The 57,671-nt window shown below is 45.7% G+C and carries 53 protein-coding genes and 1 other RNA gene (1 of these 54 running past the window's edge); 36 read left to right on the forward strand and 18 right to left on the reverse strand.

Translation table 11 applies throughout. The features are described from left to right. The first annotated feature begins 312 nt into the window (after positions 1-312). Positions 313-1,587: a CinA family nicotinamide mononucleotide deamidase-related protein gene (locus ACHA99_RS11275; protein ID WP_393942781.1), complete on the forward strand. Its 1,275-nt coding sequence runs from the start codon at positions 313-315 to the stop codon at positions 1,585-1,587. Positions 1,588-1,678: 91 nt separating this feature from the next. On the opposite strand, the gene ACHA99_RS11280 is transcribed toward ACHA99_RS11275, so the two are convergent. Then, entirely contained in the window at positions 1,679-2,224 is a 546-nt protein-coding gene (locus ACHA99_RS11280) for a DUF1439 domain-containing protein (RefSeq protein WP_263147679.1), read from the reverse strand. Then, positions 2,224-4,893 (reverse strand): phosphoenolpyruvate carboxylase, encoded by a 2,670-nt coding sequence (gene ppc / locus ACHA99_RS11285; RefSeq protein WP_393942783.1) that lies wholly within the window; start codon positions 4,891-4,893, stop codon positions 2,224-2,226. The genes ACHA99_RS11280 and ppc overlap by 1 nt, the downstream gene beginning before the upstream one ends. A 623-nt stretch (positions 4,894-5,516) precedes the next feature. Between ppc and argC the strand changes: the two genes are divergently transcribed. The 5 genes from argC (at position 5,517) to argH (ending at position 11,003) form a co-directional block, all read left to right on the forward strand. Then, positions 5,517-6,497: an N-acetyl-gamma-glutamyl-phosphate reductase gene (gene argC / locus ACHA99_RS11290; RefSeq protein WP_393942785.1), complete on the forward strand. Its 981-nt coding sequence runs from the start codon at positions 5,517-5,519 to the stop codon at positions 6,495-6,497. Between the two features lie 31 nt (positions 6,498-6,528). Beyond that, positions 6,529-7,311: an acetylglutamate kinase gene (gene argB, locus ACHA99_RS11295; RefSeq protein ID WP_212601371.1), complete on the forward strand. Its 783-nt coding sequence runs from the start codon at positions 6,529-6,531 to the stop codon at positions 7,309-7,311. Positions 7,312-7,323: 12 nt separating this feature from the next. Further along, entirely contained in the window at positions 7,324-8,229 is a 906-nt protein-coding gene (locus ACHA99_RS11300) for an ornithine carbamoyltransferase (protein ID WP_212601372.1), read from the forward strand. Between the two features lie 59 nt (positions 8,230-8,288). Beyond that, positions 8,289-9,527 carry an argininosuccinate synthase gene (locus ACHA99_RS11305; protein ID WP_105250542.1) on the forward strand — a complete coding sequence of 413 codons (1,239 nt, stop codon included), beginning with the start codon at positions 8,289-8,291 and terminating at the stop codon, positions 9,525-9,527. 108 nt (positions 9,528-9,635) lie between these two features. Next, the gene (gene argH, locus ACHA99_RS11310) at positions 9,636-11,003 is read left to right on the forward strand and encodes an argininosuccinate lyase (protein WP_393942788.1); all 1,368 of its coding nucleotides are present in this window, start codon (positions 9,636-9,638) and stop codon (positions 11,001-11,003) included. Positions 11,004-11,104: 101 nt separating this feature from the next. Here the strand turns inward: argH and ACHA99_RS11315 are convergent, their stop codons facing one another. Then, positions 11,105-13,627, reverse strand: coding sequence for a penicillin-binding protein 1A (locus ACHA99_RS11315; protein ID WP_393942790.1), 2,523 nt, complete (start codon positions 13,625-13,627; stop codon positions 11,105-11,107). A 188-nt stretch (positions 13,628-13,815) separates the two neighbouring features. On the opposite strand from ACHA99_RS11315, the gene ACHA99_RS11320 reads away from it, so the two are divergent. From ACHA99_RS11320 to ACHA99_RS11360, 9 genes are all read left to right on the forward strand, one after another. Next, positions 13,816-14,895 carry a pilus assembly protein PilM gene (locus ACHA99_RS11320; RefSeq protein ID WP_105253014.1) on the forward strand — a complete coding sequence of 360 codons (1,080 nt, stop codon included), beginning with the start codon at positions 13,816-13,818 and terminating at the stop codon, positions 14,893-14,895. Further along, positions 14,883-15,467 carry a PilN domain-containing protein gene (locus tag ACHA99_RS11325; RefSeq protein WP_393942792.1) on the forward strand — a complete coding sequence of 195 codons (585 nt, stop codon included), beginning with the start codon at positions 14,883-14,885 and terminating at the stop codon, positions 15,465-15,467. Before ACHA99_RS11320 ends, ACHA99_RS11325 begins: the two co-directional genes overlap by 13 nt. Then, positions 15,464-16,087, forward strand: a complete 624-nt coding sequence (locus ACHA99_RS11330) for a type 4a pilus biogenesis protein PilO (RefSeq protein WP_105250538.1) — start codon at positions 15,464-15,466, stop codon at positions 16,085-16,087. The genes ACHA99_RS11325 and ACHA99_RS11330 overlap by 4 nt, the downstream gene beginning before the upstream one ends. Next, the gene (locus ACHA99_RS11335; protein ID WP_105250537.1) at positions 16,087-16,602 is read left to right on the forward strand and encodes a pilus assembly protein PilP; all 516 of its coding nucleotides are present in this window, start codon (positions 16,087-16,089) and stop codon (positions 16,600-16,602) included. Before ACHA99_RS11330 ends, ACHA99_RS11335 begins: the two co-directional genes overlap by 1 nt. A gap of 21 nt (positions 16,603-16,623) precedes the next feature. Continuing rightward, positions 16,624-18,675, forward strand: coding sequence for a type IV pilus secretin PilQ (locus ACHA99_RS11340; protein WP_113941458.1), 2,052 nt, complete (start codon positions 16,624-16,626; stop codon positions 18,673-18,675). A 216-nt stretch (positions 18,676-18,891) separates the two neighbouring features. Further along, positions 18,892-19,407 carry a shikimate kinase AroK gene (aroK, locus tag ACHA99_RS11345; RefSeq protein WP_006083542.1) on the forward strand — a complete coding sequence of 172 codons (516 nt, stop codon included), beginning with the start codon at positions 18,892-18,894 and terminating at the stop codon, positions 19,405-19,407. Between the two features lie 9 nt (positions 19,408-19,416). Continuing rightward, positions 19,417-20,493, forward strand: a complete 1,077-nt coding sequence (gene aroB, locus ACHA99_RS11350; protein ID WP_393942796.1) for a 3-dehydroquinate synthase — start codon at positions 19,417-19,419, stop codon at positions 20,491-20,493. 18 nt (positions 20,494-20,511) lie between these two features. Further along, positions 20,512-21,948 (forward strand): AAA family ATPase, encoded by a 1,437-nt coding sequence (locus ACHA99_RS11355; protein WP_393942798.1) that lies wholly within the window; start codon positions 20,512-20,514, stop codon positions 21,946-21,948. Positions 21,949-21,996: 48 nt separating this feature from the next. Next, a complete protein-coding gene (locus ACHA99_RS11360; RefSeq protein WP_131525404.1) occupies positions 21,997-22,836 on the forward strand; it encodes a Dam family site-specific DNA-(adenine-N6)-methyltransferase in 840 nt (279 codons plus the stop codon). Between the two features lie 18 nt (positions 22,837-22,854). Here the strand turns inward: ACHA99_RS11360 and ACHA99_RS11365 are convergent, their stop codons facing one another. Together ACHA99_RS11365 and ACHA99_RS11370 are read right to left on the reverse strand one after the other, a co-directional pair. Beyond that, positions 22,855-23,040 (reverse strand): DUF2970 domain-containing protein, encoded by a 186-nt coding sequence (locus ACHA99_RS11365; protein WP_131525403.1) that lies wholly within the window; start codon positions 23,038-23,040, stop codon positions 22,855-22,857. Continuing rightward, entirely contained in the window at positions 23,040-23,405 is a 366-nt protein-coding gene (locus ACHA99_RS11370; RefSeq protein WP_105250531.1) for a hypothetical protein, read from the reverse strand. The genes ACHA99_RS11365 and ACHA99_RS11370 overlap by 1 nt, the downstream gene beginning before the upstream one ends. A 276-nt stretch (positions 23,406-23,681) precedes the next feature. Between ACHA99_RS11370 and rpe the strand changes: the two genes are divergently transcribed. The 3 genes from rpe (at position 23,682) to trpS (ending at position 26,102) form a co-directional block, all read left to right on the forward strand. Continuing rightward, positions 23,682-24,356 carry a ribulose-phosphate 3-epimerase gene (gene rpe / locus ACHA99_RS11375; RefSeq protein ID WP_393942801.1) on the forward strand — a complete coding sequence of 225 codons (675 nt, stop codon included), beginning with the start codon at positions 23,682-23,684 and terminating at the stop codon, positions 24,354-24,356. Positions 24,357-24,358: 2 nt separating this feature from the next. Beyond that, entirely contained in the window at positions 24,359-25,036 is a 678-nt protein-coding gene (locus tag ACHA99_RS11380; protein ID WP_263266070.1) for a phosphoglycolate phosphatase, read from the forward strand. 67 nt (positions 25,037-25,103) lie between these two features. Continuing rightward, entirely contained in the window at positions 25,104-26,102 is a 999-nt protein-coding gene (gene trpS, locus ACHA99_RS11385) for a tryptophan--tRNA ligase (protein ID WP_113941452.1), read from the forward strand. Between the two features lie 63 nt (positions 26,103-26,165). Here trpS and ACHA99_RS11390 read toward each other — a convergent pair whose 3' ends face one another. Beyond that, entirely contained in the window at positions 26,166-27,038 is an 873-nt protein-coding gene (locus ACHA99_RS11390; RefSeq protein ID WP_173913161.1) for a LysR substrate-binding domain-containing protein, read from the reverse strand. A gap of 120 nt (positions 27,039-27,158) precedes the next feature. Here ACHA99_RS11390 and ACHA99_RS11395 point away from each other — a divergent pair, with 120 nt between their 5' ends. Beyond that, on the forward strand, positions 27,159-28,043 hold the full coding sequence (locus ACHA99_RS11395; RefSeq protein WP_131525400.1) for a DMT family transporter: 885 nt from the start codon (positions 27,159-27,161) through the stop codon (positions 28,041-28,043). A 75-nt stretch (positions 28,044-28,118) separates the two neighbouring features. On the opposite strand, the gene dolP is transcribed toward ACHA99_RS11395, so the two are convergent. The 4 genes from dolP to ACHA99_RS11415 all read right to left on the reverse strand — a co-directional run bounded on the left by dolP (position 28,119) and on the right by ACHA99_RS11415 (position 31,602). After that, complete coding sequence (dolP, locus tag ACHA99_RS11400; RefSeq protein ID WP_105250526.1) at positions 28,119-28,685, reverse strand: division/outer membrane stress-associated lipid-binding lipoprotein; 567 nt, start codon at positions 28,683-28,685, stop codon at positions 28,119-28,121. Further along, positions 28,682-29,275, reverse strand: a complete 594-nt coding sequence (locus ACHA99_RS11405) for a phosphoheptose isomerase (protein ID WP_105250525.1) — start codon at positions 29,273-29,275, stop codon at positions 28,682-28,684. The genes dolP and ACHA99_RS11405 overlap by 4 nt, the downstream gene beginning before the upstream one ends. A gap of 108 nt (positions 29,276-29,383) precedes the next feature. Then, on the reverse strand, positions 29,384-29,710 hold the full coding sequence (locus tag ACHA99_RS11410; protein WP_105250524.1) for a YraN family protein: 327 nt from the start codon (positions 29,708-29,710) through the stop codon (positions 29,384-29,386). Continuing rightward, complete coding sequence (locus tag ACHA99_RS11415) at positions 29,707-31,602, reverse strand: penicillin-binding protein activator (protein ID WP_113941449.1); 1,896 nt, start codon at positions 31,600-31,602, stop codon at positions 29,707-29,709. The genes ACHA99_RS11410 and ACHA99_RS11415 overlap by 4 nt, the downstream gene beginning before the upstream one ends. A gap of 88 nt (positions 31,603-31,690) precedes the next feature. On the opposite strand from ACHA99_RS11415, the gene rsmI reads away from it, so the two are divergent. The 5 genes from rsmI (at position 31,691) to ACHA99_RS11440 (ending at position 34,425) form a co-directional block, all read left to right on the forward strand. Then, positions 31,691-32,533, forward strand: coding sequence for a 16S rRNA (cytidine(1402)-2'-O)-methyltransferase (rsmI, locus tag ACHA99_RS11420; protein ID WP_105250522.1), 843 nt, complete (start codon positions 31,691-31,693; stop codon positions 32,531-32,533). A gap of 65 nt (positions 32,534-32,598) precedes the next feature. Continuing rightward, positions 32,599-32,950: RNase P RNA component class A (gene rnpB / locus ACHA99_RS11425), an RNA gene on the forward strand. 372 nt (positions 32,951-33,322) lie between these two features. After that, a complete protein-coding gene (locus ACHA99_RS11430) occupies positions 33,323-33,646 on the forward strand; it encodes a DUF883 C-terminal domain-containing protein (RefSeq protein WP_113941447.1) in 324 nt (107 codons plus the stop codon). A gap of 9 nt (positions 33,647-33,655) precedes the next feature. After that, complete coding sequence (locus ACHA99_RS11435; RefSeq protein WP_393942807.1) at positions 33,656-34,159, forward strand: hypothetical protein; 504 nt, start codon at positions 33,656-33,658, stop codon at positions 34,157-34,159. Positions 34,160-34,170: 11 nt separating this feature from the next. Continuing rightward, positions 34,171-34,425 carry a hypothetical protein gene (locus ACHA99_RS11440; RefSeq protein WP_113941445.1) on the forward strand — a complete coding sequence of 85 codons (255 nt, stop codon included), beginning with the start codon at positions 34,171-34,173 and terminating at the stop codon, positions 34,423-34,425. Between the two features lie 28 nt (positions 34,426-34,453). On the opposite strand, the gene ACHA99_RS11445 is transcribed toward ACHA99_RS11440, so the two are convergent. Further along, the gene (locus ACHA99_RS11445) at positions 34,454-35,080 is read right to left on the reverse strand and encodes a TetR/AcrR family transcriptional regulator (RefSeq protein ID WP_393942809.1); all 627 of its coding nucleotides are present in this window, start codon (positions 35,078-35,080) and stop codon (positions 34,454-34,456) included. Positions 35,081-35,318: 238 nt separating this feature from the next. On the opposite strand from ACHA99_RS11445, the gene ACHA99_RS11450 reads away from it, so the two are divergent. After that, positions 35,319-36,023: a DJ-1/PfpI family protein gene (locus tag ACHA99_RS11450; RefSeq protein WP_263186313.1), complete on the forward strand. Its 705-nt coding sequence runs from the start codon at positions 35,319-35,321 to the stop codon at positions 36,021-36,023. A gap of 65 nt (positions 36,024-36,088) precedes the next feature. Here the strand turns inward: ACHA99_RS11450 and ACHA99_RS11455 are convergent, their stop codons facing one another. Both ACHA99_RS11455 and ACHA99_RS11460 read right to left on the reverse strand, forming a co-directional pair. After that, positions 36,089-37,735, reverse strand: coding sequence for a hypothetical protein (locus ACHA99_RS11455; RefSeq protein WP_393942812.1), 1,647 nt, complete (start codon positions 37,733-37,735; stop codon positions 36,089-36,091). A 191-nt stretch (positions 37,736-37,926) separates the two neighbouring features. After that, the gene (locus tag ACHA99_RS11460; RefSeq protein WP_105250515.1) at positions 37,927-39,147 is read right to left on the reverse strand and encodes a threonine/serine exporter ThrE family protein; all 1,221 of its coding nucleotides are present in this window, start codon (positions 39,145-39,147) and stop codon (positions 37,927-37,929) included. Between the two features lie 157 nt (positions 39,148-39,304). On the opposite strand from ACHA99_RS11460, the gene ACHA99_RS11465 reads away from it, so the two are divergent. The 3 genes from ACHA99_RS11465 (at position 39,305) to gntR (ending at position 43,588) form a co-directional block, all read left to right on the forward strand. Next, positions 39,305-39,715: an MAPEG family protein gene (locus ACHA99_RS11465; protein WP_113941441.1), complete on the forward strand. Its 411-nt coding sequence runs from the start codon at positions 39,305-39,307 to the stop codon at positions 39,713-39,715. A 216-nt stretch (positions 39,716-39,931) separates the two neighbouring features. Next, on the forward strand, positions 39,932-42,367 hold the full coding sequence (locus ACHA99_RS11470; protein WP_393942814.1) for a YgiQ family radical SAM protein: 2,436 nt from the start codon (positions 39,932-39,934) through the stop codon (positions 42,365-42,367). Between the two features lie 222 nt (positions 42,368-42,589). Continuing rightward, a complete protein-coding gene (gntR, locus tag ACHA99_RS11475; protein ID WP_393942816.1) occupies positions 42,590-43,588 on the forward strand; it encodes a gluconate operon transcriptional repressor GntR in 999 nt (332 codons plus the stop codon). Between the two features lie 53 nt (positions 43,589-43,641). On the opposite strand, the gene gntU is transcribed toward gntR, so the two are convergent. Next, the gene (gene gntU, locus ACHA99_RS11480) at positions 43,642-44,985 is read right to left on the reverse strand and encodes a gluconate transporter (RefSeq protein ID WP_393942818.1); all 1,344 of its coding nucleotides are present in this window, start codon (positions 44,983-44,985) and stop codon (positions 43,642-43,644) included. A gap of 85 nt (positions 44,986-45,070) precedes the next feature. Here gntU and ACHA99_RS11485 point away from each other — a divergent pair, with 85 nt between their 5' ends. After that, positions 45,071-45,631, forward strand: coding sequence for a gluconokinase (locus ACHA99_RS11485; RefSeq protein WP_393942820.1), 561 nt, complete (start codon positions 45,071-45,073; stop codon positions 45,629-45,631). Positions 45,632-46,004: 373 nt separating this feature from the next. Here ACHA99_RS11485 and ACHA99_RS11490 read toward each other — a convergent pair whose 3' ends face one another. The 4 genes from ACHA99_RS11490 to speFL form a co-directional block, all read right to left on the reverse strand. Further along, entirely contained in the window at positions 46,005-47,159 is a 1,155-nt protein-coding gene (locus ACHA99_RS11490; RefSeq protein WP_393942822.1) for a porin, read from the reverse strand. A 124-nt stretch (positions 47,160-47,283) separates the two neighbouring features. Then, complete coding sequence (gene potE / locus ACHA99_RS11495) at positions 47,284-48,603, reverse strand: putrescine-ornithine antiporter (RefSeq protein WP_105250509.1); 1,320 nt, start codon at positions 48,601-48,603, stop codon at positions 47,284-47,286. An 86-nt stretch (positions 48,604-48,689) separates the two neighbouring features. After that, positions 48,690-50,852: an ornithine decarboxylase SpeF gene (gene speF, locus ACHA99_RS11500; protein WP_105250508.1), complete on the reverse strand. Its 2,163-nt coding sequence runs from the start codon at positions 50,850-50,852 to the stop codon at positions 48,690-48,692. A 321-nt stretch (positions 50,853-51,173) separates the two neighbouring features. Beyond that, entirely contained in the window at positions 51,174-51,290 is a 117-nt protein-coding gene (speFL, locus tag ACHA99_RS11505) for a leader peptide SpeFL (RefSeq protein ID WP_100199882.1), read from the reverse strand. A 470-nt stretch (positions 51,291-51,760) separates the two neighbouring features. On the opposite strand from speFL, the gene ACHA99_RS11510 reads away from it, so the two are divergent. From ACHA99_RS11510 to ACHA99_RS11540, 7 genes are all read left to right on the forward strand, one after another. Beyond that, the gene (locus ACHA99_RS11510; RefSeq protein WP_393942825.1) at positions 51,761-52,303 is read left to right on the forward strand and encodes a YbhB/YbcL family Raf kinase inhibitor-like protein; all 543 of its coding nucleotides are present in this window, start codon (positions 51,761-51,763) and stop codon (positions 52,301-52,303) included. A gap of 24 nt (positions 52,304-52,327) precedes the next feature. After that, positions 52,328-53,086: a helix-turn-helix transcriptional regulator gene (locus ACHA99_RS11515; protein WP_393942827.1), complete on the forward strand. Its 759-nt coding sequence runs from the start codon at positions 52,328-52,330 to the stop codon at positions 53,084-53,086. A 49-nt stretch (positions 53,087-53,135) separates the two neighbouring features. Then, positions 53,136-53,486: a YkvA family protein gene (locus ACHA99_RS11520; protein WP_393942931.1), complete on the forward strand. Its 351-nt coding sequence runs from the start codon at positions 53,136-53,138 to the stop codon at positions 53,484-53,486. 193 nt (positions 53,487-53,679) lie between these two features. Beyond that, complete coding sequence (locus tag ACHA99_RS11525) at positions 53,680-55,077, forward strand: hypothetical protein (RefSeq protein WP_105250504.1); 1,398 nt, start codon at positions 53,680-53,682, stop codon at positions 55,075-55,077. A 2-nt stretch (positions 55,078-55,079) separates the two neighbouring features. Further along, entirely contained in the window at positions 55,080-56,117 is a 1,038-nt protein-coding gene (locus ACHA99_RS11530) for an acyltransferase (protein WP_113941433.1), read from the forward strand. Positions 56,118-56,213: 96 nt separating this feature from the next. Next, complete coding sequence (locus tag ACHA99_RS11535) at positions 56,214-56,819, forward strand: hypothetical protein (protein ID WP_113941432.1); 606 nt, start codon at positions 56,214-56,216, stop codon at positions 56,817-56,819. A 587-nt stretch (positions 56,820-57,406) separates the two neighbouring features. After that, positions 57,407-57,671: the 5' portion of an EAL and HDOD domain-containing protein gene (locus tag ACHA99_RS11540; RefSeq protein ID WP_393942830.1), read on the forward strand. 944 nt of this gene lie beyond the right edge of the window; 265 of the gene's 1,209 nt are visible here — the first part of the coding sequence; the start codon lies at positions 57,407-57,409; its stop codon lies beyond the right edge, outside the window.

The following is a 57,671-nucleotide window of genomic DNA, read 5'->3' on the forward strand; positions in this document are numbered from 1 at the left end:
GCCTAATTATCTCATTGAGATGTAACCAAGCCAGCTGAATAAGCTGGCTTTTTTGCGTCTGCAATTTGTTAAATCCAGCCTAGTGTCTATTAAATTAGTCAGTTTTCCTCCCATTTTTCTCTCCTTAACACTCTCTTTCACTCTTCATGACATCAATAATAAGTAATGGTTGTCGGTTATTTGTACGGTTATTTTGTCAATGCTCCGATTTTGCTACAGCGATTTTAGTTCTCGATCGAGCCTAGCTATTGCTATTAGTTAAGCGGTTACTTACCTTATGTTTTAATTTATTGGGGTAGATAAGGATCTGAGATGAAGTTAGAGATGATTTGTACTGGGGAAGAGGTGTTGGCGGGACAGATTGTTGATACCAACGCCGCTTGGTTTGCCAGTACTATGATGGAGCATGGTGTCGAGATCCAGCGTCGAGTAACCGTCGGCGATCGCCTCGAGGATCTGATTGCGGTTTTCCAAGAACGTAGCTTACATGCCGATGTGATTCTCGTTAATGGTGGTCTTGGGCCCACAAGTGATGATATGTCTGCTTTAGCGATGGCGAAGGCGAAGGGCGAACCATTGGTTGAGAATACGGAGTGGCGTGAGCGTTTAGAGGAGTGGTTTACCCGTAATAACCGTGAAATGCCTTTAAGTAATCTCAAGCAAGCTATGCTACCAGCTTCAGCTGTGATGGTTGATAACCTTGTGGGAACCGCTTGTGGTTTTAGAGTTAAACTTAATCGCGCTTGGTTATTCTTTACGCCTGGTGTGCCTTTTGAGCTGAAGCAGATGGTTACAGAGCAGTTTGTACCCTTTATTCGCGAAGAGTTTAACCTTGATTCCAAGGTTGCTTTAAAGAAACTATTGACCATAGGCCAAGGTGAGTCCGCTTTGGCAGATAAGTTAGAACCGCTAGAGCTGCCAGAAGGCATTACTATTGGTTACCGCTCTTCTATGCCGCATATTGAGATTAAGATTTTCGCCCGTGGCGAGAAGGCGATTGCAGTATTACCTCGCGTCGCTGGGCACATCAAAATGGTGCTGGGTACTGCGGTTGTCGCGGAAGATAAAGCCACTCTTGCCGAAGAAATTCATTATAAGCTACTTAACTCAGGCTTGACCTTAAGCGTTGCCGAGTCTTGCACTGGCGGCATGATCACTAGCCAGTTAGTTGATTTCCCCGGCAGTTCATCTTACTTACAGCACGGATTAGTGACTTACAGTAATGAATCTAAAGTGCGTGTGTTAGGTGTTAATCCTTCAACCTTAGATGATCATGGTGCTGTCTCCATTGCGACTGTAGAAGAAATGGCTAAGGGGGCAAGGCAAATTTTAGACAGTGATTATGCGCTGGCAACCAGTGGAATTGCGGGGCCCGATGGTGGCACAGATGAGAAACCTGTGGGCACTGTGGCGATCGCTTTAGCAACTCGCGGCGGTGTTTATAGTCAGATGATTAAACTACCGAGACGTTCACGGGATCTGGTACGGAGTTTAAGTGCTGCAGTGGCTTACGATATGCTAAGACGTGAGCTTTTAGCTGAAGCTGTGATCGTCGATTATCAGTCGATTGGGCGATTCAGTAAGTAACTCTTATACGGGCATATACCAGTTTAAACCCGCCAACAAAAATGCTCCCGAGGGAGCATTTTAACTTCTACAGAGATACAAAAATGGCAGATTATTTAGTGAACTTAAGCACTAATTTGCCTGGGGCAACTTGAATGCTTTCGGTCATTTTTGCCATCAGTGCTTGGTTACTGTCCTTGGTATCTAGTACATACACAGGCTGGTTTTCTAAGAATTGCCTTAGATAACCCATCACCTGCGGCGTGGCACTGCTAATCGCTTTTTCAATATCCTTGGGCGTTGATTCCACTTTGACTAATTCGAGTTGGCGCAGATAGACACTGTGCGTTGCGCTGTCATACCAAGGCTTGGCTTCGAAAGTCGTAGTGAGTTTGGCACTCAATGGAAAGATCGGATTCTTAATTGATACTTGAGTTGCGGCACTTACGCTCATAGTGTCAGGTTTTACACCTAGCTTGACACTGATGTCGTTAATGCGCACTTCTGCGCCAACTAATTGATTGCCTTGTTTAATCTCAAAATGGATCTCTTTACTGAGGTACTGCTCCATTTCGTGCTCGCTGATACTGTACTGCGAGACGCAGCCGCCAAGCAGTACAGTCAGCCCCAAGCAAATCGTGCGGGAAAGTTTTTTCATTAACCAGTGTTTCTCATACCCGCTGCCACACCTGCAATGGTCAGCATTAGCGCTAACTGTACATGTTCAGACGCAGGAGTTTCGGTTGTTTCCTTACGTGTCCGCGCTAATAGCTCGGTTTGTAAGAAGTTTAATGGATCGATATACGGATTTCGCAGTTTAACTGATTCGCGATTCCACGGTGTATGCGCCATTAAACTATCCGATTTTGTCAGCTCAAGCACGACTTTAATACCCAGATCTAAGCGTTGGCGCAAGGTTTCGCCTAAGTGATGCAATTCCTTAGGTACTAAACAGGTTTCGTAGTAGCGGGCCAAATTAGGTTCCGCCTTGGCGTAGACCATTTCCAGCATTGAAATGCGAGTGCTGAAGAAGGGCCATTCCCGCTCCATGTCTTGCAGTAAACCCATTTCACCGCGTTCACTGGCGGCTTGTAGTGCTTCACCTGCGCCGAGCCATGCAGGTAACATCAAACGGTTTTGCGACCAAGCAAAAATCCATGGAATGGCTCGCAGACTTTCTATTCCACCATCGACACGACGTTTGGCAGGGCGGCTGCCGAGTGGTAGTTTTCCTAATTCTACTTCTGGCGTTGCCGCGCGGAAATAAGCCACAAAATCAGGTTCATCACGCACTATGCCACGGTAAGCACCCACGGATTCTTCAGCGATGCGTTGCATGCAATCGCGCCATTCTTGCTTCGGCTCTGGCGGTGGTAATAGGGTTGCTTCCAATACGGCCGAGGTATATAGGGCCAAGCTTTGAACCGCGAGTTTTGGTAAGCCAAACTTGAAGCGGATCATTTCGCCCTGCTCAGTCACACGAATGCGGCCATCTACCGAACCTGGTGGTTGCGATAGGATAGCCTTGTGTGCAGGACCACCCCCGCGACCAATGCTGCCACCACGGCCATGGAATAATGTGAGCTTGACGCCCGCTTGTTTACAGACTGCCACTAACTGCTCTTGGGCGTGATACTGAGCCCAAGCCGCCGCCATTACGCCGGCATCTTTAGCTGAGTCAGAGTAGCCAATCATGACCTCTTGCATGCCTTTGGTATAGCCACGATACCAGTCGATATCGAGCAAATCGGTGATACAGGCCGCGGCGTTGTTTAAGTCGCTTAAGGTTTCAAATAGCGGTACCACGCGCATTGGGTGCGAACAGCCCGTTTCTTTGAGCAAGAGTAAAACCGTTAAGACATCCGATGGCTTACCCGCCATCGAAATCACATAGGATCCAAGTGCTTTAGCTGGATGTTTAGCAATCAAACGACAGGTATTAAGCACTTCGGCCACATCGGCTGACGGTTGCCAATTACTTGGGATCAGTGGCCGACGGTTGCTGAGTTCGCGTAATAAGAAGGCTTGCTTCTCAGTCTCGTCCCAATGGTTGAAATCACCCATGCCGAGATAGCGAGTTAACTCGGCGAGCACATCGCTGTGACGGCTGGCGTCTTGGCGAATGTCGAGTCTGAGCATATGAATGCCAAAACAGGCGAGACGGCGGAGAATGTCGAGCAATAAACCGTTGGCAATTAAGCGCATACCGCAGTCGGTTAAACTCTTATAGAGCATTTCTAGCGGCGCTTTGAGATCGCTTTCTTGCCAAATCAGGCTCGACTTATCGACTTCAGGATTGTGGCCTTCGATGCGCGCATTTAAATAATCTATGGTGTCACGCAGTCTTTGACGAATAGATCGCAGCACGTGGCGGTAAGGTTCGCAGCTGTTATTGGTATAAGCCTTTAACTCATCATTGGCTTCTTCCATCGACAGTTCGCCGACCAGCAGCACGATATCTTTTAAGAATAATCTGGCGGCAGCATGGCGGTTACGGTCGAGCACCTCTTGGGTGACTTTTGCGGTAACAAACGGGTTGCCATCGCGATCGCCGCCCATCCAGCTTGAAAAGCGCACTGGCGCGATATCAATCGGTAATTGTTGTCCTGTACGTTGCTGCACTCGATCGTTAAGTTGTCTTAAGAAGTCAGGCACCGCATGCCAGAGTGACTCTTCAATGGTGGATAATCCCCAGCGGGCTTCATCCACTGGAGTGGGACGCTCGCGGCGGATCTCATTGGTGTGCCATATTTGCGCGATTAATTGGCGCAGGCGCAGGTTGATCTGTTGACGTTCTCTATCCGACAGTTGGTCGTTTTCTTGCTCTGTTAAGCAGTCGACAATGGCGGCGTATTTTTGGATCAGAGTGCGACGGGAAATTTCAGTGGGGTGCGCTGTTAGCACCAGATCAATATCCAGTGTTTTTAGACAGTCGAGCATTTTAGCTTGGTCGACACGACCATTGAGCATGCGGCCTAGGAGTTGTTCCACTGGGTCTGGCACGCAGACAAGTTCGTCGCAATTACGACTGATAGTATGAAATTGCTCGGATAAGTTAGCTAAGTTAAGAAATTGGTTAAAAGCTTTTGCAAAAGGGACTAATTCTTCGTCTGGCAAAGCTGTCAGTAACTCGAGCATTTGCTCTCTGGCGGCTTGATCGCCTCGGCGTGAGTCTTTGGCAAGCTTACGGATCTGTTCAACCTTCTCAAGAAAAGAGTCCCCAAGATGGGTACGCATAGTATCACCAAGGATTTGGCCTAACATACTCACGTTCGATCTTAATGACGCATACATATCTGTCATATTGTCTGCCATGGTTACTGACATAGTTACTCCGAATAGAAAAACATGAAAATTCCGCTGTGCATTTAGCCCGTTAGCACAATACCTATCACTTGGGGCTATGGTCAACAGCAGAACTTATAACTTATACGACTGGCTTATCCGATATGCAACCAATCACGGTATTTGATGAAGAATATTCAATAGAAATGCGAAGTCACGCAATATTTTTTGATGATTAGTGCAAGTGAATATGAAGTGCATCATTTTATGCTTTGCAGACATGTATCTTAGCTGTTAATGAAAAGGACTGATTTTGACTCATGTTGACCCTGGATAACTGTGTTATTAACGAGTTAGCTGAATGGGAACTGTGTCTTCGATATCCTAATTTGAGCTTAAAAGATGAAAATAAATTAAAAATATATATTCACATATATTGCATAAGTAGATCTTTGTGGTAGTCTAGCCATCAGTTGAGATGAGTCACCTCTTGTGACCTGTAGAGTGAATATCATGATGCACAGTATTAGCCTGACAGTGAATAAAATAACAACCTATTACGATTTCCTGCGACGATAGTCTTGTCATCATAGATATGCGCGGTTGCGTGTAAGCTATTCATCTACTCTTTAAGTTTCTTTGATTCGGTTAATAAGACAAAAAACATGAAAAATATCGCCATTATTGGTGCCAGTGGTTACACAGGCGCGCAACTGACCGCTTTAATCCATGCAGAAGCAGATCTGACGATTCAGGGTTTGTATGTTTCTGAAAACAGTTTAGATAAAGGTAAACCTTTAGCGGATTTGTATCCTAGCTACAGCCATATCGCATTAACACTGTCGCCATTGTCCGATGAAGCTAAGGCAAAAATCGTTGCCGAAGCCGATGCTGTGGTGCTCGCGACTGAGCACTCGGTGAGCCTGCATTTAGCGGCTTGGTTTTATAGCCAAGGGTTAGCGGTATTCGATTTAAGCGGTGCCTATCGTTTCAGTGATGTGGCGCAATATCCGAAGTGGTATGGCTTTGAGCATGAATATCCTGAAGTTTTAGCCAAAGCCGTGTATGGCCTTGCCGAATGGAATGCTAAAGAAATCGCTGCGACTAAGATGATTGCCGTGCCAGGTTGTTACCCGACCGCATCATTGACAGCGTTAAAGCCGCTAGTGAGTTTACTGACATCGGCTTATCCGGTAATCAATGCCGTGAGCGGCGTAACAGGTGCGGGGCGCAAAGCGCAGTTACACACTAGTTTTTGTGAAGTGAGCCTGACACCTTACGGTGTATTGGGCCACAGACATCAACCCGAGATCGCCACTCAGCTTGGTCAAGAAGTGATATTTACCCCACACCTTGGCAACTTTAAGCGTGGCATTTTAGCGACCATTACCGTGCAGCTAAAACCAGGCACTACGACTGCTGACGTGGCCGCGGCCTATAGCGTGTATGACCAGGCGCCATTGGTAACCGTGAAGCACAATCACTTCCCTAAAGTGGATGACGTGGTGCTGACACCTAACTGCCACTTAGGTTGGAAGTTTGATGAGAACAGCGGTTACTTAGTGGTAGCCAGTGCCATCGATAACTTGATGAAAGGTGCTGCCAGCCAAGCGCTGCAATGCATAAAGATTCATTTTAACCTTTAATTGTTCATCCTTATTTAAGAGAGTCGTCAAGATGTCTACAAACAACTCAGTATTAGTGCTTAAAGTGGGCGGCGCGCTGCTGCAATGTGAAATGGGGATGGCGCGCTTAATGGATACGGCTGCGGCTATGTTAGCTAATGGTCAGCAAGTGTTGATGGTGCATGGCGGTGGTTGTTTAGTGGATGAACAGTTAGCGGCCAACGGCATGGAAACCGTCAAGTTAGAGGGTTTACGTGTGACTCCGCCTGAGCAAATGCCGATTATTGCCGGTGCACTTGCGGGCACTTCGAACAAAATTCTGCAAGGTGCAGCGACTAAGGCTGGCATTGTGAGTGTGGGCATGAGCCTCGCCGATGGCAATACTGTTTCGGCTAAGATTAAAGATGAGCGTTTAGGCCTAGTGGGCGAAGTCACGCCAAACGATGGCACTTATCTTAAGTTTATCCTCGAGCAAGGTTGGATGCCGATTTGTAGCTCCATCGCCATGATGGACGATGGCCAAATGCTTAACGTCAATGCTGACCAAGCTGCGACGGCCTTAGCCAAATTAGTGGGCGGCAAGTTAGTGCTACTGTCGGATGTTTCTGGGGTGCTCGATGGTAAAGGCCAGCTCATCCACAGTTTAAATGGCAAGCAGATAGCAGACCTTGTTAAGCAAGGTGTGATCGAAAAAGGAATGAAGGTCAAAGTTGAAGCTGCGCTCGAAGTCGCACAGTGGATGGGGCAGGCGGTACAAGTTGCCTCGTGGCGTGATGCTAGCCAATTAATCGCATTAGCAAAAGGTGAAGCCGTAGGAACACAAATCCAACCATAAGTGGAGTAGGTTATGAAGCATTTACTATCGATAAAAGACTTAACCCAGCAGCAGTTACAGGATCTAATTGCCTTGGCAAAAACGATCAAAGCCAATCCGGCTGAGTATCGTCATGCGCTGGATGGCAAGAGTGTGGTGATGTTATTTGAAAAGCCCTCACTCAGAACACGCGTTAGCTTTGATATCGGTATTAATAAGCTCGGTGGCCACTGTTTATACCTAGACCAGCAAAATGGTGAACTGGGAAAACGGGAATCGGTTGCTGACTTTGCTTCTAACCTGTCATGTTGGGCCGACGCAATTGTGGCGAGAACCTATTCACACACCACTATCGAACAATTAGCCGAGTTCGGCTCAGTGCCCGTGATCAATGCGCTGTCGGATCTTTATCATCCTTGCCAAGCCTTAGCTGACTTTTTAACTCTGGCAGAGCAGTTTGAGGATGTCAGTAAAGCTAAATTAGCTTATGTTGGTGATGGTAATAATGTCACTCACTCGCTGATGTACTGTGCGGCTATTCTCGGTGCCACCATGACAGTGATCTGCCCAGCGGGTCACTTTCCTGATGGCTACGTAGTGGCAGAAGTGCAAGAGCTCGCCAAACGATATGGCGGCAAGATAGTGCTGACCTCTGATATCGATGCGATTGAAGGTCACGACGCTATTTATACTGATACTTGGATTTCAATGGGCGATCCAACGCCTTTGTCGGATATCAAAGCGAAGTTTGCACCATACCAAGTAAACAAAGCTTTGATGGCGAAAGCGGGCGCTAACTTCTTTATGCATTGTTTGCCCGCCCACCGTGGTGTAGAAGTAACAGATGAAGTGATGGACGGTGCAGGATCCTTAATTCTGCAACAAGCCGAAAATCGGATGCATGCCCAAAATGCGGTACTGGTAACCTTATTTAGTTAAATTAACCCTGTTTAGCAGCCTGTTTTCTCCTTGAGAGAAACGAGTCATAGGAATTTAAGATGTCTATCGAGAACAAAAATACTGGCGTGAAAAAAGTGGTTTTAGCCTATTCAGGTGGTCTAGATACCTCGGCCATTATTCCTTGGTTAAAAGAAAACTACGATAACTGTGAAATCATCGCATTCTGCGCCGACGTTGGCCAAGGCGAAGAAGAGCTGGTTGGCTTGACTGAAAAAGCCTTAGCTTCAGGTGCTTCTGAATGTCATATCGTCGATCTAAAAGAAGAATTCGTTAAAGACTATATCTACCCAACGATTGCGAGCGGTGCGATTTACGAAGGCACTTATTTACTCGGTACGTCAATGGCGCGTCCTATCATTGCTAAAGCGCAAGTTGAAGTGGCTCGTAAAGTGGGCGCAGATGCTCTGTGCCACGGTTGTACCGGCAAAGGTAACGACCAAGTGCGTTTCGAAGGTTGCTTCGCCGCATTAGCACCTGATTTAAAAGTGATTGCACCATGGCGTGAATGGACTATGCAGAGCCGTGAAGATCTGCTGGCCTATTTAGCTGAACGTGACATCAAGACATCAGCGTCAGCGACTAAAATCTATAGCCGTGATGCCAACGCTTTCCATATTTCCCATGAAGGTGGTGAGTTAGAAGATCCATGGAACGAGCCAAGCAAAGGCGTATGGACACTGACTGCCGATCCTGAAGATGCACCGAACAAGCCTGAATATGTGTCGCTAGAAGTAGAACATGGCCGTATTACTAAAGTGAATGGTGAAGCCCTAACGCCTTATGCTGCACTGATGACATTAAACGCGATTGCTGCGCCACACGGTGTGGGTCGTATCGACATCACTGAAAACCGTTTAGTCGGCATGAAGTCTCGTGGCTGTTATGAAACACCCGGCGGCACTGTGATGTTCGCAGCACTACGTGCGATTGAAGAGCTTGTACTCGACAAGACTAGCCGTAACTGGCGTGAGCAAGTCGCCGCACAAATGGCGCATTTAGTGTATGACGGCCGTTGGTTCACACCACTGTGTAAGTCACTGTTGGCAGCATCTGAGTCATTGGCTGAGTCAGTTAACGGTGAAGTTGTGGTAAAACTCTATAAAGGCCAAGCGAGCGCAGTGAAGAAACGTTCACCCAACAGCTTGTACTCTGAAGCGTTTGCCACCTTCGGTGAAGATCAAGTGTACGATCAAAAACATGCAGAAGGCTTTATCCGCCTGTACTCATTAGCGAGCCGCATCCGCGCACTCAACGCTAATGATGTAAAATCTAAGTAATAGGTCGTTTAAAAGGGCGCCTAGCGCCCTTTTTTGTTTTTAGGTTTTGATTTAGTTTTTGATTCAGATGAGTCGATTTCAAATAAGCAGTGAGTAAGGGGAGTTAGCATGGCTTTATGGGGTGGAAGATTTCAGGGCGAAACGAGCGCGCTATTCAAATTATTCAACGATTCGTTACCTGTGGATTATCGCTTGTTCGAACAGGATGTGGTCGGCTCCATTGCTTGGGCGGATGCGATTGCCAGCGTGGGAATTATCTCGGCAACTGAATGCCGCGACTTGAAAAAAGCGCTTAATGACTTACTGGTGGAAGTACAGGGCGATCCGGCGATTATTCTCGCCTCGGGCGCTGAAGATATTCACAGTTTCGTCGAGTCGGCCTTAATTGCCAAAGTGGGCGATCTCGGTAAGAAATTGCACACCGGTCGTAGCCGTAACGATCAAGTTGCCACCGATTTAAAGCTTTGGTGTCAATCCGAAGGCAAAGCATTACTCGCGCGCCTTCACAGCTTACATGCTGAATTACTGGCGTTGGCAGAACGTGAATTTGATGCGGTAATGCCAGGTTATACTCACTTGCAGCGCGCGCAACCTGTGACATTTGGCCACTGGTGTTTAGCCTATGTAGAAATGACTGAGCGAGATATCAGCCGTTTAGCTGATGCGTTAACCCGCGCGAATACCTGTCCATTAGGTTCTGGCGCCCTTGCGGGCACAGCCTATAAAATGGATAGACATGCACTGGCCGCCGCGTTGAATTTTGCCTCGCCAACGCTGAATAGCTTAGATAGCGTATCAGACAGAGATCACGTAGTAGAGCTTTGTTCAACCGCATCGATCAGCATGATGCACTTAAGCCGTATGGCTGAAGATTTGATTTTCTTTAACTCAGGGGAAGCGAACTTTATTTCCCTGAGTGATGAAGTGACCTCGGGTTCATCCCTGATGCCACAGAAGAAAAATCCAGACGCATTAGAGCTTATCCGTGGCAAAACTGGTCGGGTTTATGGCAGCTTAGTGGGCATTCTCACTACGATGAAAGCACTGCCTTTGGCGTACAACAAAGATATGCAGGAAGATAAAGAAGGCCTGTTTGATGTGGTCGATAGCTGGGCAATTTGCCTCGATATGGCGGCGTTAGTGTTGTCAGGTTTGAAGGTCAATCGTCCTAATGCACTGTTAGCCGCACAGCAAGGTTATGCAAATTCTACTGAGCTTGCTGATTATCTCGTGTCTAAAGGTATGCCTTTCCGTGAGGCGCACCATGTTGTGGGTGAAGTCGTGGTTGCTGCGATAGCGAAGCAAATTCCGCTCGAGGATTTCTCCTTGGCCGAATTAAAAACTTTTGCCGCTATCATTGAAGATGATGTCTATCCAAACCTGACTATTGAAGCTTGTTTAGCGAAACGTGACGTGCTCGGTGGTACTGCATTGCCACAAATTCAGCAGGCGATTGCTGCTAAGAAAGCACGTTAAGCGAGTTATTCAAATCCACAATACAAGCCAATAAAAAACGCGACATTAGGTCGCGTTTTTTATTGGGCCACAATTAGTGGTAATGACTTTTTAGCATTTGTTTATTGGAATAAGTCGTCAGTTGGCGCATCGATGAAGAGGTTATTTTCATCCTGAGTTTCGCTGATGTATTCCTTCGGCTCTGTACCTGAAATAAAGTATTCGAACGCACTGGTATAGTCGGTTTTTCGAGTAAGTTTACCCGTCGCTAAATCAATGCGTACCGAAACTATGCCTTCTGGCGGAATCGAGGTTGTCTCAGGAGTGCCTTGTAAGACACTGTTCATAAACTCGTTCCAGCCCGGACCTGCTGTTTTCGCACCCGCTTCGGCGCCAGTTATCTGATCTTTTTCGCCGTTTGCATTCCATGCGGTTCTGCCCAGTTGGCGACCGTGATCGTCGAAACCGACCCAGAAAGTGCTAGTGATGACTGGGCTAAAACCACTGAACCAAGTGTCGCGCGATTCGTTTGTGGTACCCGTTTTACCTGCAATATCATGGCGCTTAATCAATTTTGCTGCGCGCCAAGCCGTACCTTGCCAACCCGTGCCTTTACTCCAATCGCCGCCACCCCAGATCACGCTCTTCAGTGCTTCGGTAATGAGGAATGCCGTTTGCTCTGAAATAATTTGTGGAGCGTAACGACCGGTTTGTTCGAAACACTGCGCAACAGGTGCACTAGAGTCTCCACTTACGCTGAACGCCATAGGATCGCTCGGTGTAACTGGTTGGCTAAGACTTTGGCTAGGCTTACAGGCCAATGTAGGGTTCGCTTTTTCGATAACATTGCCGTAAGCATCTTCTACGCGATCAATATAGAAAGGTTCGAGTAAGAAACCGCCATTAGCAAATACGTTAAATGCAGTAACTACTTGCAATGGCGTGACTGAAGACGAACCTAATGCAATCGATTCGTTGCGAGGTAAGTCGTTAGGATCAAAACCAAATTCAACAAGTTGAGCAATGGTTTCGTCGAGTCCGACATGTCGCATTGCACGCACAGACATAACGTTAATAGATTGCGCTAAACCCACACGTAAACGAGTGGGGCCGCCATAGATATCGGGTGAGTTTTTAGGGCGCCATGCAGTGCCTTGGCTGATATCGGGTTTATTAATTGGCGCATTGTCTATGAGGGTCGCTAAGGTAAAGCCTTTCTCTAATGCTGCGGCATAGATGAAAGGTTTAATATTCGAACCTAATTGACGTTTCGCTTGAGTCACTCGGTTGTATTGGCTTTGGCTAAAGCTATAACCACCAACTAAAGTGCGAATAGCACCATTTTTGGGGTCGAGTGATACTGTTGCGCTGGCGACTTCTGGTACTTGCGATAGTTGCAAATATTGGCCGTTATCACGGATCCAAATACGCTCGCCGACCTTGAGTATGTCAGAAGCTGATTTCGGTACACTGCCTTGACGCTTATCAGTAATAAACTTACGTGCCCACTTCAATCCATCCCAAGTAATGACTTTAGTTTCGCCTTTGGCGGTCATTATACTTGCTTGCTGATCTGCAATGCTGATGACTGCGGCGGGTTGCAATTCTTGTACTGAAGCAATCTTGGCTAGTTCAGTTTTGATTTGAGCAGATTCAGGTTTTTCGTCCGTCCACAACACGGCAGCAGGACCACGGTAGCCATGGCGTTCATCATAGGCATAGACGTTATTACGCAGTGCTTGTTGAGCTTTAAGTTGTAGATCCGATGAGATAGTCGTATAGACGTTGTAGCCATTGGTATAGGCTTCTTCTTCACCGTACTTCTGTACCATGTAATCCCGAGCCATTTCAGAAATGTAAGGGGCATAGAGATCAATTTCAGCGCCATGATATCTGGCCACCAATGGCTCTTGTAGTGCCGCTTGGTATTCGGTTTGGCTGATGTAGCCGACTTCATTCATCCGCATGAGGACGACATTACGGCGAGCCAATGCACGCGAAGGTGACGTGATTGGATTGAGTGTAGAGGGCGCCTTGGGTAGGCCTGCAATAACGGCCAGTTCAGATAAGCTGAGTTCTTGCACGTTTTTACCGAAATACACTTGCGCAGCAGCCCCAACACCGTAGGCCCGTTGGCCTAAGTAAATGCGGTTTACGTAGAGCTCTAAAATTTCATCTTTGGTGAGTAACTCTTCAATGTGATAGGAGATAAAAATCTCCTTCACTTTACGAATAATAGTCTTATCTCGGGTTAAGAAGAAGTTACGTGCGACCTGCATGGTAATCGTACTCGCACCTTGCTTTTTCTCACCAGTGGTCAACATCACTAATGCGGCGCGAAGCACGCCAACAGGGTCTATACCACCATGTTCATAAAAGCGGGCATCTTCGGTTGCGATAAACGCCTGTAGCAGAGGTTTTGGCACTTCGTCTAACGTTAGTGGAATGCGACGTTTCTCACCGAATTGAGAAATAAGTTTGCCGTCACTACTGTAAATACGTAAAGGTGTTTGAAGTTGCACATTTTTTAGTGTTGAAACATCCGGTAAATCCGGCAAAACATAAAAGTATGCTGCCACAATGGCGCCTACGCCCAAAAGGGCTAGACTGAATAGTGCTATAACAATACGTTTTAACCACTTCACCAAAATTTATCCTAATGTTCTGTTAAGTGCGACAGTATATAAGGCGCACACGTCTTGGTGAAGTAAAAACGTGAGGCTCACAAAATAGCATTTGTAAAATGATGAAACATTCGATACAAGTAAGTATAACAAGTTGATTTTGTGCTAATCTCTTTTACTGAAATATAAATAAAAAAGTGACAATGGATATGCTTTCAAATTTATGGAAGCGTCAGGCTCCGCAGATGGTGGGAATCGATATCGGTTCCCATGAAGTTAAGGCCATTTTGTTGAGTAAGACTGCTGACGGATACAAAATATTGAGTCATGCCGCGGTACCCATTAAGAAGGGGGCCGTTAACGATCATGATATTCGTGATGCTGATGCCGTTGTTGAATGCCTTAAGCAAATAAAACGTAGCCTGCCTAAATCCGTTAAATATGCCGCTGTTTCTGTTTCGGGTTCTGCTGTGATGACGAAAGTGATCTACATGGATGCCTCCCTTAGTGAGGAAGAAATGGAGGCACAGATAGAAATTGAAGCCGATAACCTTATTCCGTATTCACTCGATGAAGTTAGCATAGATTTTGAAACGCTAAACGTAAACAGTACCGATCCTACTAAAGTTGATGTGCTGTTGAGCGCATGCCGCACTGATAATATTGATGTCAGAGTCGATGCGCTGGATAGCGTGGAACTTGAGGCTAAAGTGGTGGATGTTGAAGGTTACGCTTTAGGTCGAGCTGCCGAGTTAATTCTGGCTCAGCTTCCAGAAGGAGCGAAACATAAAGCCGTCGCTATGGTTGATATCGGCGCGAATATGACGACTTTCTCTGTGGTTGAATCGGGTGAGACGACTTTTATTCGTGAGCAAGCTTTCGGTGGTGAGCAATTTACTCAGTCGATATTATCCTTCTATGGCATGTCTTATGATCAAGCTGAGAAAGCAAAGATTGAAGGCGACTTACCACGAAATTATATGTTTGAAGTTTTGTCACCTTTTCAAACTCAGCTATTACAACAAATAAAACGTACGCTGCAGATTTATTGCACTTCCAGCGGTAAAGATAAAGTCGACTACCTCGTATTATGCGGTGGAACATCTAAATTAGAAGGTATGGCTAATTTACTGACGAATGAATTGGGTGTTCATACTATTATCGCCGATCCTTTTCAAGGGTGTTTGCATGCCGATGAGTCGGTTAAAAGTGCGCTGCAACCTACAATCAGCAAATATATGGTTGCTTGTGGCTTAGCATTGAGGAGTTACGGTCAATGGCGAACATAAACCTACTCCCTTGGCGAGAAGAGGCGAGAGAAAAACAAAAGCGCGACTATATTGGTATTTTAGCGGCAGTATTTTTAGCGTCGGCGATTTTAGTCTATGTCGCAGTATCTTTATTAGATGTTATGACCGATGAGCAAAAAGCACGTAACGCTTATTTGCAATCGGAAATCAGTCTGCTTGAAACACAAATTTCTGAGATCAAGAAAATTACAGAACGTAAGAAAGACATTGAGCGGCGTACAGAAATTATTCTTAATCTACAGCAATCCCGTAATTTGCCTACTCACGTGTTAGATGAGCTTGTTCGAATAGTACCTCCAGGAATATATCTGTCTAGCCTAGAGAAAAAGGGCAGTTTATTGCTGATTGAAGGGCGTAGTGAATCGAACAATAACGTCGCCAACATGATGCGAAAAGTGAAAACATCCGAATGGTTAACCGATCCTAATATGCAGTCGATCGTGACCCAAAATGAAGAGTTACGGCAATTACAGCGTTTTAGTTTGAGAGTCACTATTAAAGGCGCGAATGTAGACGAGCCTGAGAAAATGACAAAAGGAGCGAGTAAATGAAACTCGATCTAAGTCAATTTAATGATATCGACTTTGAAAATATTGGTGGTTGGCCAAATCAAGTTAAAACCTTTTTCGCGATCCTTTTAGCACTCTGTGTTTTTGCTGCGGGATATTTCTTGGTCGTCTCCGATTCGGTGGATATTTATACCGCAGAGCAAGATAAAGAAGTGCAGCTCAGAGATGATTTCAAGAATAAGTATCAACTAGCGGCAAATTTAAAACTCTACCGAGATCAGCTAGCGACGATGGAAGTACAGTTTGCAGAGTTACTGAAGATGCTGCCATCTGAAAATGAAATGCCAGGTTTGCTAGACGATTTAACTTTTGTGGCAACGGATGCAGGACTCAAAATTAATAGTTTGAATTGGGAGGCCGAAATTCAGCGGGATTTCTATATTGAGTTTCCAATTAAAATGTCTGTGACGGGAGATTACCATCAGCTAGGTAGTATGGTGAGTGGTGTCGCTAAGCTGCCGCGTATCGTTAGCCTCCATGATTTTACCATTAAGCGAGATGAAGCCGGCAACTTAGCAATGGATATCTTAGCCAAGACATATCGCTTTAAAGAAGGGGCTGAATTACCGCCTGAAAAACCTGCTAATAAGGGGAAGAAATAATGAAATTCTTACCTTTGTTAGCCTTGAGTCTTTTTTTAATGGGTTGTGTTGGCGATCGTAGTGATTTAGAGCTATTTGTTACTACAACCAAAGCGCAACACGTTGCTCATATCCCGCCCTTGAAAGAGCCGCCAAGATTTGAGCACTTTGCCTATCAAGCCGAGTTAATGCGTAGCCCTTTTGTACCACCTTCGCGTGAGTTAACGGAAGAAGTTGTTGATACCAGCAAAGATTGCTTACAACCGGACTTAAAGCGTCGAAAAGGACGATTAGAAACTTATCCTTTAGATAATTTAAAAATGCGTGGCACCTTAAGTGAAGCCGATACAACTTGGGCGTTAGTTGAAACAAATGACGGCAGTGTTTATCGGATGGGCGTTGGTGAGTATTTAGGTCTGTTTAATGGACGCATTTCTAAAGTTACTTCACAAAATGTCGAAGTAGTAGAATTAATTCCAGATGGTTCAGGTTGTTGGTCCGAAAGGACGAGCAATTTAGAACTTTCTGGAGAATAACGAGCGAAGGATGAGGGAATAATGAAATCTTCTGCCGCGATAAAAGTCCCGTTAATTTCTTCAGGCTTAATCAAGTCTGTTATTGGGATCGCATTGGTATTTGGAATTTTGCCATCGAGTTATGCTGCAAACCGATTAATGGATGTTAAGTACCATGCCTTGGTTGACCATCAGTTAGAGCTAGAGTTGGTATTTGAAGAAGCGGTAACACCGCCAGTTATTGACTCTAATGCCTCGCCTGCAGAGCTCGTATTAACCTTTGATAATAGTATTTCTGGTTTATCTAAGGATCGCTTACCCATTAATCAAGTCGGTGTAACTGACATGATGACTGAGCAGCAAGATACTCGTCTTAAAGTCACCTTAGGTATGTCCAAAGTGAAACCTTACCAAGGTTCAGTCATGGGCAACTCATATCGACTCACTATTAATGATGAGGTTGCGGGCGCTCAGACTCAGGCAGAAAATCCTTTCGTTAATAGCATTAAAAATATCGATTTTCGTCGTAATGAAAATGGTGGCGGTGAGTTATTGGTCTATTTGAATAACCGCTCGGTTGCCGTTAACGTTGAGCAAGTGGGCGCTAAACTCGAAGTTAAGTTATATAACACTGATATTAATAGTGATCTGCTTTATGTTATGGATGTGAAAGATTTTTCAACGCCAGTAAAAAGCTTCGAGACATTTAAAGAAGATCTAACAACGCGCATTTTAGTTGATATTGCTGGGGAATATGAGTTCAGTTACAAGCAAGAGGATAATCTCTTTAGACTCTCGATGAATAAAGTTGAGAGAGTTGCCGCCAAGAAAGATGTTAAAAAATACAATGGCCGTACTTTGTCGCTTAACTTTCAAAATATCCCTGTACGTACTGTTTTGCAGATCATTGCTGACTATAACAATTTTAACTTAGTCACGAGTGATACTGTTGAAGGCAACATCACCTTGAGATTGGATGATGTGCCCTGGGACCAAGCATTAGATTTGATTCTACAAACCAAAGGCCTAGATAAACGTATCGAAGGCAACATCTTAATGGTGGCACCGAGCGAAGAGTTGGCTATTCGTGAAAGCCAAAATCTCAAAAATAGGCAAGAAGTTAAAGAGTTAGCACCTTTGTATTCTGAGTACTTGCAAATTAACTATGCCAAAGCGATCGACATTGCTGAGCTGCTGAAAAGCGCAGATTCTAGTTTACTCTCGCCACGCGGTTCAGTCGCGGTCGATGAACGTACCAACACTGTACTTGTGAAAGATACGGCAGAAACGATTGAGAACATCCATCGTTTAGTCGAAGTACTCGATATCCCTATTCGTCAAGTACTGATCGAGTCACGTATGGTAACGGTCAAAGATGATGTCTCTGAAGACTTAGGCATACGTTGGGGCGTAACGGATCAGCAGGGCAGTAAGGGAACCTCAGGTACATTAGAAGGTGCTCAGAGTATTGCCAACGGCATCATTCCAACTCCTGACCAACGTTTGAACGTTAATTTACCTGCGGCAGTGACCAATCCAACAAGTATCGCATTCCACGTTGCTAAGTTGGCAGATGGTACTATTCTTGATTTGGAATTGAGTGCGTTAGAGCAAGAAAATAAAGGTGAAATTATCGCCAGCCCTCGTATTACCACCTCTAACCAAAAGGCGGCTTATATTGAGCAGGGTGTGGAGATCCCTTATGTGCAGTCGACTTCAAGCGGTGCAACCTCGGTCACTTTTAAGAAAGCCGTGTTGTCCTTGCGAGTTACACCACAAATTACACCTGATAACCGCGTTATTTTAGATTTGGAAATCACCCAAGACTCTCAGGGCAAGACGGTTGACACACCAACGGGCCCCGCTGTCGCCATCGATACCCAGCGTATTGGCACTCAAGTGCTAGTTGATAACGGTGAAACTATAGTCCTTGGTGGTATTTATCAGCAAAACTTGATCAGCCGTGTGAGTAAAGTCCCTATTCTCGGTGACATTCCCTTAGTCGGTTTCCTGTTTAGGAACACAACAGACAAAAATGAGCGCCAAGAGCTACTTATTTTCGTAACCCCCAAAATAGTCGGTGAGAAGATCTAAGCACTTGCTATGTATCGACTAAAGCCAGCAGTGATTGCTGGCTTTATTATTACTGGAATACAATTCTTTGCATAAATAGCGCACATGGCTTGCCATAGTAGACCCTAAGCTGAGATAATCCTCGGTCAAGTCTCATAAGAGCAAGGTAACATATAGGTCGGCTTGATGTTGAGTCGATATAGGCATACTTTTCAATAAGATTCAGACGTACAAGAAATGGCTGAAAAACGTAATATTTTTCTGGTAGGCCCTATGGGCGCAGGTAAAAGCACAATTGGTCGCCATCTGGCGCAAATGCTGCATTTAGAATTCCACGATTCGGATCAAGAGATTGAACAACGCACAGGCGCTGATATTGCTTGGGTGTTTGACGTCGAAGGTGAAGAAGGCTTCCGTCGTCGTGAAGCTCAGGTTATTGCTGATTTGTCTGAGAAACAAGGTATCGTCCTTGCCACCGGTGGTGGTTCAGTACAAAGCAAAGATATCCGTAATCATCTGTCTGCTCGTGGCATTGTGGTTTACCTGGAAACCACTATCGACAAACAGGTCGCTCGTACTCAAAGAGACAAGCGACGCCCATTATTGCAAGTGGATGATCCTCGAGAAGTGTTGGAGAATCTTGCAGAGATCCGTAATCCATTGTACGAAGAAATTGCCGATGTGATTGTCAAAACCGATGATCAAAGCGCAAAGATCGTCGCAAATCAGATCATTGAGCAATTAGGTTTTTAGGCAGAATTTATGAAGCAAATTCAGGTTGATTTAGGTGTACGTAGTTATCCCATTTACATTGGCCAGAATTTGATGAGTGATGGCGAGACCTTGTCTCGCTACCTGCTTAAAAAACGTATTCTTATCGTCACCAATGAAACTGTCGCGCCTTTGTATCTTAAACAGATACAAGAGACGATGGCTTCGTTTGGTGAGGTAGAGAGTGTTATCCTTCCTGATGGCGAACAATTCAAAGACTTAGCACATCTAGATACTATTTTTACTGCATTGCTGCAGCAAAACTATGGTCGAGATTCTGTGCTGGTGGCTTTAGGTGGCGGCGTGATTGGTGATATGACGGGCTTTGCCGCGGCATGTTATCAACGTGGGATCGATTTTATTCAAATTCCGACAACTTTATTGTCGCAGGTGGATTCTTCCGTCGGCGGTAAAACGGCTGTTAACCATCCTCTTGGTAAAAACATGATTGGGGCCTTTTATCAGCCACAAATCGTGCTTATCGATACTTTATGTTTACATACGCTTCCAGCGCGCGAGTTTGCGGCGGGAATGGCGGAAGTCATCAAGTATGGCGTCATGTGGGATGCTGATTTTTTTCAATGGCTTGAAGATAATGTAACGGCGCTAAAAACCTTAGATGCCGAAGCATTAGTTTATGCTATCTCTCGTTGCTGTGAGATTAAAGCCGATGTGGTTAGCCAAGATGAAACTGAGCAGGGCGTGCGTGCTTTGTTGAATCTGGGTCATACCTTTGGCCACGCGATTGAAGCCGAAATGGGCTACGGTAATTGGCTACATGGTGAAGCCGTGTCAGCTGGCACAGTCCTTGCTGCTAAAACAGCTAAGGCACTGGGGCTTATCGATGAGTCAATCGTTTGTCGTATCATACAGTTACTACAAGCTTTTGATCTTCCAGTGAGTGCGCCGGAATCTATGGATTTCGACAGTTTCATTCAACATATGCGACGCGATAAAAAAGTTTTAGGCGGTCAGATTCGACTGGTGCTCCCAACGGCAATAGGCCGCGCGGATGTGTTTAGTCAAGTCACAGAATCTACCCTTGAACAGGTTATTCGCTGCGCATAAAAACTGTGTGGTGGGCGAGTGACGTTTCAGGGTTCTGTCTTGCTTCCTTCTCAGGAAGCCCTCATACAAAGAATGCATCATGTTGCCAGTTATAGCGATCAGCTGCTGGTGCTTTCTGGTGTCAGCGGTTCAGGAAAAACGACCTTAGTTACCGGATTAGCGACCGATTTTGACGAGTCAAATGCGGCATTTGTGATTTGTCCTATGCATGCAGATAACGCTGAGATACGCCGCAAAATTCTAGTCCAGCTAATTTCATCCCCTATTTTTGACGACGACATTCCCCTCGCCGATACCCTGTTGCGGCTTGCGAGCACGCAAACTAAACCCCTACATATCATTATCGATGATGCGCATTTATTGCCTAAGGCATTATGGGCTGAGTGTATTATTCTCAATCAGATCCAGTGTGCGGGTAAGAATATTGCCGTCACGCTCACGGTTCCACCGGCATTCTTAGCGGACCTATTGCCACAATTACCCGAGCAATTGCGGCGGCAAATATTACCTATCAGTATTGAGCCGTTAACCATGCCAGAGCGTGAAGCTTTGTATCAAACATTGCTGAGATACAGCGATCAAAACCCTTTTACGCCAAGGGAAATCGTACGCAGTCAGCTTGAGAAGCAAACGGGTACGCCGCAAGAAGTGGTCAATCTGTTAGATAAAGCCTTGCATAGCCCGCAAGAGAAAACATCTTCTTTGATGAAATATAAAGCTGTGGTGGTGACAGCTGTGAGCATGTTGTTAGCGCTAGGTATTTGGCTTGGTGTTACTCAACCATTTTCTGAAGAGCAAGCCCTAGAGACTGCGACTTTTCCTGCGATAGATTCACCCGCTTTCTTGTCCTATGGGCAAAAAATCTTAGCCCCCTATTTTGCTCTGCGCGCTGATCAATTAAAGTTTGCCGCCGTACCCGTGACAGTTAACGAAATAGAAACATCCAAAGCCAAAACAGAACCGGCTGTCGATCCATTAAGTGAATTCCATGGTGAGGCACCACATCCTGAGCCTGATGATGCAGCCTTAGTGATCGTTGGTGAAGTGAGTAGCAAGTCTTTTGGTGGTGATGAGCCAACTGTGGATGCAGAGCTTCAATCTAAAACAGTAGATGTCCAGTCTCCAGCGCCAGAGGCTGCAAAGGTTGATAAAACAGTTTTGGAACCGCAAAAGCCACTCAAAGGTTATACCGTACAAATAGCGAGTGTTGCTCAGTTAGAGACCTTGCGTTCGACATTAAAGAGTCTTGAGAATGTCGAGGGCGTTCGAGTCGCAAAGTATAAACAGCGGTGGGTTGTCCTCGTTGGTCACTATAGCAGTAGCAAATTGGCTTCGAATGCGGCGGCGCAATTGGTTAAAGAGTATCATTTTGAGCAACCTTGGGTCAGAAAATGGGCCGATTTGAAAGATTATCAAGTAGAAGAAAGTCTCTCAAATCGTGAAATTTCAGAATAAACAGAGTACAATCATGGCCTTTATTTTTGTCGGCATTCATCAAGTTAAATGATAAAAAAACACAGAGCCTTCCTTAAGTGGGCTGGCGGTAAATTTAAATTGGTGGATGATTTAGCCAGTTATTTACCCGCAGGAGACCGTTTGGTCGAGCCGTTTGTGGGTGCAGGATCCGTTTTCTTGAATACGGATTATCCTAGCTACCTGCTCTGTGACATTAATCAGGACTTGATCGAGTTATATCAGATAGTGAAGCATCAACCAGAAGCATACATTGCCGCAGCTAAAGCATTGTTTGTCGATGAGATGAATCAAAAGGAAGCTTACTATCAGGTGCGGACCGACTTTAATAAATGTCGCGACCCTTTCCAGCGTTCTGTGTATTTTCTTTATTTAAATCGCCATGGTTTTAATGGCTTATGCCGTTATAACCGTAAGGGTGGCTTCAATGTGCCCTTTGGCTCCTATAAAAAACCTTATTTCCCCGAAAAGGAAATCTGGGCCTTTTCTGAAAAAGCGCAACGTGCTGAGTTTAAATGCATTGGTTACGAAAAAGCCTTTGAGCAGACACGCAGTGGCGATGTTATCTATTGCGATCCACCTTACGCACCGTTATCTACTACATCCAGTTTCACGACATATGTTGGTGCAGGTTTTAGTTTAGACGATCAAGCACTGCTGGCTCGTCATTCGCGCCATACCGCGTTAGAGCGTGGTATTCCGGTATTGATTAGTAATCACGATATTCCATTAACTCGCGAGTTATATCGCGGCGCGCATTTAGCGAAAATTCAAGTGCAACGCAACATTAGCCAAAATGGCAGTGGTCGTAATAAAGTGGATGAGTTGATGGCGCTATATGATGAAAACTACGATCCAAAAGACGACTAGTTTCAACATAAATAACGTTTAGCTAAGCACTTGTCCTACGAGAAACATCAGACTTGCCACTAGGATGACAGCTAACACTATGCCCATCACTATGTAGGGCAATGGGGAACTGGTTTGAAAATCTTTTTTACGATTTTCGCTAGTTTGTACCCCGAAAAAGGCGGCAATGGTACTGTGGAATACTTGCCAAATGCGGCTAAGCATTAATAGGCGAGATGCGACGTAGTGGGCTTGAGATCATCCATAGGTTTATCTTGATGACCATGTAATAGCTCAAGTAGATCGACAAAGTGGAACTGACTTGAACGGTTTTTACCTGTAAGCCACGTTTTCCAGCTTAAGGTTTGTGCTTGATCGGCGCAGCGATTATTAGGGTGGCTACTGGGCAGTGCATTGTTGTAACGAGTGTCATTGCTACAAGCGCAAGATGCAGTCTCGGTATTTTCCGTAAGTTTTTCAACGCCAAAAGCTAGCGTGGCCACTACAACAGCAGTAAATGCCAACATCATAGATGACTTAAATGTCACCGACCTAACATAGTGTGAAAACTGACTAAACCGCTCCATCATAACGCTTCCTTTGGAATGAACCAGCACTGCGCCTCGAGTATAACAAACTCGCTTAGTTTATGAACAAAAAATTATCAATTCCAGCCAAAATGCTCGTAAATATTAGCTTATTTTACCGAATCTAAGCCCCAATTTACTGCGATAGCTGCAGAGTGTGCTGCTTTACTGACATAGACATAGCGGATCAATTGCCAGAAATGTGGCTTTAGCTATAGAGGCTTAGCTTGGCTCAGGGTAAAATAAGGCACTTTTTATCCAAATAGCAGCGAGTGTTTTATGCGTCCATTCTTGATTGCTCCATCAATTTTATCTGCCGATTTTGCCCGTTTGGGTGACGATGTAAAAGCTGTGTTAAATGCGGGAACCGACGTAGTACATTTTGATGTGATGGATAATCACTATGTTCCTAACTTAACGATTGGCCCTATGGTGTGCCAAGCACTGCGTAACTATGGGATTACCGCTGATATTGATGTGCATTTGATGGTCAAGCCGGTTGACCGTATCGTGCCTGATTTTGCTAAAGCGGGCGCGTCTATTATTACTTTCCACCCTGAAGCCTCTGAGCACGTCGATCGCACTCTTCAGCTCATTAAAGAGTGCGGTTGTAAGGCGGGTCTCGTGTTTAATCCTGCGACACCACTGCATTATCTTGACCATGTGATGGATAAACTCGACGTGATCCTATTGATGTCAGTGAACCCTGGTTTTGGCGGGCAATCTTTTATCCCATCGACCTTAGATAAGCTGCGCCAAGTGCGTGCGCGTATTGATGCCAGTGGTTTTGATATTCGTTTAGAAGTCGATGGCGGCGTTAAGGTCGACAATATCGCCGAAATTGCGGCCGCCGGTGCGGACATGTTTGTTGCGGGCTCGGCTATTTTCGGCAAGCCCGATTATAAGGCCGTTGTTGATGAGATGCGTGCCGAACTTGCTAAAGTTGGGGCATAGCCATGTGGGATAAGATTAAAGCGATTGCGTTTGATCTAGATGGCACGCTGATTGACAGTGTGCCTGACCTAACCGTTGCCACGCAGGAAGCCTTAGCCGAGTTAGGTTTGAAGAGCTGCTCTGAGGCGCAAGTTCGTACTTGGGTCGGTAACGGTGCAGAGATGTTGATGCGCCGTGCTATGAGTCATGCTTTGGGTACGGATGTTGAGCAGACCGCGCTTGATACGGCCATGCCGATTTTTATGCATCATTATCAAGAAAATCTTGAAAAGCACAGTGCGCTGTATAGCGACGTGCATCAAGTGCTGCAAACTTTGTTTGATGCAGGCTTTAAGTTAGCGGTTGTCACTAATAAACCCTATCGTTTTACCATGCCATTACTCAAAGCCTTTGGGATTAACGACTTTTTCAGCTTAGTGTTAGGTGGTGATACCTTAGCGAAGATGAAGCCCGACCCTTTGCCGCTGCAGCACTTATTGCATGAGTGGCAATTGGAGATAACTGAGTTATTGATGGTCGGCGATTCTAAAAACGACATTTTAGCGGCGAAAGCGGCTGGGATAGCGTCAATCGGCTTGACCTACGGCTACAACTACGGTGAAGATATTGGGCTCAGTGGCCCAGATGCCGTATGTGGGCAATTTAGTGAGATTCTGAACTGGGTAAAACCTACCAAGTAATGGGGGTTACCTGTTCTTTAGTCGATTTTTTAGTCTTTTTATATATAGATAGTGGAGCAATGACGTAATGACCAAACCCATAGTACTCAGCGGTGCACAGCCGTCCGGCGAATTAACCATAGGTAACTACATGGGTGCATTGCGTCAATGGGTTGCGATGCAAGATAGCCACGACTGCCTGTATTGTGTCGTCGATTTGCATGCCATTACCGTGCGCCAAGATCCTAAAGCGTTGCGCGAAGCGTGTTTAGATACCTTAGCCCTGTATTTGGCCTGTGGCGTCGATCCTAAAAAGAGTACAGTGTTTATCCAGTCACAGGTGCCACAACATACGCAATTGGGTTGGGCATTAAACTGCTATACCCAAATGGGCGAGTTGAGCCGCATGACTCAGTTTAAAGATAAATCACAAAAGCACGCTAACAACATCAACGTGGGTTTATTTGGCTACCCAGTGTTGATGGCGGCGGATATTCTGATTTATCAAGCGAACGAAATCCCTGTTGGCCAAGATCAGAAACAACACCTTGAGTTAACACGTGATATCGCTACTCGTTTTAACAATGCCTATGGTGATACTTTCACCATTCCTGAGCCTTTTATTCCTGAGCTTGGCGCTAAAGTCATGTCGCTGCAGGAGCCGCTAAAGAAGATGTCTAAGTCAGACGACAACCGTAATAACGTTATCGGCCTGCTAGAAGATCCGAAATCAGTGCTGAAGAAGCTGAAAAAAGCCATGACAGACAGTGATGAGCCGCCAGTCGTGCGTTTTGATGTGGATAATAAACCGGGTGTTTCTAACCTGCTGAGTCTCATGTCGGGTGTGACAGGGCAAAGCATTGCGAGCCTAGAAGCCGAGTTTGAAGGCAAGATGTATGGCCATTTGAAAGGTGCAGCAGGTGAAGCGGTTGTGAGCATGTTAGAGCCACTACAAGAGCGTTACCGCGCGATTCGTAGCGATCGCGCATACTTAGACCAAGTGATGAAAGCTGGTGCACAGAGTGCGCAGGCGCGCGCCGAAGTGACCCTGAAGAAAGTGTACGAGAAGATTGGTTTACTCGTGTAATCAACCGATATTGATAAATTAAGCCGACGTCAGCGTCGGCTTTTTTGTGTCTGTATGTTCACCTTAGGCCTGTGATTTTAGCCAAGATGAGAAAGCGGCAATTGCAGGTTCTGATAAACGGCGCTGCTTACAAAAGAAGGTAAATTCAAATCCGGTATGCACATCGGGAAGATTCAAGGCGACTAAACGCCCCGTGGTGATATCGCCTGCCACCATAAAGTCCGGCGCTAGGGCTAAGCCTTGGCCAGCAATCGCCGCTTCAATCGCCATCACAATATGACTAAACACATGCTGTTGTTCGTTATCGAGTGGTATTTGGTGCGCCGATGACCACTTGTGCCAGTCAAGCCCTAATGGTCCTTCATCAACCACCAGCAGGGCTTGTTGCTGGAAATTACTCAGGCTTATGTCGCGCCATTTAAGGTAAAAACTGGGGCTGCATACAGGAATTAAACGCTCTTTGTGCAGTAACTGTTGCCAATAGCCACGTTGATTTAGCTTACCGGCGATGAAGATATCCGCGGTGCTGGTGCTTAGATCAGGATCTTGGGTGATCATCTCGAGGCGGATTTTCACGCTCGGATATTGGCGGCGAAAATCGGCGAGTCTTGGGATCAACCATTTTACTGAAAATGAGCTGTAAACGGCTAGGCAGAGCTGTTGATTTGGCGTATCGCGTACTTTTAAGTTGAGGTCGCTTAACTCGTTGAATATCCTCTCTAACTCTAAAAATAGTCCGTGCCCCTTAGGCGTTAACTGCAGTTTACGCCCCTGACGGTCGAACAGTTGCTCGCCAAAATACTCTTCTAATACTCGCACTTGGTGCGACACTGCACTTTGGGTGATGCACAGTTCATCGGCGGCCTTAGAAAAATGCTGCTGTCTGGCGGCAGCTTCAAACACTTGTAGAGCGCGTAATGGCGGGAGCTTTCTCATGATTTTCAATATCTAAAGGCTTTAGTATGAATTTAATTCATCTAGCATGAGAAAGCATCATTTCAGCTTAAGTTTTGCGAGGATTATCATGCCGCCATTGAGATTTATGGATGTTAAAAAATGCAACGCCCAGTAGTTATTGGTTTGATTTTATTGATAGTAGGTAACCTATTCAGTGCCTTCTATGATGTGTCGATCAAGTGGTTACCGGACGATGCGAGTGCCTCGACTTTCCTCCTTGTCAGGCAAATCTCTTCAGTATTTATGTTGTTGCCAGTGTGGCTGTATTCGCAGCGTCCGATGACGACACATATCTCAGTTCACCTTTGGCGTGCCAACATAGGCTCAGTTGGCGCGCTTTTTTTAATTATAGGCTTAATGGCATTGCCGCTCGCGACAGTTAGCTCATTGTTTTACTCTGCACCGCTAATGATTATTTTGATGGGGTATTTCTTCCTGAGCGAGAGGATCACCGCTGCTCAGACAATCTGTACTGGCTTAGGTTTTGTCGGCATCTTGATTATCCTGCGACCGAGCGAAATGAACTGGTACGGCATTGCTGTGCTGTTTTCTGCTTTTACCTTTGCAGTGAATCAGTTAGCACTTAAAAAAGTGCCCCATGCTGAGCATCCCGTGCTAACGCTAATGCTATATAACTTGCTGGGTATTCCGGCAACGTTAGTGATTGCAGCGTTTCAGGGGATTGAGGGTTTGAGTTGGGAGCTGGTGGGCGTGGCCTTGCTGAGCAACGCATTTTTATTGGTTTATCACTGGTTTTGTGTGCTGGCTTACCGCAAGGCCCAGGCGAGTGATATTGCGATTGCGGAATACACAGGCTTGTTGTTTATTGTCTTTTTAGGCTGGTTGTTGTTCGATGAATGGTTGGATAACTTAAGTTGGCTCGGTGCCGCCTTAATCGTATTACCTTCGTTGTTTTTACCTTGGTTAGGATCGCTCTTATCAAAATCGGCACCTAAGATAGCGGATACACTCACGGGAAAATAACCGCGAGGGTTTAAGCCTAAGTGGGCGAGTTAGCTCACCACTTAGGCTCAAGTTTTAAATAGGTAAACTGCAAAATTACTTAGCATACTCAAATACTTTCACCACTTTACGCACGCCAGCAGTATTACGGGCGATATCAACAGCTAAGTCTGCTTGTGAGCGATGAATAACCCCCAGCAGGAAGACTTCACCATTTTCAGTGATGACTTTAATGCGAGTCACATCCAAATCTTTTTCGTTCAGCATGCGGCCCTTCACTTTGGTCGTAACCCAAGTGTCATTGCTGCGGGTGGTGAAAGAGGTTGGATTGCCAATGCGGATTTGATTATGTATTTTGCCGCCGAGCTTAAGATCTTGTACGACCTTGATGGCTTTATCCCTTAACGTAGAGTTAGGGGCTTGGCCTATCATAAGTACATTGCCATTGACGGATACACCTGTGATATTCGTTTGTTTTTTAAGATCTTCTTGCTCTAGCAGTGCGCTGGTGATCTTAAAATCAGTATTGGTATCATCAAGCTGAGTCTTAACAGTACGTTCGTCGTTGGCCATCATAGCGCCACTGACTGCGCCCACCATAACGGCACCGGCGCAGCCTTGAAGCAGCAAGCAAACCATTAACAGCGGGGCAGCGTGTCTCATTGCTGCTCGTCCTGTGGGAAGAGGGTGCGGTCAATATTGTCACACAGGCAATGGATCACCAGTAGGTGCACTTCTTGGATACGTGCAGTGACATTTGAAGGTACGCGGATTTCCACATCGTTCACGCTCAGTAGGCCAGCCATAGCACCGCCATCTTTACCTGTTAGCGCTACGATAGTCATGTCGCGGCTTAATGCGGCTTCAATGGCTTTAATCACGTTACCTGAGTTACCACTGGTCGAGATTGCTAGCAGAATGTCGCCCGGTTGACCTAAGGCAAAAATCTGTTTTGAGAAAATCTCATCATAGCTATAGTCGTTGGCGATAGCTGTGATGGTTGAAGTATCGGTAGACAGAGCGATGGCTGGTAAGGGTGGACGCTCAATCTCGTAGCGGTTTAGCAGTTCTGCTGAGAAATGTTGCGCATCGCCAGCACTGCCGCCGTTACCGCAAGCAAGGATTTTATTGCCACCCAAAAGACAGTGCACCATCATCTCGGCCGCTTTGGCGATGGATTCTGGCAGTGCTTCGGCTGCATCGATTTTTGTCTGGATAGATTCAGTAAAGCTGTCTTTAATGCGTTCTAACATGGATAAATCCTTTCAGGATAAAGTGTTGCTATCATGCCATATTTCCACAAGCGTGTTGAGGCACAGACGTTAAAATAATTTGTGTAGTCACTCTTTCACTATTGGCGCTTAAAAGGCATCGACCAGCCAATGAATTTGATCGGCTTCCATGGCGATGACATCGAAACGACAGGGCACATCGAGTCTATTGAGTTGTAAATAGTGGCTAGCCGCTTTGCGAATTCGCGAGATCTGCGCGCTGCTTAGGGCCTGTAATGCGCCGCCATATTGATTTGCCGAACGATACTTCACTTCGACAAATACCCAATGGTTTTTATGGCGCATGATTAAATCAATTTCTCCAAACGGATAGCGGACATTACGTTCGACAAAAGTTAAGCCTTGTTGTTCAAGGTAACGTTGGGCGTGCGATTCTGCCTGCTGTCCGAGTGTCATAGCTGGCGGAAGCTACCTCTTTCATAACGTCCCCAGCTTAATTGGCGGTTGACTATGCCATCTGGACTGACAGATAAAGCACCACTGCGACCATTGAATTGATAACCCGTGAATGAGCGCATTTGCGCTAAACGGCCGATCAAATCCATTGCATCATAACCCATAACAAACAAACGTTTCTGACTGTTATTCCAGCCCGAAAATAGTGTGTTGACCATCAGATTTTCTTCGCCGTTTTGCATTAGCCAAGGTGCGTCGCTTAGGGTCAGGTTATTTAAATCCTGCGCCGTTTGTGTGCTTTCATTTTCAACTCGGCTGCGGCTTGAGGTATATAAAGGCACAGGTTGTGTGAAAACGCTAAAGTTGACGTCGATAAAGGCCTTGAGCAGGGTTAGATCCTGTGGCGTTGAAATCATATAAATGGCATCAATATCTTGGCGCGAGCGGAAGTCGGCTTGTACTGAATTGCCTAACAGCTCTTTAATACGGGCGATCCGCTCTTGGCTATCGCGCACGCCAAGGGCATCTTGTACTGTGGTGCGCATTTTATCACCGCCATCGAAGTAGTGAACTTCGACAGGATTATCGCTCTTCTTTTTCCATGCTTGAATAAAGCTTTCGGCCATGCGTTTACCAAGGGCATCGTTACTGGCGAGCAGTAACGGCATAGTTACGCCATCTTGATATAAATGCTCCGCCGCATCGGCCGCCTCTTGTGCGGGAGATAATGCAAAGTAGAACTTATTCGGATCGGGGGTGAACTTATCAACTTGATTTAAAAATAGTTGCGGCACAGGCGTAGCAGGTGCTGTATTGGCTGTTTTGTCTGGGTTAGCAGTATTAGTCACCGCATTAGTGGTGGCTGCGTTTGCCGCATTGATCACTTGCAGTTGTTCAATTTCAGTAGGCAATAATGGGCCAATAATAAATTCGGCTCCCGCAGTTAGTGCCTGTTGGTAAGCGCTGGCAGCATCGTTTGCCGTGTCATAAAAGTTGACTGCGACTTGGTCATTTTGCTTGGCCATGTAACTGGCTAATATGCCTTGGCGAATTGCATTGGCAGCGTTAGCTCTTGGGCCCGTCAGCGGCAACAGCACCGCAATGTTTTTTGGCGTAAATGGCTTAGCGTTTAAGGCTCTGTCAAGATCGGCGGGTAGCTTAGCCGCTGCAGGATGATAAGGATTTTGTTTCTGCCATTCGCCTAAGTAGCGTACTAACTGTGTCGGATCGACAGCATAATGCTTCGCGATATAAGCCAATTGCAACCAACCCGTAAACACAGGAGTCTTAGCATCTTGGGTAAAGGCTTTTAAGGTTTGTTCGTGCATTGGCTGCAGAACTTGCCAAATCGCGTTATTCACCTCGTTAGCTTGGGCGGGCGGCAAGTAAGTCGTCAGTAAACTTAGTTCACGCACTTGCTCAATAGGCTGTTTATTCAATTGATATAAATGTGCCTTGAATTGGTGATAAGCCGTCATCTGCCAGCTTGGCAAACTCCAATTGCTTGGATAATTCAGAACTTTAAGTGCATCACTATAGGTGGACGTATGTTCAAGCACGCGCGCGGTCAAGTATTTATGTTCGGCCAGAAATGTTGGGCTCTGATTCAAGCTTGGCTGTATCGATTTTAGTAGCTTCTGCGCTGCTGCGTAGTCGTTGGCATTGATGTAGGCATGGGCTGCGAGCAGCAGATTAGTATCGCGCTGCTGCGGATCTTTGCTATTGGCGGCTTGTGCCAAATACACATTGGCCGACAAAGGTGCGGATGCTAAAGAGGTGGCCACTGTGGGTGCAGTTCCGGTCGAGGTGGGCGTTGAAGTGCCACAACCCGCCAAGATTACCGATAAAATGGCCACGGAAACGAACTTAGTTGTATTCAGGCTTTTTAACACTGGGCTTCACTCTGGTAAGATGCAGCCTCTAGTTTAACCTTCTCTCGCGCTTGACGAAAGTCTTGGCACTGTCATTACAGAGGTATATATGGACCAAAGCGTCGCACTCTACATAGTTCCTACTCCCATAGGTAATTTGGGCGATATGAGCTCACGGGCAATAGAGGTGCTGAATCAGGTTTCATTGATCGCCTGTGAAGATACTCGCCACAGCGGTAAGTTATTGAGCCACTTTGGTATTACCACAAAAACTACGGCGCTGCATGATCATAACGAGCGTGCTCGTGCCCAGTGGATTGTCGATCAGCTTGCAGCTGGGCTGTCGATTGCATTAATTTCAGATGCGGGTACCCCGTTGATTTCCGATCCGGGTTATCACTTGGTTTCCCATGTGCGCCAATCTGGGTTTAATGTGATCCCCTTACCCGGCCCTTGCGCGGCAATTACCGCCCTGAGCGCCTCGGGTTTGCCATCGGACCGTTTTTCTTTCGAAGGTTTTCTGCCGTCTAAAGAAAAAGCTCGCGCTGATAAGTTATTGGCACTGAAAGAAGATCCGCGCACGCTGATATTTTATGAATCACCACACCGCATCGAGCACAGTCTAACGACTATGGTTGAAGTGCTTGGTGGCGAACGCCATGTCGTCATGGCGCGTGAAGTGACCAAAACCTTCGAAACTTTTTTATCTGGCCCTGTCTCAGAGGTTCTTGCCACTGTTAGTACTGACCCGAATCAGCAGAAGGGTGAAATCGTGCTTATGGTGCATGGCTACCATTTGAGTGATGATGAAGCAATTCCCACCGTCGCCATTAATACGCTCAAACTCTTATGTGAGGAATTGCCATTGAAGAAAGCCGCAGCAATTGCCGCGCAAATTCATGGACTTAAAAAGAATGCTCTGTATAAATACGGCCTAGAGTCTGATTTATAAGCGCTAAAACGGTTACGAGCGGATTATCTGTGGTGCATCAGGGTGGCTTAGGCTATAATCCGCGCCGAGTTGGCCAGACAGTCGCCGCGTTCGCAAGAACGGGGAGGAAAGTCCGGGCTCCAAAGAGCGGGGTGCCAGGTAACGCCTGGGCGGTGCGAACCGACGACAAGTGCAACAGAGAGTAGACCGCCTGCCTGATTTATCAGGTCGGTAAGGGTGAAAGGGTGCGGTAAGAGCGCACCGTGCGGCTAGCAATAGTTCGTAGCAAGGTAAACTCCACCCGGAGCAAGACCAAATAGGGTTCCGTATGGCGTGGCTCGCGTTGGAACCGGGTAGGTCGCTTGAGCCTGTGAGCGATTGCAGGCCTAGATGAATGACTGTCCAAGACAGGACCCGGCTTATCGGCCAACTCACCTCATTCAACAAAAAGCCCGTTTGTCGTAATGACAAACGGGCTTTTTGTTTTTTAATTTATACAGTAATGATAAATTTTATTTGATTAACTCATTAAAAAATCAGAGTTATCTATTTCTTTCGTACATTCAGTCTATCGCTTATTTAGCTTTCAGTTTAGCCGCCATTACAGCTATTTTTAGTCTTTCTTCGTTGTAGGTAAAAATTACTCAATGCAGGTAACATCTACCGTTAACTGGGAGGGTTAATAGAAATAATGTAACTCTAACATTTTGTTTTTATGCGTTTATATTGTTTGGTATAGCCATTGCATTGGTTTGTACGCAAAGTGCAGCATCTTGTTGCATTGCACAGTGTTCACCAAGGAGACTTTCTATGGCCAGTTCAAAAAGCGTAGCAGAACAAACTAACAGTAAAGATAGCGGTGCTTTAAATTCACCCACAACAGCGAAAGCAACTGAAGTGACGCACCATGCCGTTGATGCAGTAGCAGAGAAAGCCGCAGTTGCAGAAGACACTTTGCGTAAAACGGCAGCTAGCTCACAGGAAACTCTGGCGCTCAAGCAGGAGGAAATCAAATTACAACTGCAAAGTTCTTATAGCAAAACCCGTGAGTTGGCAGCGCAAAATCCATTGGCTACAGCTGGGATTGCCTTTGCCGCTGGCGTGGTATTAACGGCTTTATTGCGCCGTCGCTAAGGTGGATTTATGCAAAACCGTGCAAGGTCAGAGGCGCCAGAACAAAGGCCCGTCCAGCATAGTGCGCAAACCGCCAAAACTGGGCAGACAGCATCAGCTGCTGCCCAGCATAACGTTATTGATCAGGCAATGGAGCAACTGGCTGAAATAGCTGTTCTTAGCAGTTCAGTGAAGCAAGCCTATCTCGAGCAGTTGAAGTTGGCTGGGGAAATAGCAACGGCAGAATGGCGGTTAACAGGGCGTAGCCTGATTATTGCTGCGGCTTTAGTCGTCTGTTTTGGTACTGGCATTACGTTATTCTGGGGCAGTATTTTATTGCTGTTGGGCTATATGCTGTTTCAATTGAGCGGTTCGTTATTGGCCACTGTGATCGCTTTGGTGGTGCTACAGTTTGTTTTATTGCTTTGGTGTTGGCGTAGTCTTGGCTATGTGCTGTCACAAACTGGCTTTTCGAAGACTTGGCAGCAATTACAGCTTTTGCTCTCGACTCGAGAGTCGGAACATCAAAAATAGGAGGGGCGACTATGCTAATTCAACAGTTACTTAAAAAACAGCAGTTGAAGCTGACTGTGCTGACGGAACAAGGCCAGTTGCAGCATGATTTGTTACTGATGAGGAAACGACAATTAGCGCAAAGCAGTCGTGATTTTATAGGATCGACGCCAGGTTTAATCGTCAGTTTTAGCCTTGGCTGCCTGTTTCAAATGCGCCACAACAGCACTGTAAAACTACTGCGTAGCACCTTTGGTTTGCGTTGGATTACCAAACTCATCGCTTGAGAATGATGTAAATGCTGTGATTTTTACCTTAATGATTTCCATTGGTGTGGGTTTCGCTGCTATTAGTTGTCGTCAATGCCGCTACAATCATGCCTCGAGTCAGTAAGTGTAAGTATTTTGCTTGTTGTATAGGGCAAGGCGTGGGACTGGCGATAAGTTGTTGAATTTGACTTAAATAAAGAGCTGCTATGCTATGGGCTAATGTGTAGCTTGGAATAATAAATTCGTCAGTGTTGAAGGTGTTGACCAATTTATTTTCGATATGTTGCACAAGTTTAGTTTGTAATTGTTTAGTTGCTGCATCGAGGTCGCTACCTAGTCTAAATGACATGGAGCGGCGAAACATGCTGTTTCGGCTAAAAGTAATAAGCAGTTTTTCCAATGAGGGTGGTGTGTTAGTTGAAAGCCAGTCTTCGGTTGACCGTAGATCTTCAAAGATATTTTCAAAAATATTTTGATGTAGTGCAATAAGAATATCCAACTTGCGTTTGAAGTAGCGATAAAACGTCGTGCGCCCGACATCGGCTTTGTGCGCAATATCTGCCACTGCAATATCACGATAATCTTGTTGTTTAAGCATTTCCTTGAAAACGTGGAGAATCTTGAGCATCGCTCGCGGGCTTTGTTTTATGCGCATGTGGGGCTTGGTGTGCATACTGGATTTTGCTCCAAATTCAATTCAGGCGTTTGATTATACATTAGCCTCAATGGCTCTTGTGTTGTGATTTTTGCTTAAGTGGAACAGATAGGCTCAGGTGTACCATTTGAAACATTCGGGCGAGTTTGTGCCTGATGGTTGGGAATAATGGGCTTTATAGTGACGGTCATAGGGTTAACTGCAACGACAGTGTTACCTGAAATATGAAATTGTCACTACCGATGGAGAATCTGTGATGAGTGAAAATATTGAAGCGGCTCAAAGTGATCAAACAAATAATCCAATCAAGCACAAATTAAGAGTAGGTATTTTCCTTTATCCCGGCATGACGATGCTCGATGCCTATGGGCCACTACAGTTTTTAGCCTTTGTGCCATCATTTGAAACCTTCACTTTTGCGAAAACCAGCACGCTATTACCCTGTGATGCGGGCGTTAACTTACAGCCTAATTACGATTTCGATAATTGTCCGCCGATAGATATCCTTTTAGTGCCTGGGAGCGCAAATCCTTTGACGCAAATACAGGATGAGAAAGTCATTTCTTTCTTAAAACGCAAGGGGGAGCAAGCGCAATACATTACATCTGTATGCACTGGTGCCTTGATTCTTGCGGCAACAGGTTTACTTAATGGTTATCGCACGACCACTCACTGGGCTTATGCTTCAGTGTTGGCACAATATCCTCAAATTACCTTTGAAAATAAACGTATTGTGATTGACCGTAATCGGATCAGTGGCGGCGGTATTACTGCAGGGCTCGATTTTGCTTTGGCACTCATTGCCAATATAGAGGGTGAACAACAGGCTAAAACACTGCAGTTATTGTTTGAATATGATCCTAAACCTCCCTTTAATTGTGGTTCTCCCTTATTGGCAGACGCTTCTTTGGTACAGAGGGTTGAGCAGGAGGTTAGGCAGATAGCGTCAGGATTATTTTAGGCCACAAGGCGTCAAGGATTGTCTTAAAAAGTACATAGTTCATAAGATTATTATGTAGCTTAGGTTTAAAAACTGCTTTTCACTAGGAATCGCCATTCCCAGCTGTTTACTGACTCGCCGCCCGTATAAGGGAGTGAAAAATCAATATGGGCTACGTTGCCATAGCTGGATCGAGAGGAATAAATCCGCGCGCCTATGCCTATGCTACCCAGTGGACCGCTGACTTCGTTATTCTCGGCGAGTTGGCCGCCGGAGGCTTGACCCAGATCGGCAAAGACTGCCCAGCCTAATTCAGCCAGTTGGTATAAGTTGATATTGGGGTAGTTGCGTATCTCGGCGGTCAGTAACCACTGATTATCCCCTTGTTGGTATTCGTTTGGATAACCGCGCACGCCAGTTTCATCCCCTAATCCTTTTGTTAGATCCAGATAAGTGTTCTGTGAAAGGCTAGCCCAAGCTTTGCCATAAGCCGTCCACTTAGGATGGATTTGATAGAAGTATTCGGCTTGAACATCGACCTTATAAGTATCTTTTTGGGTGGTACCGATAGTGCTTGTTCCACCCATTTCTAACAGCCACAGTTGATCGTTAAACTTATACCCGCCAGTGCTTTGCCAGTTAACGTGGTAGCCTAAGGGATTATTATCACCTATATCATTGGTTTCTATGCCGAATTGTACATAGTGATGCCAACCTAAGTTAAAGTCTTCATTGTTGGTGATCAGGTGAACATTATTCAGTACGTGGAAATCATCTTCGATAAACTCGTACGCGACCCAAGGGTACATAAAGTCCCTGTCTTGAGGGAGCATGGACGTAGGATAGCGCTCAGAATGGGCAAACTCGTGCTTGTCTTGGGTGACACCAGTAATAAAGCGAGAAAGGTGCTGACTGTTTTTATTAATTAACCAGCCATATTGCAGATTGAGATAGTCGACAGTGTGTGTGAACTCATTCACCTCTTGCCCATTTTGTCTGAGGGTATCTGTACGGTTATCGTCTAAAAACTCCGCCGAATACATGGTACTCGTATTGAGGGAATAGAAGGGCTTACTCACATAAACGTGTTTAGCTTGGCCGTCGCTATTGTCGTAGAACTCAGCGGCAACTGTGCCGTGTTCAATAATACTGAGCGGCGCTTCGAAAGCAAATTTATAGCCATTCCGAGATTCATTGGATTGATATTTAAGTCGAGTGCGGATCCCCGTTCCAAGCAAGTTGTCTTCTTTGAGCCCGAAGGAGTAACGTGTGTCGCCACCTGAACTACTCAAACTCGCTGTCGGTAATAATGACCAATTATCCCAGGTTTCCACCACCACGGACTCAACGGATGGATCGACATCGGCTTGGGGATCTTTTTCTGCGATATAAATTTTCGCATCGCGAATATAAGGCATTGCCCGTAAAAGTCGTTGGGATTCGTCGAGATCTTTTTGTGTAACAGTATCATTTTCGCTGAAGGTTAGATTATCGAGAACCACATATTCTTTGGTATTGATATGCAGGGCGTTAGCCCAGCGGTGAATGAAAAAAGCATCGGGATCTGACTCATCAAAAATGGGGTTGTTGACCACTACAATCTTGCTGACTTTTTGTTTTGTTTGATCTTGGTTTGCGGGATCGGCGAGCTTAGCCTCTTCTGCTTGGGCAACCCTGGTTAGGTTGCCAACACAACAAGATAGGATGCATGCATACTGAAAAAATTTCTGCATAAAAGGCCACTCCCATGAAATCGACGACTGCAGCGAAAACAATTTTACGTTGCAATTCACAATTTAATAACACATGGAAAACGAGTGTTAGTCAAGGAAACATTTTAATAAGTTTCTTATTTTACTTAAGGTTAGCTTAAGATTATCTTGAGGTAGCGGCTGGGCGCGGGCTCCAGCCGGATTAGCGATTGTTACAGTGTACGCCTAGGTGGGACAGCGACGTTAGCAAAGATGAGCCCCGCAATCAGCGACATAAAAATCAAAAAGATTTGCGAGCCTATGTGCGACTGATTGAGCATGGTCTCACCTGAGATCAGTGCATTGAGTCCGATATAGGTTTTACTGCCGGGGACTAAGATCACTATTCCCTGCAACAGGGCGATGGAGGCAGGCGCCTTCATCCAGCGGGCGAAGAGATTAGAATAAATTCCTACTGCCAAGGCACCAAAGAAGATCCCCACCGAATCACCAAAATAATGTCCGCCGAGCATGGCTGAGAAAAACGCCACTATCCCAGCCAATACGCCCCAAGGCGAATCTTGCATCCGTGCTTTGAAGATAAAAACCAGCGCCATAGATAGAATCGGAACCGCCGACCATATCGCCCAGCGAGGTAAACCCTCAGGTTCTATGTGAATCGCTTCGCCGAACATAGCTTTACCGATTGCCATGCCGAGCACTGCGCCAAAGTACAGCTTAAATAATTGCATGCTCGCATCCATGATGCGCGCCGTGCCAGAAATTAAATCCCGTGCGGCGAGTTCGGCTAAACCTAAGGTTAAGGCTAAGCCGGGAATAAAAATAATAATGGAGGAGAGGATCACTACTGGGATATTAATATTTGGATCGATACGCGCTATGCCACAGGCTGCGATGGCGCAAAGGATAGTGGCGAAGGGTTCGAGCACTTCGGCCATGCGGGCCGAGCGTTCGGCACGGTATACCAAGCCATAGACGAATAAGCCTAATAATCCTGACCAAAATACATCGTTCCAACCCGTGCCCATCAGCATAGCGAAAGCGGCGGCAGAAGTTCCAAAAGAAAAGCAAGTTAATACAGGGCCATAGGGATTGGGTTTATTGGCAATTTCTTCTAAGCGATCTAAGGCCTCGGCCAAAGTGCGTTTACCTGAGGTTAACTCATCGACCAATTCATCGGTGCGGGCGAGTGAGCCCAAATCGAGTTCACCGGGCTTAACGCGAGCGGCATGGTTATATTCTTGATCAGTATCATGTTGCAAAACGAAGGTCATCGACGTCGGAGAAATAAGGAAATAGCCTTCGATACCTAAGGTGCGAGCAACGGTTTGTAAGTGGGTTTCTAGACGATAAGCGGGTGTGCCAAACTTATGCAAGGCTTTGCCTAGCTTTATGATAAATCTGCGTTTTTCGATAAACTCGTCGTTATCCAATCGGGGTATTCACTGTATAAAAAGTTGTAGGGAATGACGCGCGCATATTAACCTATCTTGTCTATAAAAGGTTAATGGCTTTTAACCTTAATACAAATAAATTGCTGATTTTTTGCAGCTCGGGCTATAGTCAGCTTTTTGATAAGGGGAAATAGGCATGTCTTTGATGGTAACGGGTCTTTACGCTAGCCTCACAGGGCTATTAATTGTCGCTTTGGCTTATCGAGTAGTTAAATTAAGGCGAGGTCAGAAAATCGGCCTAGGGGATGGTGGTAACAGCACCTTAGCTTTGGCTAATCGAGTGCATGTTAACCTGATCGAAAATGCGCCTATCGTATTGATTTTAATGCTGGTGGCCGAAGCGGGTGGCTTGCCTGCATTTTATTTACACTGTTTTGGGACTGTGTGGATAGTGGCGCGCTTACTCCATGCTATTGGCTTAACTCAAGGCCAAGGTGGTTATCATTTTGGTCGTTTTTGGGGCGTATTGCTCACTTGGCTAGTGATTATCAGTTTGGCGTTGGTGAATTTGCTGCATTTTGCTCAAGGTTTAGGAAAGGGTCTCTAGGCTCGCAGGTTTGGGGCGGTTAATTCCGCCCTAAGCCATATCCATAGCGGATTTAGGGGTATTACGCTTCTGGCTCAAATACCCCTGAAAATGCCTCGATTGGTGTTTTTTTAATCGCATCTATCCTCCATTCCCTGCTATACTCCGCGTCCCTAAATTGGCGTAACTTATTTTCGTGGCGCCTTTATTTGACATTACGTTTTCGGGTCACAATCCATGCAAGTTGAATCCACACTCTTTAGTCATCCCAAGTATTGGGCCACGGGCGACAGCACTGCGCCTTTCTTACCTATGTCTCGCAAGGAGATGGATAAGCTTGGTTGGGATAGCTGTGACATCATCATAGTCACAGGCGACGCTTATGTGGATCACCCAAGCTTTGGCATGGCGGTGATCGGCCGTATGTTAGAGGCTCAGGGTTACCGAGTTGGGATTATTTCCCAGCCAGATTGGTCGAGCAAAGAAGCCTTTATGCAATTGGGCCGCCCGAATCTGTTTTTTGGCGTCACCGCCGGTAACATGGATTCGATGATCAACCGTTACACCGCCGACCGTCGTTTACGTTCTGACGATGCTTATACCGCGGGTGATATTGGCGGCAAGCGCCCAGATCGCGCCGTGACTGTGTACACCCAGCGTTGTAAAGAAGCCTTTAAAGATGTGCCTGTGATTATTGGTGGTATCGAAGCCAGTTTGCGCCGCATCGCCCATTACGATTATTGGTCGGATAAAGTACGCCGTAGTGTGATTTTCGATGCTAAGGCCGACATTCTGATGTACGGCAACGCCGAGCGTCCTTTAGTTGAAGTGGCACGCCGCTTAGCTGCCGGCGAACCCATTAGCTCGCTGCACGATGTGCGCGGCACAGCCGTTATCCGTAAAGAGCCGCTGCCCGAATGGCGCGGTATGGACTCGCGCAAGATTGACCAATTGCACAAGATAGAGCCGCTGCCGAATCCTTACGGCGCCGATGATGTGGGTTGTGCTAACTTGTCTGGCCCGTCGGATGTGAAGATATTCGATAACGAAGCCCCTAAGCCAATTAGCGTTCAGCCGCCTAAACCTAAGCCATGGGATAAAACCTATGTGCTGCTGCCAGCGTTTGAAAAAGTCTCTGAAGACAAATATTTATATGCCCATGCTTCACGGATTTTGCACCAAGAGCAAAATCCAGGTTGTGCCCGTGCGTTATTTCAACCCCATGGCGACCGCGCCGTTTGGGTGAATCCGCCCGCATGGCCGCTCAATACCGATGAGATGGATGCGGTATTCGATTTACCCTATCAGCGTATTCCTCATCCGATTTACGGCAAGGAAAAAATCCCTGCCTATGACATGATCAAGACGTCAATCAACATCATGCGTGGTTGCTTTGGTGGCTGTTCTTTCTGCTCGATTACCGAGCATGAGGGCAGAATCATTCAGAGTCGTTCACAAGAGTCGATTGTTAAAGAAATCAAAGATATTCAGGATAAAGTGCCAGGCTTTACTGGGGTGATTTCCGATTTAGGCGGCCCAACCGCCAACATGTATCGTTTAGGTTGTACCAGCGAAAAGGCTGAAAAAACCTGTCGTCGTCTTTCTTGTGTGTTTCCATCGATTTGCGGCCACTTAGGCACAGATCATAAACATACAATCGACTTGTATCGCGCTGCGCGTGCCGTACCTGGCATCAAGAAAGTATTGATCGCCTCTGGCGTGCGTTACGACTTGGCGATCGAAGATCCGGCTTATGTTAAAGAGTTAGTGCAGCACCATGTGGGCGGCTACTTAAAAATCGCCCCTGAGCATACCGAAGAAGGTCCGCTCAGCAAGATGATGAAGCCCGGCATGGGCGCCTACGATAAGTTTAAAGAATTGTTCGATAAGTTTTCTAAGGAAGCGGGCAAAGAGCAGTTCCTGATCCCTTACTTTATTTCGGCCCATCCAGGCACGACCGACGAAGACATGGTGAACTTAGCGTTGTGGTTGAAGGAGCGTAAGTTCAAGCTCGACCAAGTACAGAATTTTTATCCGTCACCGATGGCGAATGCGACCACGATTTATCATACCGAGTTAAACTCGCTGAAAAACGTCAAGCACACCAGCGAAGTGGTATCTGTACCGAAGAAAGGGCGCCAACGTCGCTTGCACAAAGCATTGCTGCGTTATCACGATCCTGCGGGTTGGCCATTGATCCGTGAAGGCTTAACCGCCATGGGGCGTGAAGACTTGATCGGTAATAGTCCGCATCAGTTAGTGCCGCCAGAGGGTCGAAATGAGCGCGGACCTAAGTGGATGAAAGATGCTAACCAAGGCCAAAAAGCCTTTACTCGCTTCTCGGGCAATCAGTTTGATGACCGCAAGGGCGACGGTAAATCTAAAAGTGCAGCGAAAGGCGGCGCGCAAGCTCAGGCTGGTGCTGAGTCAAAACCCGCTGCTAAAGGCGGAAAACCAGCCGCGAATGGCACTAAGCCAACGGGATCTAAACCCGCGGGAGCTAAACCCAGTGGAGTCCATTCGAGCCGTCCGGGAGCGAAGGCGCCCTTCGGCCAGTCTGGTTTTAAGGCCGGCGGCGCTCAAGCGAACAGCAGTGCTAAAGGCGGAAGCCCATCAAAAACGGGTGGCAAATCTGCAGGAAAGCCCGCTCAGGGGCGCCAACAGGCTAAGTAACACTTTTCGCCATCACAAATAATGTTCAAAGGCCGCTCCAGATATGAGTTTGGAGTGGCCTAGCTAGCATGGTCATTCCGCGAAAATAGTCCTCAACTGGTATCGCTGGGCGAACTATTATAAGATCCCTGTCTGATGTTTATGTCTACTATTTGTTTATATTCGATATTTTAGCTATACATCTCACCCATATCCGCGGTTCGTTAACTAACATTAGATATTATGAATAAAAAGCGTAGACCCAGTCTTCAAGACGTTGCCGATCAAGTTGGGGTCACCAAAATGACGGTGAGTCGCTATTTAAAAAATCCAACAAGGGTGGCGCAAAGCACTCAAGAGAAGATAGCTATCGCGCTAGAAACCTTAGGTTATATTCCTAATCGCGCGCCGGAAATTTTAGCGCAAGCGACCAGCCGCGCCATTGGCGTGTTAGTGCCTTCGTTAACCAACCAAGTATTTGCTGAAGTGCTGCGCGGTATCGAGAATGTGACCGGCAAACGCGGTTATCAAACCATGCTGGCTCACTACGGGTATCAGGCCGAATTAGAAGAAGAGCGGGTGGCATCACTGCTCTCTTACAATATCGATGGCTTACTCTTGTCCGAAAGTTACCACACGCCGCGTACCGTGCGAATGATTGAAACGGCGGGCATTCCGGTCATCGAAATGATGGATAGTGTGTCGCCTTCGATTCAACAGTGTGTGGGTTTCGATAACACAGCGGCCGCATGCGAAATGGTTAAGGCCATGATTGCACAAGGCTATCGCCACATAGCCTACCTAGGCGCGCGCATGGATATTCGCACTCAGCTTAAGATGCGAGGCTACGAGTTAGCGATGCAGCAAGCTCGGCTTACATCTTTGGCTATGACCACAAATGAGGCCTCGTCGTTTTCGTTGGGGGCGTCGTTATTGCAACAAACATTAGCGAAATATCCCTATGTGGATAGCTTTTTTTGCACCAACGATGATTTGGCTGCGGGGGTGATATTTGAGTGTCAAAGACAAGGCATCAAGATCCCTGAACAAATTGGCGTTGCAGGGTTTCATGGCCATGATATTGGCCAATCTATGACGCCAAAATTGGCGAGCATTATTACGCCGAGAAAAGAGATTGGTCGAATTGCTGCCACTGAGCTATTAGACAGGTTAAATGGCAAAGAGATAGCTGAATCGGTTATCGATCTGGGCTATCGTATTGATTTAGGGGAAACACTGTAGACTTCCCCTCGTTCTTTCGCTTAACGACTTATGTTTGTCATCACAGGTTATCGTTAGAGAAACGCAGAGATGATGACTGCGACTATGCCGCCCGTCGTACCAATAATGGTCTCCATTACCGTCCAGGTTTGCAGTGTTTGTTTTTCTGACAATCCAAGAAAACGGTTAGCGAGCCAGAAGCCTGAATCATTGACATGCGAGAGCACAATTGAACCACCGCCAATGGCAATCGTAATTGCCGCCAATTGAGCACCATCTAAGTTTAGTGGTTCAAGTATTGGGATGATAAGGCCGCAAGCCGTTAACATGGCCACGGTTGCCGACCCCTGGATCACGCGCACCGACGCCGACAAAATAAATGCCAGTATTACAATCGGTAATCCCGAACCTGCCAACATATTGCCTAATGCATCGCCGACACCCGAGTCAATCAGCACTTGCTTGAACACGCCACCAGCACCGGTGACGAGAATAATGATCCCAGCAGGTTGTAACGCACTGCTACAGATTTCCATGATGCGCTCATTGGGAATATTGCGTCTCACGCCCAGTACATAGAATGCGATTAAACAGGCTAGCAAAATGGCGGTGAAGGGATGACCTATCAAGGCGAGCCAATTATGCAGATCGGATTTTTCATCAATAAAGCGTGACACCACTGTCTTTAAACCGATAAGCAGCAGTGGGAACACCACAATACTGATTGATAGTGCGAATGAGGGGATCGGTCCGCCTTCTCGTTCACCTTTTTCCTGCTGCTCGTGGGCAGGCAGCTCAACATGGACTTTTTGGGAGATGAGACTGGCAAAGAGCGGGCCGCCTAGAATCATCGCCGGAATCGATGCCAATAAACCGAAGACGATCATGTAGCCAAAGTCGGCATTGAGCTGGGAAGCGACCAAAATAGGCCCTGGTGCAGGGATGAGAAATGCCTGACAGGTGGCAATACCCGCGAGCAGTGAAATACCAATTTTAACGACGCTGCCGCCCCCTTTACGAACCACGGCAAAGGCGATGCCAATCAGCAGTACCACAGCAACATCGAAGAAGAGGGGGAGCGCACAGATAAAGCCTGTAAAGGTCATGGCCCAGTGAGCTTTGTCGTTACCAAATTTATTCAGCAGTGTATGGGCTATCTGATCTAGCGCGCCAGTCTCTTCCATTACCCGGCCAAACATGGCTCCCAAAGCGACCACAACCGCAACAAAGCCCAGTGTTCCCCCCATACCTTGTTGAATCGTATTGGTGATATCGGCTGGGTTCATGCCAGAGAAAAGGCCGGTAATGATCGACACCAGTATCAGTGATACTACTGCATGTAATCTCACTTTCATCACTAAGAACAGTAGCAGGGCAATTGAACCCAGTGCTGTCAGAATCAATGACATATCAGACATAAGAGGACTTTTCCTTGTTAGTTAAGTTGTCCACATTTTTGTAGGTTACCGGTAACATGTTACCCGTAATATGGTAGAGTGGGAAGTGACTAAATTCGAGAATTGGCATGAGGTTAACAAAGTGACTGAGAGAAAAAAAGGCAATAGCTATGTGTTCATGGGCGTCTCTAGTTGTGGCAAATCTTCGATTGGTGCCGCGGTCGCAGAGGCTTTAGAGACGAAATTTATTGATGGTGATGATCTGCATCCTAGAGCCAATATTATCAAGATGAAATCTGGCTCACCGCTCAATGATAGCGATCGCGCTCCTTGGCTTGAGCGCATCAACGACGCTGTGTATAGCATTGAGCAAAAGGGGGAGCAGGGGGTGATTGTCTGCTCTGCACTGCGTCGCCAGTATCGTGACTTAATCCGTCAGAACAACAGCAAGCTGGTGTTCATTCATCTATATGGAGATTTTGGATTAGTCAAAGAACGCATGTTTGCCAGAAAAGCCCACTTCATGCCGATTGAGCTACTCAAGAGTCAGTTCGACACGCTGGAAATGCCCGCGAATGATGAAGCTGACGTTATCCAAGTGAGCATAGATGGCACTTTCGAAGAAGTCGTACAACGCTGTATTAATGCGATAAATGGCGAAGGGTAAGGTCAACGTTGGCCATTGAAGTCAAGCGTAAAGTCGTAATGCACATCGGCTTAAACCGCTCAATTTTTTAGAAAAAAAGCCACTCCAGAAACTAACTTGGAGTGGCGTAGAGATAATGGTAAGCCTGCGGTACCATCCAATGAGTGTTACGGCGAGCGTTTGTAGACGGAACGTGCGCCGCACCTCAGTCTCAAATAAGCTCACGCATATGAGCGATGACGCGAGCTGCCTATCCTGCTAAACATGATTTAACTCAACATGTGATTAGAACGGTCACTAAAGACTGTTACTCAAAACAGTCCTGCTTCATGCGACTAAGCAATGCCAAAGTTGAATGGGTGCTGTAGCCACCTTGGTTAAACTTCCTTGAGCCTTAAAAGAAGTAATTAATCCCGACTGCGAAGCTGTTGTCTTCCTGTGCTTCAAGTGCAGGATCATCCATATCACTGAAATCTAGCTTCATCTCGGCAAACATCACAGTGTCGTTACTGTAGCGATAATGCAGCCCCAGCATGGCAAATTGGCGAGTCCATTGACCTTGAATCGGCGTAGCTGCATCTGTGTCTAAATCTAAATAACTGAGTACAACCATAGGCACAAATCCGTTGTCGAATTGATAGGCCGTCATAAACTCGGCACCAGTGGCGTCGTAGAGATCGCCGTTGACCAGTTCATTATTTTTACTTTTGTGAGCGTTAAAGCCCACATAGAGACCGCTGGCCTCCCGTCCTTCGGCATAGTGATAGTAGTCACCATACATGGCACCAATACCGATAATTTCATTGGTTTCATCGACTTGAGTATTGCCTAAGTGGCCTTCAAAATCGCCGCGGTTAAAACCTGCGAGTAGCTTAAATTTATCGGTTACCGCATAAGTGATACTGGCGCCGTAGCTGCTGTCAAAACTCAGTTCTGAGTTGGTCATCTCGCTACCGTCATCGTTTTTTAGGCTGACATCACCATTGGTTTTGGCGGCATATTGCAGGGCGATTTGTACTGGGCCTAAATTATTACGGTAAATGAAGGCGGAATCGGCACGGCCTGTACCTGTGAGGCTGCCATCACCGAAGGTGTAAGCGCCAACGCTGTAACCTGCAAATACGTTCGGTAAATCTGTAGTACCTGCGACATCGTAATAGGCGCCCCATTGTTTACCGAAACTTAGGTTGCCCCATGTATCATGGGACATGCCAACATAACCTAAGCGGTTATAGAGAAAATCATCGGTTTTTTCGGCGGCGAGTTTGCCCCCTTGCATCACTAGCCCATCGTCGCTGGAGACCATGTTGATCCCCCATTCTGTGGTAGCAAAAGCGGTCCAACCATTTTTCTCGCTGCGCTCGAAGCTGAATCTTAGGCGTGATGAGTCGTCGATAACTGAAGTATCGTGGCTGTCATTTAATGCTGCAAACCCTAACCAACCCATTAAATCTAAGGTGTTTTTTTGATCTTTATAGAGTTCAACCGCCTGACTGCTGGTGGCCGTTAATAGCATAGGTAACACTAAAGCGAGACAAGTCTTATTCATAAATCCCCCGATAATGAGCAAGTATTCTTCAGGGGATCATAGGCTTGGCCTATGATCCCTGAGTTATCGTTAGTCTTGATGTGGATGTTGGTATTAATTGTTTCCGAGCATGCGTTAGTCGTATTTAGGCTGGACGTGTGTCGGCAACAGGCGCTTGGTTTGAGATCACGCCGAAAATAGTCCAACCGAAGAAGGTGGCTATGGCGCCAAGCATCACTGCGGTTTCGCCAGAGCTGTACAGAGCATAGAAGCTATACAACGCACCGATTACGGCGATCACGTTGGCAACGCGGGCTTTATTGATAGGCACTTTTTGCTGTCTTTGCATTATGCCAAGCGCGGCCATAGATAAGATATAAGGCACAATGTTGGTGACGACGGCGAGGTTAACGAGTGCTTCGAACTGCTTACTCAGTGATGGGCTAATGGTCATCAGCGATAGTGCTGTTTGGATCGAGACGATAATAGTCATGCCCCAGATTGGCGCATCGGCTTTGCTGACTTTAGAGAAAATTTTCGGAAAAAATCCTTCATCGGCAGAGGCTTTAAACACTTGGGCAATAGTGAACTGCCAACCTAAGAGTGATCCAGTACAGGAGATAATGGCGCAGGCCATCACGATTTTACCAACTACTGGATTAAACATTTGTGCAAAGGCTAAACCGAATGGCGCATTCGACATGGCAAGCTCGGCATTTGGCACAATACCGGCAATGACGTTAGTGGAAACGATATAAATCACTGCTGCACCTAAGGTACCGCCCATCACGGCGATAGGTACGTTTTTTTCTGGGTTATCGACGGCTTCTGAGTTTGCACAGGCCGATTCTAAACCGAGGAACGCCCACAAAGTCATAGCGATAGAACCGCCTAACGCTTTGAAGAATGGCATATCATGCGGGTTCCATGCACCTTTATAGAGGTCGATGTCAAACCAGAACCAACCAATTAAAGATACGCCAATCACAGGCAGAATAATCCCCCACACAGTCACGCTACTGACGCGACCCGTGATGCGGGCACCACCGAAGTTAGCAATGGTTGCCAACCAAAGTACGCCAATGGTCGCAAGACAAATTGCCATCGGGCTTAAGTTAACTTCCAGCAACACGGCAGCGTAACCCACGGCAGAGATGGCAATCGCGACGTTGGCGATTAACAGCGAGACGGCATAGGTGTAGTTGGCCATAAAGTTGCCAGAACGGCCGAAGGCATACTCGGCATAACCGCCCATACCACCGGATTTTTTACTGAACATACCGCACTTAGCAAAGGCGAAGGCGAGGGCCGTTGACCCTGCTGCTGTTACTAACCAAGATAAAATGGAGATAGTACCGACTTGAGCTAATTGGGTTGGCAGCATAATAATGCCCGAACCCATCATGTTGACTATGGTGATAATAGTTAATTGGACGACGCCAATTTTATTTTCTGATTTACTCATACTAATAACCTAATTTAGGTGACTTATTATAGGAGGCATGAATTTGACTGCAGAGTGGGGTTAATAAACTCTGCAGTCAGTCTTCATTATTTATTTAGTACATAGCCCATTGCTTGAATTTTGCCGTCTGCGGTATTTTCGAGATAAACACCTTGCAGTTCTGGTGAGAATCCAGGTAATAGGTTGATGCCTTCTTCAAGGGCAAGGAAATAACGCTGAACAGAACCGCCCCATATTTCACCTGGCACCATACATAACACGCCTGGTGGGTAAGGGAGTGCGCCTTCTGCTGCAATTCTTCCTTCAATTTGCGAGAGTGGGACTAATTCAACTTTGCCACGAATAAACTCTAGGTTTGCTTCCTGCGGGTCCATCACTTTTGTAGGGAAATGTGCTTTACGGAACATTTCTTTCTGCAGTTGTTTTACGTCATGGCTGACATAAAGATTGTGCATTTCTTGGCAGAGTTGACGGATAGAATAGTCTTTATAACGGGCTTTATTGGCGTTATAAACGTTAGGTAATACTTCAGATAATGGCGCATCTTCATCGACTAATTTCTCGAAACGAGATATTTGTGATACCAGATGTTGCATCTTGGCCATATCTTCCGCAGGTGTCATCAGGAATAAAATCGAATTTAAGTCGCACTTCTCTGGAATAATATTATTTTCCCGTAAGAAGTTAGCCAGAATAGTCGCTGGAATACCAAATTCGGTATATTTGCCAGTTTCAGCATCTATGCCCGGTGTTGTTAATAAGAACTTACAAGGGTCAACAAAGTATTGGCCTTTTTCATAACCTTCGAAGGAGTGCCATTTCTGACCAGGTTCGAATTCGAAGAAGCGTAAGTCATCGGCCATTTGTTCGGTTTCATAGTCTTGCCATAGGCGGCCGTCGATCATTGTTGGCACGAATGGTTTGATATATTTACACTTTTTGAGCAATAGCTTACGTGCTTCGATACCCGCTTTTACCGCTTCGCGCCACAGATAACGACCGCTTGCGCCTTCATGCATTTTCGCATTTACATCTAGCGCCGCAAATAAAGGATAGAAGGGACTGGTAGAGGCATGCATCATAAAGGCGTTGTTGAAGCGTTTATGGTTGCAATATCTATCTTGGCCTTTGATATGTTTATCTTTTTTATGGATTTGCGAGGTTTGTGAGAAACCCGCCTGCTGTTTATGCACCGACTGAGTCACGATAATGCCTGGATCTTCAGCAGTCAGTTCGAGCAAGAGTGGTGAGCAGTCATTCATCATAGGGATGAACTGTTCATAACCCACCCAAGCCGAGTCGAATAAGACGTAGTCACAAAGATGGCCAATTTTATCAATCACTTGGCGAGCATTGTAGATAGTGCCGTCATAGGTGCCGAGTTGGATTATCGCCAAGCGGAATGGGCGTTTTTCATCTGCTCTTTCTGGCGCGACTTCACGAATTTGCTCTCTTAAATAGGACTCTTGGAAACAGTGGGCATCAATGCCACCAATAAATCCGAAGGGATTACGTGCCGTTTCTAAATAAACAGGTGTAGCACCTGCTTGAATTAACGCGCCATGGTGGTTTGATTTGTGGTTATTGCGGTCGAATAACACGAGGTCGCCTTTCGCTAACAGCGCATTAGTCGCAACTTTATTTGATGACGAAGTGCCGTTAAGTACGAAATAGGTTTTATCGGCATTAAAAACTTTGGCAGCGTATTTCTGTGCTTCCAGTGGAGCGCCTTCATGGATCAGTAAATCACCCAGTTTCACGTCGGCATTACACATATCCGCGCGGAAAATGGTTTCGCCAAAAAAGTCGAAGAATTGGCGGCCCACAGGGTGTTTACGGAAGAATTGTCCACCTTGGTGACCAGGACAGGCAAAGGTAGAGTTACCCATTTCGACGTATTTTTTTAACGTACCGAAGAAAGGTGGCAATAGCGCTTGTTCATATTTACTTATTGCAGTCTCAACCTGTTTTCCGTAGAAGTCAGTGTTATCACCGCAGAGTTCAAATACCCCTGTAATCGATGAGCAAACATCATCAGGGAAGGTTTCTTCACAGCAAACTGAAACGAAAATGGGCAGTTTCAATCCGGTGTTTTTAATCTTTTCAACAATACCATTTCTAACATCATCAACAGAGACGACAGCCGCGCCCACATCGCAAAAATCTGTGGTTAATACATTGACAACTTCTCTGTCGATATCGAAACAAGATCTAACAGATAAGCTAGCGGCTACTTTTAATGATTTCATAGTTAATTTCCCTTTTACTTTATAAAAAATAGATACAAGTGTGCCTATACCTAATTAAAAACATTAATGGTATGAAAATTAGATATAGCTATTCCGTGCACAGATTAAATGTGGTTATGCCAAAGTTACGAAATAAATATAAGTAGAAATATATTTATTGAGCGTATGAATAGCTTAGCCGCAGTAAAACTGCACTGATAAAAGAATGCTTTGATTAAGGTGTTAGATAATAAACCAAATGAAAACAGTACGATAAGTGTTTGCGCCTATTAGGGCAATAGCACTTTAGACTTGTTAATTGGCCTACTACCTACGCTAAGGTTAGCGGAGGAAGATAAAGGAGTGATCGAAATAGTCACGTTGACTAGGCATCATGATATGCCGTGTGCGCCTGATATGCGCCATAATTTTAGATTTCCTCTTCATATACGACTCCATTATGACTTAGAGAAAACGGTTAGGTTTTTATTACGTAATGAAGTTTATATGCGAGTTATAAATAAAATCATGACCTATGTCTTATTTTTAAATAATTAGCACGTCAATTTAACTTAATTTATCGATATTAAATTGAGTCAATCATGCTTAAGTATCTTTATCTAAATTATGAAAGTAAATATTGTCAGCATTATTTAAATAATATTATTTGCATAAAATATCTTATTTCAAATATCTAATCTTAATTTAAAGGCTGCTGTAATCATCATTCCGATTTATACCGCATTCCATATTTGCATTGTTATGCAGATATTTTCGTTACAAAATCATCATCCTGCTTGAAAAATGCAAAAATGATAACTTTTTTCTCACATTTGAGCATTTGGGGCAGAAAGTTGTCGTTTTAGGGCAGATGTTATTTTTTTGATTGACGTAAAGTGAGTCAGGTCGAACATGAATAGGAGATAGACATGAATAAAGGGTGGTTAGGGGCGAGTTTAGTGCTTGGGTTATTCGTTGGACAAGCAAGTGCTATGACATTAACGAGCAAAGATATGAGCGAGGGCAATAAACTGACATCGCAATTAGTGTTTAATGGCTTTGGTTGCCAAGGGGAAAATATTTCGCCGCAACTGACTTGGACTGAGGTGCCCACAGGAACTAAAGCATTTGCAGTGACAGCTTATGATCCTGATGCACCAACGGGCAGCGGTTGGTGGCACTGGGCCATATATAACTTACCCTTAGCGCAAACTTCGCTCGCACAAGGTGCGGGCTCGCATGTTGATGCACTGCCCAAAGGCGCCATTGCCTTGAAGAACGATTTTGGTACTACAAATTTTGGTGGCGCATGCCCGCCCCAAGGTCATGGCGTTCACAGGTATGAATTTACTGTGTGGGCATTACCCAGTGCTTTAGAATTGCCAAAGGATGCTAGCCCTGCCTTATTGGGCTTTATGCTCAGGGCACAAGCGCTCGGCAGCGCCAAGTTGACTGCGGTATATAATCGATAATCCATTGATAATTAGGCTGGTGTCATGATCCGTATGTTTGAATATGATTCGAAGCAGGCACAATCTTTATCTCAAGTCCCTGTACATCAGCCGTCGATTATTCGGGTTATCTATGGTGAAAAGTCTCTGCTCTGGCAAGATGAATCTGTTTTAGTAGGCCAAGGGCAGTTACTGTTAATTCCTGCTGGTTCGCATATTAGTTTTGTTAATCGACCTTTTCTTGGGCGTTATCGGGCGGTGCAGTTATTACTCCCTCACGATTTACCTCAAGGTATTTTATCAAGCGCTACCGATTGGCGTGACCCTATGCCAGTCCAAAACGTATCCCGCGCTGTGGACTTAGCTTGGAATGCGCTATTACAGAGTTTGACCTTGTCTCTGGCCGATCCTGTTCAACTGCATTATTTGGCCGCGTTACTGTTAAGTTTGCCGGATAAACGCAGTGTGAACTGGTTGTATGGACACTCCCAACGCAGCGTGACTCAAGCGGCCTTGGCCTTGATGAGTGTGAGTCCTTCGGCATCATGGCAGCAGGAGGATATTGCCGACAAGTTACACATGAGCACGGCAAGCCTTAGGCGTAAATTGGCCTTAGAAGACACCAGTTTTAGGCAGTTACTGGCAGAAGTGCGGCTTTGCCATGGTTTAGCCATGTTGCAGAATTCGAGCGAGCCAGTATTGCAAGTGGCTTTGGCCTGTGGTTATCAATCTGCGGAAAAGTTTTCCTTACGTTTTAAGCAACAATTTGGCCTGACCCCTGCGGCTTATCGTCGTACACTGTGAAGTGGCATGGGTGTATACCCAAACAACTTTAGGGTATTGGAGAAATATGATGGCGGATGATCAATTTACTGACAGCGGATTTTGGAACAAGATCAAACTCTTTAGCCGTCAAGCTGGTAGAGAGGTCATCGAGCGGGCACTATGGCTTTATTATGCAGCGCAACAACCCAATACGCCTAAGTGGGCTAAGTCAGTCATCTACGGCGCGTTAGCGTATTTTATTTTGCCTTTAGATGCGATTCCCGATCTGACTCCTTTAGTTGGCTTTACCGATGATTTAGGTGCTCTTGCCGCTGCCCTGACTATGGTGACCTTATATATCGATGATGAAGTGAAATCCCTTGCGGCGGATAAACTCGCACTGTGGTTTGGAGATAAGCCGACCGAACCTAAGACTTAAGCCTATTGCGAACGCAATCGCCTAAGTGATGCAAAATTGTGCTAAAAATATGATTTCATTAGGAGTCGTTGATTTGGTTTTGACTGAGATTTTCTGGGGTAAAAATATTTTTTTGCAAATGTTTCACTATTGCTTGATTGCGCTATATGCTAGCGCTGTTTTGTAAACCCCTTGTGTTTGTTTAGGCAGATAAATGAAAAATATTATGGTAGTGATCCTATGGCTTTTAGGTGTCTCTGCCGCTACCCCCGCGTTTGCCGATGAGGCCTCTCCGGAACAACTCGCCCGTCTTTACCTCGATTTTATGGCACAGAATAGTCGCCAGAGCGAAGCTTTGTGGCCTGGTTTTCGCCTTGAAGATAAAGTACACCTCTTTAGTTATGGTGGTAATGTCTGGCTTCGACAGCCTGGTGGCGAAATAATCCAAGATAACAGTGTGTTAGAGTCGGTCAATCTGCACTCGGGTCTATCGGTGAGTTTCGGCTTTCCGCAATATAATGGCCAGCCAGGCGTATTGATCCAGCTCGAAGTGCCGAACATCCAATTTACTCGCGACACTAAGCCAACGGATTTAGCTTTTTTAATCTGGGCGAGCAATGGCTTGCATGAAGCCTTCCATTTTTATGCCCAATCCGAATGGCGAGTATTAGAAGACGGTAAGCGTTATGAGGGTGAGGTCTTTCCGCTCAACTTCGATGCTCGCTATTATCGTTTACAGTTATTTGATGCCTTAATGGCGGCGCTGGCACAACCTGAACAACAGTCATTACATCTTAGCTATGCAGCCTATTGGTTGCAGCAATGGCGCCAAATTGCGCCGAATGAAGATCGAGTCGGTTACATCAATGATCTTGTTGAAGGCAGCGCTAAGTACGTGGAATTGGCCGCTGGTGCGCGTGTGTTGAGTCAAAATCAAACTTTACTTGGTTATCAGCAAATACTGACAAAATATGTGTATGACTATTATCAACAGCAGAAGATGTGGGTTGGTTGGACGGCTGAGGCGGCAAATATTGGCGCTCTGGCGGGCATATTGTTGGATAGCACTCAAGACCCTTATGTATGGAAAGAGTCGGTCATGTCGGGTATGTTGCCTGTGGATTTACTACTGAACCGCGTAAAGCCAGTATCCCCGTTAGACAAGAAAGACACTAAACAAAAGAAACAGCTGCAGGAGATGCTAGCGTATTACCCTGCCACTCAAGCAAAACTGTCTCAATTGTTGTTGAATGTGCAGGATCCAAAAGTGCCGTTATTGGTTATGCCGAGCGTGAGCGATAGTAGCAGTTTTATTGATGTGGGTGACGTACGTTCTGGCTTTTATGTAGTGCCCTATCAAGAGGAAATGACTCAAGCTTATTTAGGGATGAGCGCGCAATTTAGTAACTTGTCAGTGAGTGGCAGTCCATTACTCGATGTTCCAGTACAAAATTTTTGTGAGGGCATTGAGGCGGCAACTCTGTTACCTTTAGCATTCCCCTTTCAGCGTGAGGGTCAGTATCTGGTATTCAACGAAGCGGAAGTCCATGGAACTATTAGGGTTTCTGCGAGCGTTGTTGATGGAAGAACCCTCTACTGTGCGATGAATTAATAATGAGAAAAAATCAGCTCGAATTTACCTACATGCGTGGCATTGCGATTATCTTTATCGTGCTTGGCCACAGTATTTACAACTCTGGTGAAGGTTTCCCGCTGTTGCTGGAAAATCTATTGCGTGGTGGCACGGCGTTATTTGTGTTTATCTCGGGATACTTTTTCCATCGCATTTTTTATAAGGATTTCGACTACAGCAAGTTTATGAAGAACAAAGTACAAAACGTACTTTATCCTTTTTTAGTTGTGTCATTGATAGGTCTATTTTGTTTGTGTTTGCGCTGGATATTTATGGAGCATCAGCCGCTCGATAATGTCTTGCTGAGTATTTTTTATACTGTGCGTAACGGTTATATTCTGTATCCGCACTGGTACATTCCCTTCATCATGGCGGTGTTTTTATTCTCGCCGATTTTTTTATGGTTTATCCGTTGCTCGCAGCAGATGCGTTGGACACTATTTGTACTGAGCTGTGTGGTAGCAATCCTATTGCATAGACCTATAGGCAACGTCAATTTCATCCACTCAGTCGTGTATTTTGTACCTTTCTACTTGATTGGTATTTTATATTCGCAAGATGAACATATTGTGACGCGCTTTGGCTCTATTTTCACCGCACTAGCGATGATTTTTTTAGTGGTTAGCTTAGTCGAACAAACTTACATAGTGCAGCATATTGGTAACTATCATAAGGCACCATTTGAGTACAACGGTATCGATTGGCAGTTTATTCAGAAACTTTGTTTATGTGTATTAGTACTGAATTTCTGTGAATGGTTGTCGGGACGAAGTCGTTTGCCTTGGTTAGTCGAAGTCGCCGAGATGAGTTTTGCAATTTTCTTTATTCATCCACTCTTCGATATGCTATTTAACACGGCTGCAACCGTAATGCGTTTCCGCTTCCCACCAGGTTCTGCTGTGACTAGCGTGCTCTTTTCCGCTGGGATTTTCATTTTTATGATGGTAGGCAGTATTATGACGGCTCGCTTTATCAAAAAGCGTCTGGGTAATCGATCGCGTACTTATATCGGCTGGTAATCACTTTGGTTTATCATCACTAACACTAGGTGAAATTCAGTTTGAATTTATTTCCTAGTGTTAGGGTGTTTTCCATCTAAAAAAGTGGAGAACATAATGAATCCCAACATTACCCTACCGAGCCTCGGGCTTATCAGTTTGTCTTTTATCGCGTTGCCATCCATCGCCGCTCAAGTTGAGTCGCTATCCACCAAGACGCAGAATACGTTTTTCGCACAAATCGCGGCCCATTGTGGCCAAGCCTTTGCGGGAAAAGTGGTATCGGGTGACACGGCTGATTCGGCCTTTAGCGGCAAGTCGTTAATTATGCACGTGCGTGAATGTAGCGACACTGAGCTTAAGATCCCGTTCCATGTGGGTGATGACCACTCGCGTACTTGGGTGCTGACTAAAACGCAGCAAGGGCTTAAGTTGAAGCACGACCATCGCCATCAGGATGGAAGTGAAGATGCTGTGACCATGTATGGCGGTGACACTATGAATGATGGGACAGTACAGAAACAGTCATTTCCAATCGATAGGGAATCTATCGATAACTTCGTCAAGAATGGACTAACCCAGTCGATCACGAATGTGTGGCACATGGAAATTACGCCAACAACGTTTAGCTATCAACTTACGCGCGAAAACCGCGATTTTAAAGTCGATTTTGATCTTACCCAGCCAGTAGCATTACCACCCAAACCTTGGGGACACGACTAGTGTTGTTATTAAGCTAGCTCAAAATGGTGTTCATCACCTGCTTATGTTGCCCGTTTATGTGGATAACGACACTACACGGGCTCAGCCTCGCATCAAATCCAGTCAAATCGTTGTGACATCCTCGCCAGCAAACCCTAGTGCGGTAAGTTCTTCATCTAGTATCACTGCTATGTAATGACGCCATTAACTGGCAATAAGCCAATAAGCCAATAAGTCCATTATGTCTAAAAGGATTAATAATAGTTTTTTTCAGTTTTAAGTGTTCTTTTTATTCATTTTATTGTGTTGCGGAATACTAGAATTGCGGTTCATTTAATACTTAATTTTTATGGATAAACAAGATGGTTATACCTAAAAATAGGTATTTATGTCTTGAGGATAATTTTTTAAATATTCACCTAAATTAAACATAAATCTGAGATTTAAACCGGATTTAATCACTACTTCTGCTAATTTATAGTCTAGGCTAGAAAAGTGCAGTTGAAAGATGGTGCACCTAGGTCTAGACTGAAAAATTAAAGGACTGATTCACTAATGATTATAAAGTTAAGTGACCCAAAGGGAAGAGGTGAACTATGCGCTTTTATATGGCAAGACAGCCTATACTGAATAGAAATAAAAACGTTGTTGCTTATGAGTTGCTCTTTAGAAATAGCCGGGATAACTATTTCCCACAGGGTGTTACAGACAATGTTGCTACAGCTAAAGTGTTTGTAAATAGTTATTTAAGTATGGATCTAGAGGATTTAACCGAAGGGAAGCCAGCATTAATTAATTTTCCATCTCATTTCTTGCGAGACCATTTATTATACATGTTCCCATACAAAAATATTATTGTTGAGGTATTGGAAA

The sequence above is a fragment of the Shewanella sp. S23-S33 genome, assembly GCF_043359565.1.
Classification (GTDB): Bacteria; Pseudomonadota; Gammaproteobacteria; order Enterobacterales; family Shewanellaceae; genus Shewanella; species Shewanella oncorhynchi.

Bases quoted from the DNA above. Each gene is read 5' to 3' on its own strand.
- ACHA99_RS11275 (WP_393942781.1), top strand. From the start codon at position 313: ATGAAGTTAGAGATGATTTGTACTGGGGAAGAGGTGTTGGCGGGACAG.
- ACHA99_RS11280 (WP_263147679.1), bottom strand. From the start codon at position 2,224: ATGAAAAAACTTTCCCGCACGATTTGCTTGGGGCTGACTGTACTGCTT.
- ppc (WP_393942783.1), bottom strand. From the start codon at position 4,893: ATGTCAGTAACCATGGCAGACAATATGACAGATATGTATGCGTCATTA.
- argC (WP_393942785.1), top strand. From the start codon at position 5,517: ATGAAAAATATCGCCATTATTGGTGCCAGTGGTTACACAGGCGCGCAA.
- argB (WP_212601371.1), top strand. From the start codon at position 6,529: ATGTCTACAAACAACTCAGTATTAGTGCTTAAAGTGGGCGGCGCGCTG.
- ACHA99_RS11300 (WP_212601372.1), top strand. From the start codon at position 7,324: ATGAAGCATTTACTATCGATAAAAGACTTAACCCAGCAGCAGTTACAG.
- ACHA99_RS11305 (WP_105250542.1), top strand. From the start codon at position 8,289: ATGTCTATCGAGAACAAAAATACTGGCGTGAAAAAAGTGGTTTTAGCC.
- argH (WP_393942788.1), top strand. From the start codon at position 9,636: ATGGCTTTATGGGGTGGAAGATTTCAGGGCGAAACGAGCGCGCTATTC.
- ACHA99_RS11320 (WP_105253014.1), top strand. From the start codon at position 13,816: ATGCTTTCAAATTTATGGAAGCGTCAGGCTCCGCAGATGGTGGGAATC.
- ACHA99_RS11325 (WP_393942792.1), top strand. From the start codon at position 14,883: ATGGCGAACATAAACCTACTCCCTTGGCGAGAAGAGGCGAGAGAAAAA.
- ACHA99_RS11330 (WP_105250538.1), top strand. From the start codon at position 15,464: ATGAAACTCGATCTAAGTCAATTTAATGATATCGACTTTGAAAATATT.
- ACHA99_RS11335 (WP_105250537.1), top strand. From the start codon at position 16,087: ATGAAATTCTTACCTTTGTTAGCCTTGAGTCTTTTTTTAATGGGTTGT.
- ACHA99_RS11340 (WP_113941458.1), top strand. From the start codon at position 16,624: ATGAAATCTTCTGCCGCGATAAAAGTCCCGTTAATTTCTTCAGGCTTA.
- aroK (WP_006083542.1), top strand. From the start codon at position 18,892: ATGGCTGAAAAACGTAATATTTTTCTGGTAGGCCCTATGGGCGCAGGT.
- aroB (WP_393942796.1), top strand. From the start codon at position 19,417: ATGAAGCAAATTCAGGTTGATTTAGGTGTACGTAGTTATCCCATTTAC.
- ACHA99_RS11360 (WP_131525404.1), top strand. From the start codon at position 21,997: ATGATAAAAAAACACAGAGCCTTCCTTAAGTGGGCTGGCGGTAAATTT.
- ACHA99_RS11365 (WP_131525403.1), bottom strand. From the start codon at position 23,040: ATGCTTAGCCGCATTTGGCAAGTATTCCACAGTACCATTGCCGCCTTT.
- ACHA99_RS11370 (WP_105250531.1), bottom strand. From the start codon at position 23,405: ATGATGGAGCGGTTTAGTCAGTTTTCACACTATGTTAGGTCGGTGACA.
- rpe (WP_393942801.1), top strand. From the start codon at position 23,682: ATGCGTCCATTCTTGATTGCTCCATCAATTTTATCTGCCGATTTTGCC.
- ACHA99_RS11380 (WP_263266070.1), top strand. From the start codon at position 24,359: ATGTGGGATAAGATTAAAGCGATTGCGTTTGATCTAGATGGCACGCTG.
- trpS (WP_113941452.1), top strand. From the start codon at position 25,104: ATGACCAAACCCATAGTACTCAGCGGTGCACAGCCGTCCGGCGAATTA.
- ACHA99_RS11390 (WP_173913161.1), bottom strand. From the start codon at position 27,038: ATGAGAAAGCTCCCGCCATTACGCGCTCTACAAGTGTTTGAAGCTGCC.
- ACHA99_RS11395 (WP_131525400.1), top strand. From the start codon at position 27,159: ATGCAACGCCCAGTAGTTATTGGTTTGATTTTATTGATAGTAGGTAAC.
- dolP (WP_105250526.1), bottom strand. From the start codon at position 28,685: ATGAGACACGCTGCCCCGCTGTTAATGGTTTGCTTGCTGCTTCAAGGC.
- ACHA99_RS11405 (WP_105250525.1), bottom strand. From the start codon at position 29,275: ATGTTAGAACGCATTAAAGACAGCTTTACTGAATCTATCCAGACAAAA.
- ACHA99_RS11410 (WP_105250524.1), bottom strand. From the start codon at position 29,710: ATGACACTCGGACAGCAGGCAGAATCGCACGCCCAACGTTACCTTGAA.
- rsmI (WP_105250522.1), top strand. From the start codon at position 31,691: ATGGACCAAAGCGTCGCACTCTACATAGTTCCTACTCCCATAGGTAAT.
- ACHA99_RS11430 (WP_113941447.1), top strand. From the start codon at position 33,323: ATGGCCAGTTCAAAAAGCGTAGCAGAACAAACTAACAGTAAAGATAGC.
- ACHA99_RS11435 (WP_393942807.1), top strand. From the start codon at position 33,656: ATGCAAAACCGTGCAAGGTCAGAGGCGCCAGAACAAAGGCCCGTCCAG.
- ACHA99_RS11440 (WP_113941445.1), top strand. From the start codon at position 34,171: ATGCTAATTCAACAGTTACTTAAAAAACAGCAGTTGAAGCTGACTGTG.
- ACHA99_RS11445 (WP_393942809.1), bottom strand. From the start codon at position 35,080: ATGCACACCAAGCCCCACATGCGCATAAAACAAAGCCCGCGAGCGATG.
- ACHA99_RS11450 (WP_263186313.1), top strand. From the start codon at position 35,319: ATGAGTGAAAATATTGAAGCGGCTCAAAGTGATCAAACAAATAATCCA.
- ACHA99_RS11455 (WP_393942812.1), bottom strand. From the start codon at position 37,735: ATGCAGAAATTTTTTCAGTATGCATGCATCCTATCTTGTTGTGTTGGC.
- ACHA99_RS11465 (WP_113941441.1), top strand. From the start codon at position 39,305: ATGTCTTTGATGGTAACGGGTCTTTACGCTAGCCTCACAGGGCTATTA.
- ACHA99_RS11470 (WP_393942814.1), top strand. From the start codon at position 39,932: ATGCAAGTTGAATCCACACTCTTTAGTCATCCCAAGTATTGGGCCACG.
- gntR (WP_393942816.1), top strand. From the start codon at position 42,590: ATGAATAAAAAGCGTAGACCCAGTCTTCAAGACGTTGCCGATCAAGTT.
- gntU (WP_393942818.1), bottom strand. From the start codon at position 44,985: ATGTCTGATATGTCATTGATTCTGACAGCACTGGGTTCAATTGCCCTG.
- ACHA99_RS11490 (WP_393942822.1), bottom strand. From the start codon at position 47,159: ATGAATAAGACTTGTCTCGCTTTAGTGTTACCTATGCTATTAACGGCC.
- potE (WP_105250509.1), bottom strand. From the start codon at position 48,603: ATGAGTAAATCAGAAAATAAAATTGGCGTCGTCCAATTAACTATTATC.
- speF (WP_105250508.1), bottom strand. From the start codon at position 50,852: ATGAAATCATTAAAAGTAGCCGCTAGCTTATCTGTTAGATCTTGTTTC.
- speFL (WP_100199882.1), bottom strand. From the start codon at position 51,290: ATGGAGTCGTATATGAAGAGGAAATCTAAAATTATGGCGCATATCAGG.
- ACHA99_RS11510 (WP_393942825.1), top strand. From the start codon at position 51,761: ATGAATAAAGGGTGGTTAGGGGCGAGTTTAGTGCTTGGGTTATTCGTT.
- ACHA99_RS11515 (WP_393942827.1), top strand. From the start codon at position 52,328: ATGATCCGTATGTTTGAATATGATTCGAAGCAGGCACAATCTTTATCT.
- ACHA99_RS11520 (WP_393942931.1), top strand. From the start codon at position 53,136: ATGGCGGATGATCAATTTACTGACAGCGGATTTTGGAACAAGATCAAA.
- ACHA99_RS11525 (WP_105250504.1), top strand. From the start codon at position 53,680: ATGAAAAATATTATGGTAGTGATCCTATGGCTTTTAGGTGTCTCTGCC.
- ACHA99_RS11530 (WP_113941433.1), top strand. From the start codon at position 55,080: ATGAGAAAAAATCAGCTCGAATTTACCTACATGCGTGGCATTGCGATT.
- ACHA99_RS11535 (WP_113941432.1), top strand. From the start codon at position 56,214: ATGAATCCCAACATTACCCTACCGAGCCTCGGGCTTATCAGTTTGTCT.